Genomic DNA, 57,671 nt, shown 5'->3' with positions numbered 1-57,671 from the left:
CATACATACTCGACAACCCAAAAAACAGGAGAAAATTTCCCCGAAATGGGACATGGAATACTACTGTTGCCAATGTCAAAGCGAGTAGAACATCGCCGAGTAATAACACAGCTAAAGGGACAATTTTCGATAGTAAAATTTGCCAGTTCGCCGCCGGAGTCATCAATAATTGTTCTAATGTTCCCGTATCTTTCTCACGCACAACTGTAATTGCAGAAACTAATGTACCAATTAATGTTAAAACTAAACCCATAACTCCCGGTACAAAAAACCAGCTACTAGTTAACCCAGGGTTATAGAGAAACACAACTTCCGGCGAAATTGGGGGAATAACTCGCGCCTCGGTTAAGTGCAAATTATATTGCTGAATAATTTGATTCATATAATTGCCAGCAATCCCGGCGGTATTGGCATTTACAGCATCAATAAATACTTGAATTTCTGCTGATTTTTGGGTGAGTTGACGCGCAAAATCGGGGGGAATTATAACTCCGACATCTAACTTACCTTCTTCTACCTGACGACTCAAATCTTTTTCACTGCTGGGTACAGATTCCAGTGTAAAAATCCGATTGGATGTCATGGCTGACACTAACTCGCGGCTGGCGCTGACGTTGGCATAGTCGATGACACCTAACCGTAAGTTATGCACATCAGGATTTAAGATAAATCCATATAGTAATAGTTGAATTGTAGGTGGAACAATTAGTAAAACTATGAGTTGTTTGTTGCGTAAAATTTGGCTAATTTCTTTTTTGACTAATGCCCAAAATGGGCTGTTGAATAATCTTTGGATAAGTTTCATGATTTTAAATAACCGCAAAGTACGCTAAGGACACAAAGAGAAAAAATAGTAATCCTAAATGATTCGTGAAAAATATAGATAAGGAAACGAACCGCCAAGAACGCCAAGAGCGCAAAGGTAATACCAATTCACAATTCGCAATGACGCGACGCTTGTTCCTCGCTAACGCTTCGCTATCGCAGGCTCGCTACCGCTACGCTAACGCAATTCGCAATTAAAAAAACTTAGATACAGCAAAGCTTTTAGAGTTTACATCTGGATCAAATTTTTCGTGAAATGGTATAAGAATGAAGAAAGAGATATAAAAATTCCACAAATGATTTAAGACTGCTATAGTTTTTTAAAATTAAGAACTTCCAGATAAAATATGTTTTAAATTTAGTTGTGAGATAGGTGTTCTTACTCGTCTCATCCCAAGACAAAACAAATAGAGGTTAATTCGGTAATTGCATTCGGCTTAAAACTCGGCGTGATACGTTAAAGAAGAATAAACCCAAAATTGTCAGCATAACTAAATCAAACCAAACTCCAGCCAAACCTGTACCGCGTACAAAGGCATCACGAGTAATATCTATGTAGTAACGTGCTGGAACTACATTAGGTGCTAATGATAAGGGGAAAGGAATATTATTGAGGGGATAAATAAAACCTGATAATAATAATGATGTGATAAATCCAACGAGGGAAACACCTTGAACGGCAGCATTTTGGTTACTGCTACGTACTCCTATAAGTAATCCAAAAAATACACTATCTATTAGAAATAACAATGTTCCAATTAATAAAGTTATGGGGTTGCCAACAATCCCTACTTGAAAAATTATTGAACCTAATATCATGACAATTAATGTTTCTATGATGGCGATTAATAAATAGGCTAATCCTTTACCAAGTAAAAGTTCGGTGGCGCTGATACTAGAAGCATAGACTTGGATAATTGTACCTTTTTCTTTTTCTCTGACCATTGCGATCGCAGCTAATAATGAAGGAAAAATCCACAAGACAACGCCATACACTCCCGGCACAATATACAGTGATTCTAATCTGCCAGGGTTAAACCACAAACGCATTCTGGCTGTAATACTATTAGTTGTTGGTAATAATCCATGATGCTGCATAAAAAAAGTTTGTGACTCTTTGAATACTATTTCTAATTACCCGCGCATTGTTCACATCGGTGGCATCAATTAAAACTTGTACTGTTGTGTGTTTACCTGCTTGGATATCGCGGCTAAATTCAGGCGGAATAATTACAGCAGCCTTGGCAATACCTTTATCTATGGCATCACGTATAGGATTACCACCAGACCATTGTTTCGGGATAAATTGATTAGTAGCATATAATCTTTCTATGTAGCTACTGCTGAGATTTGTCCGGTTAAAATCCTGCACAATTAAAGGGATATCTTTACTTTCTAGTCTGATAGCAAACCCGAAAATAATTAGGGTGATAAATGGTAAAATAAAGGCTAAAGCTAAGGTCAGGCGATCGCGGCGAAACTGAGCTATTTCTTTAATACATTGAGCGATGATTCTTTTCATATATTTCTCCTATTCTCCACTCCCTTAGTATTTATGTTTGAGAGCGTTCTACTATGCCAATAAACGCATCTTCTAAAGAGAAGGGTATGGGGCGGAGAGAATGAACTTGAATTTGATTGGCTTTTAACAGTTGAGTGATTTTGTTGATTTCTGGTTCAGGGTTATCTAAAACAACGTGTAAACTATTAGCAAAAATCGAGATGCGCCAATAGTCGAAGTGTTGTTTGAGTAACTTGGAAGCTGCTTGATTTTGATTAACAATAATTTCGATTAATTTGCCTGGTTGGGAGGCTTTAATTGAACTGGGTGAACCTTCAGCAACGGTTTCACCTGCAACCATAAAACTCATCCGGTTACACTGTTCGGCTTCTTCTAAATAGTGGGTTGTGACTAAAATTGCTGTACCATTACGGGCGAAGTCATTAATTAGCTTCCAAAACTGGCGACGAGCCAAGGGATCTACGCCCGATGTCGGTTCATCTAAAAATAAAATATCTGGTTCGTGCATCACCGAAGCACCGAAAGCTACGCGCTGTTTCCAACCTCCTGGTAATTGTCCGGTGACGAGATTTTCTTGTCCTTCTAAGCCACAGGTAGCAATTACCCAATCAATTTTTTCTCGCCGCAGTTTGCGCGGTACACCGTAAACTCCGCTATAAAATTCCAGGTTTTGCAGAATGGTTAAATCATCGTAGAGGGTGAATTTTTGACTCATGTAACCAATACGTCTCCGTAAGTCTGCACTCCGCAGATTTCCCGTTTCACCACCTAAAGAAATTTCTCCACCACTGGCTTCTAACAGTCCGCACAACATTTTGATTGTGGTGGTTTTTCCCGCACCGTTCGCACCTAATAGCCCAAATATTTCACCGTAACGCACCTCAACATTCACATCTTTGACAGCGCGGAATTTACCAAAAACCCGACTTAGTTTGTGGGCGTATATTGCTATTTCTGAGTGCTGGGTGTTAAGTGCTGAGTGCTGAGAGGGGGGAGACAAGGTAGAAAGATTGCTTCCTTGTCTCCCGTATCCCCCTTGTCCCCCAATTCCCCACCCACTCCCCACTCCCCTTTTACGCGAACGCGGGAAAGGAAAAAACTGCGGTACAGAACCTTGTTGACGCAGGCGGGTGACAAAGACGTTTTCTAATGTGGGTTCGCCACGTTCGATGCTGGGTGTGGGTAAGTTATGTTGTTGCAAGAGTTGGCGGACTTCTGTTTCTCCCGCATCTAAATCAGGTACGAGGACATCCAAGCGATCGCCAAAAATCTGCACATCTATAATATTGTTTTGTACAGTCTGGGAAAGTATCTCTTCGGTGGCTGTTAAATTTGGGGTTCGCACTTCCAAGCGATGCAAGCCCAAGTTAGCACGTAAATCTGCGGGTGTGCCAATTTCATGAATTTGCCCACTGTACATCAACGCCACACGGTGACAGCGTTCGGCTTCGTCGAGGTAAGGTGTCGCCACAACAATTGTCATCCCTTCTGCGGAAAGTTCGGCTAACACATCCCAAAATTCTCGCCGGGAAACGGGATCAACGCCCGTGGTAGGTTCATCTAATAACAAAACTTCTGGTTGAGAAACTAAAGCACAACACAATGCCAGCTTTTGTTTCATTCCTCCAGATAATTGTCCCGCCAAGCGATCGCCAAATCGATCTAAATTCATTAACTTTAAATATTTCTGGCGGCGTTGCACTAATAAATCATCCCTTACTTGCCGCAAACCTGCTGCGTAACGCAGATTTTCATCAATACTCAAGTCTAAATACAGGGAAAACTGTTGGGTAAGATAACCCGTGATTAATCTGGCATCTCGCGCAGGTTGTCCAAATATCTGCACTTCCCCGGCGGTTGCTTCCATCACGCCGCCCAAGATATGAAAGGTGGTGGTTTTCCCCGCCCCATCAGGGCCGATGAGTCCAAACATCTCGCCTTTTTGGACGCTGAAATCAATACCTCGCACTGCTGCTAGGTTGCCATAGTGCTTGTGTAATGCTTGTACTTTGATGGCGGTTGTGGTGGGGCTGGATGATGGCGGTATGATGGTGAGTTGCTGTGTCATATTTTATGCCTCACGCAAAGGCGCAAAGACGCAAAGAAAGTTTTGGGAGGGTTATTTTGTTTAGCGAACATACTCTTGATTCATCAAATTCTTTTCTAGCCTCTAGCCCCTAGTCTCTAGCCCCTTCAACTGAATCTCCGCATCAGCCGGCATTCCAATTTTGGCGCAGGGTAAGTCTGATTGGGCGTAGGGATTTTCAGGGTTAAAGCAACCATCGGGGTTTGTGACTTCGACGCGAATACCGACGACTTGTCTGACTCTATCTTTTTGGAAGTAAATATTTTCTGGTGTAAAGGAAGCTTGGGGATCGATGGCAATGACTTTGCCTTGCAAGGGTTTGTCTGGTGCAGAATCCAAGATAATTTTTGTGGTTTGTCCTAAACGCACTCTGCCAATATCACCTTCAGGAATAAAACCGCGAAAATACAATGTTTTGGGGTCAACAATGGTCAAAATCTTGGTTTGACTGTTAACTACTGCCCCTGGTTCGGCACTCCGGGCTGTGACTACGCCATCTATAGGGCTGAGGACGTTTAAATCTTTTTTAGAGTCGGCAATTTGGGTGAGGATTTGTTGTTTGGCGGCTTGGGCATCTTTGACTTTAGCTTGTGCAGATTTAACTTTAGCTTGTGCAGATTTCAGTTGGGCGTAACTTTGCTGCTGCTTGCGGACTAAGGCTGTTAACTGGGCGTTGCGAATATCGGGGTTAAAGCCTGTAGTTTTGGCTTGGGTTAGCGCCCCTGCGACTGCACTCAGTTGTTGATTTGCGGCGTTAACTGCTGCTTGTCGTGCTTCTAAGGTGGCGATCGCTGTGTCTAGGGTGGTTTGGGCTTGGTCGAATTGTTGTTGATTAATCGCGCCTTCTTTAACTAATTTGGCATAGCGATCGCGGTTGACTCGTGCTAAATTTACTTCTGCTGTTGCTTGTTTAACTTGGGCTTCTGCCTGCACTAATATCGCTTTGGCGGCGGCGACATTCGATTGTGCTTGTTCAATTTTGCCTTGGGTATCGCCTTGAGATTGGCGTAAATTTAATTTTGCTTCGTTAATTTGGCTGGTAATTTCTTGAATTTCTCTTTCTACTCGCTCCACATCAGAAATTGCTTGCTGTTCATCTGATTCAGCCGATGCTATCCTGGCTTCTGCACCACGTAATTGGTCTTGTAGGAGTTGGTCATCGCTGTCATCCATTGTGATTAATTCTTGCCCCTTTTTGACAGCCGTCCCTTCCCGCATGGCTATTGACTCAATTCTGCCCGAACGCTTTACCCCAATTTCGGTTTCATAACCCTCAATGCGACCGCTAACTTTCAGCACATCGGTTGCGCCTTGGGGTTGACTGTGCCAGACTGCATAGCCAATACCACTAACTACCAGCAAACCTCCAAGGATTAAAGGTATTGGTTTTCTACGATGCTGAGGTTTGGATACTGGGACATTTGTAAGACTTTCCGGGGGAGTTGGGGCAGTCTGAGTCATAGTAGCATCCTGGATGGTCGAAATATTTTGGTCATCATACTAGACTGTCCAGTATGATATAGCAAGAGATCAGCAAAAAAAATTTACTTTTCATGCCTCACCCCTCTACATCCCCACTGGAAATTGAGTTACCTGCAATTACGCAAAAACAAGAACAAATTTTGCAAGGTGCAATTCGAGTATTTTTGCGCGAAGGTTACGCTAAAACCAGTATGGATAGAGTGAGTGCAGAAGCTGGAGTTTCTAAACAAACAATTTACAGTCACTTTCAAGATAAAGAAGGGCTGTTTACAGCGTTAATGGAACGGTTAACGCTCAGATGTTTTCAAAGTATTGTTTCTAACACAGAATTACAAGGTGAACCAGCCAGTTTATTGCGTCAAGTTGGTGAAACTTACTTAACTAAGGTTGCCGATAATCCTGATTATGTGGCGTTGTTGCGCTTAGTGATTACTGAATCGCAAAACTTTCCTGAACTCGCCAAACTTTATAATCAAACAGTTGTCCAACGTGGTCGATTTTTGTTGAGTCAGTATTTTGCCTCCCATCCAGAATTAGGCATTACTGACCCAGAAGCGATCGCCCATATTTTTATGGGTTCCTTAGTTTCTTATGTAATTTTACAAGAAATTATGTATGGAAAAGAACTTGTATCTTTGTCGCGCGATCGCCTGTTAGATAGTTTGATGACTTTGGTAATGAGCCAGTCTAAATCACTTTAGTTTTGTAATTACTAAACATTCTTAATATCATCAGGAGAAATGGAAAAAGTAATTGGCAACTGAGCGATCGCACTTCAAATCAAATCTTCAAATCTCGCAAAGCCAGACGAATTTGCTCTAAACGTATGCGGTTGACACCAAGATCCGATTGTCCAACACGAGAGGCAGATCGGATATGAATAACTGATTCATTCGCAGGAAAATAAAACTCCACATCATCAATAAATTTGAAGATGCGGCTTTTAGAAAGAGCATGAATGTAATTATCTGTTTGTTCTATCACTTCTGTTCGGGGAACAACGGTGAGAACCTTGAGTAAGGTTGCGCGTGCTGTATCCCGGTCTACATGATAAGCGATCGGGTCAATGCTGTGTTTTGCATCCGCACCTTGACTCACAACACAGTTTGGCGAACTTGGACAAGTAGTTAGATGACCATGAGCAATCCCCAAGTTAGAAGAAGCAGCCCAAACAGGATTAGTTAGGATGAAACTACTCGCTAGGGTGATAAATATGACAACAGCCATATTCAACAGGTGTCGCTGTGTAACTACTGTGAGCCAACGTATCATGCTCAATCTACTCCTCAAAATTGAAATAGTACTTAATTTATAGATAGTAATACCAATTCACAATTCACAATTCGCAATTCGCAATTAAAAAACTTAGATACAGCAAAGCTTTTAGGGTTTACATCTGTATCAAATTTTTCGGGAAATGGTATAACTTGGGGGGGGAGTCAGGAGCAGAAGAAGCAGAGGAAGTGATTTGTATAAGTAGTTTTGTGAATTGGTATAAGTATAACGATGTACGCAAGCCAAGACCTTTACACCGTCATCCAACAATATTCATCCATCTAGCACCATACAGCATTAGTCAGATGGAAGAAGAGCCAGAAATTTCCATCATAGATTCAAATGACCAAGCCCTTCTGGTAGGGGATAGCTTTGAAAGACTATGAGGATAGGAACCCGGTTAGCAAAAAATTGGTGGACACTCGCATTGCGGGGAACACTCGCCATCATCTTTGGTTTAGCAGCATTATTTTGGCCAGGAATTACCTTAACAGCCTTGGTATTTCTGTTTGCAGCCTTTGCCCTAGGTGGTGGAATATTATTAGCGATCGCTGGATTTAAAGATCATCTTGGCAATATCCACGGCTGGTTATTGGTAATTGAAGGTGCAATTGGAATTGCAGTAGGCGTTATGGCATTTATTTGGCCAGGAATTACAGCATTAGTTTTGCTTTATCTGATAGCGGCTTGGGCAATTATCACAGGTATATTTGAGATTATTGCAGCCAACCATCTGCGCCAAGAAATTGACAATGAATGGTTACTCATCGCTGCTGGGATTGCATCTCTTGTTTTTGGCTTGCTACTGATTATCTGGCCGATTGCGGGAGCGTTAGCAATTTTATGGATAATGGCTGCTTATGCAATTGTGTTTGGTGTTTTGATGTTGCTTTTGGCGTTCAGACTACGCAAGTGGGGTGAAGAACGCCGTTTACTTTGAAGATGTTAAGGAGCAACATTTGTAACTACTAATACAGGTTTATTTCGATATTTCGCTGCCAATTGCTTCCGCAAATTTAAATCCCAATTTAGGTTATAGTCTCGCTCTAATTCGGCAATCACTAAGGGACGTAACACACCAGAGACAGTTACTTGTTCTCCTTGTTTCACTTTTGGTTGTGGCTGGGTGTGGAGTACCAGTAAATCTTCTCCACCAAGCAATTTATCTTCATCAAGGGTATATGCGATCGCATTACTAATATTTTCAACTTTACCAGTCACAGTGAGTTTTTTACCATAATAGGCGCTGGGGTTGGTAGTCAGTTCACCGGGGTTAGGAGATAAAGCTAGTGATTTGGCAACAATTACTGGTTGATCATCGTAATCACTGTAATATTCAGACTGCAAATCTAATTTATAATCTCCATTGATTTGTGCTAAATCAAATCTGCGAACTTGTCCAGTAATTTGCAGGGGGATGTCATTTGTACTGGGCAATGTAAAAGGCTTGCCTGTGGCATTAATCACCAAAATATTTTGATTATCAAACAGTTCCTTATCGTTAACTGTAAAGCTTGTAGGGCCAATTAATCTAATCGGTTGCGTTCTAATTGTGACAGTTTTACCGATGAGTTCATCTGTTTTATCTGTTACTTCTGCAATTTCTTTGTCTACTACTTCTCGACTAACTTGGTTGCGTTGTTGTTGTGGTGTGGCTGGAGTGATGGCCTGTGGTTCTTTATAACTGCAAGCTGGAAGGACTATTGCCATTAATGCGATCGCGATCGCACCTTTAGCCTGTTTCCAGTTAAGATAAATAGTATTTATATAGTTCACAATTCAATATCTCCTTTTTAAAATGTCCAAGCTTTATTCAAACCTAAATTTAAAAGCCAGTAAAATGTACCAATAAAATAAAATCAGTAATTGATTTATATACTGAGATTATATTTTTATCATTGTTTTTTCTTCTATCCTTTGAGCAATTTTTTTCCTCTAACTTGAGATATATAAAATAGGAATCCGGTTTGTTTCAAACATCTCCTTATCTTCCTTGTTGCTCTGGTCTTATCTATCCCTGAATGATGGGATATTGTTTAATTATCAGTTTCTAATGTTGAATTTTATTTCTATCTAAAAAGGTTAATTGACAATAAACCCTATCTTTGGGAAGATGTAAAGCTAAATCAGCAAAGATAAATTTTATTCATTTACTGTTTCACACTCAGCAAGCTCCTCAAGGAAATTCTTGGGGGCTTTATTAATAGCTATTGAAGAAGTCAGATGCCAGAATTCAGAATCAATTAGTAGGGGATTCCGAAGCAAAACAAATTATAGACAGCTTTTAGCTGAGTCTTAAGCATGAATTATGACTCCTGACTCCTGAATTCTATTTGATAAACTATATAAAAAAGTAGGGTGAAAATTCTTCACCCTACTATTAGTCATCTGCTAGAAACTTATAAAAGAGATTGAGGTTTTTGACCTTGAGAGCAACGGTCAAACCATTCTTGATATTTTTGTTTGTGAGATTCATCTTCACATAAAATAGATATTCGCACACGCTGGCAGCCGTGATTTTTTTTCGAGAGCGATCGCATTTAAAATTAAACTAGCGATTTTGGGTGAACTAAACTCTCCATTCACACTGAAATCACCAATAAAATTGCCAACTGAACCATCTTCAGTTGCAGTTAAGGTAATCTCAGAACTTTCCTCTAATGCTAAATCTATTTCTGCAAGTTGCTTTTGTTGTGGACTAACTTGTTCCACAATTAATTTTTCTCGCCGGACAGGTACTTGTACTATCCGCGTTTCAATTTCTTTGCGAACAATTACTTCGCCAATTTTATGTATATTAGTATCAACTACTAACTGTTCTTCTAATAAACGAACAATATTTTCTTCCGTAAATTCTCCCAAATTAGCTTGTTCCATATTACTATGCCCACTAGGATTATCAGATAATACTTGATAGCCAATTATTTGAGATTTTAAGTGTTCAGGTATATATTCAATTCCTGCTTTATCTATATTTAAAAAAATAGATTTAGTGATAGTGTCTATTCTTTGAATTTTTTTGACTCCACACTAAAGCCAGTTGTTCTTTAAAGACTGGTTTTTGCCTAGCCTGAGTTTGATTGATAGTTTGAAATATGACTAAATTTAGTCGCCGCTGATTATCTAAAACTAAATCTCTGACTTTACCAACCAGTTGACCTTGGTTATCAATAACAACAAAACCTACAACCTTAGTTTTTAAAGTTGCTAGTAATTTAGAAATAGTAGGTTTCTGATTGACTGGTGTAATATTATTTATCATCGATTGGCTATTTATCACCCTAATTTGATAATTATGAGTACAGGCAAAGCTGATTCATCAGCCTCACCTGTACTATGTCTAATCTAATTCCGCTTTAATTAGCGTTCTTCAACTGGGAGTCCTGGAGCATTTATATCTAGCTCTTCCCGACGTATTGTTTCTTGAGCGTCAACGGTATCTTGCTCTACCACTTTTCTGACTCGAACTTCTTCACGGACAAATGCTTCTTTGCGAATGTCAGCAGTTTCTTCGTGAATTTCTACACGCGCAACTTCCCCTTCACGAAAGTCAGCTTCACCAGGAGCAACAACTCTACCAGCGTCATCTGGGGTGATGCGTTCAATTACAACATGCTCTTTTTCTACTGGTACGGAAACTCTAGCAGTTTCAGTTTCTATATGTTTCCCAACAGCAACTTCACCAGTTTTTTTGTCTTCTCTTATTAGCAACTAGCCGTTCTTCATATAATCTCAAGGTTTGATGATCTTGCTCATTCAACCCAAACAAAGAAGGCTCTTGCTCATAATTATAGGTGTCGCGGGTGAAAGTAGGTGTGGCGACTGGTGTTGCTGGTGTTGCTGTAAAACCTGTATCTAATGTTGCAGTAGTATCTAGAGGTGTGGCTGTGTCTACAGGGGTGGTGCTATATTTGGGATTGCGATAAACGCCACGTACCCGTTCTTCATAATCGTAATCAACTTGGCGTTCATCAAATTCTGGTAAGTCTTCTGCTTGTTCTCTGGTCATGCCCACAGCATAGACGCGATCGCGCCCATAATCAATGCGGGTACGACCTACTGGCAATAATACTTTTTTACCAAAAATCCAGAAACCTAAGTCAACAACTAAATAACGAAAATGGCCTTCTTCATCAACTAAAACATCATTGACTGTACCAATTTTTTTCGTCAGTTCCTTCTGTATATACGCCTAATCCTTTAATATCATTACCTTGAAAAGTATCACGATAGTCAGGATCAAATTCATTTAATTTGTAAAGAGCCATTATATTTTACCTCTGAACTCTTATATCAACTTTCAATTCTTAAGGTAAAAATTTATTCTTGTATATACATCTTTCTCTCGAATGAATTACCTTAATTCCAAATTATCGAAAGTGAGATATTTTTTTCGCTTAATACTATTTCAATTTATGGATAATACCAATAGAAATGTAGAGGCGAACGAAACCGAAAGCCCCTACAATTTCTTGTGTTGTGTATTTTTAACTAAATAGTTCCCTGACTATCTCTTACAGCATTATCTACCTGCAACTCCCCCGTAGTATTAATATCTAACTCTTCGCGGCGAATTGTGTCTTCTGCTTCTACCGTATCTCTGTCCACTACCTTTTTAACGCGGACTTCTTCACGGACAAAAGCTTCTTTGCGAATTTCTGGTGTTTCTTCGTAGACTTCTATGCGTGCTACTTCACCCTCTTGAAATCTCAGTTCATTTGGGTCTACGACTGTTCCTGTTTCTGTGGGTGAAACTCGTTCAATAACAACCCGTTCTTTTTGAACAGGTACTGTAACTCGTGCAGTTTCTGTTTCAATATGTTTACCAACAGCAACTTCTCCGGTTTTAACGCGCTGTTTATTAGCTATTAGTCGTTCTTCATACAGTCTGAGTGTTTGATGATATTGGTCATTTAAATTATATAAATTAGGTTCTGTTTGATAATTGTAAGTATTGCGATCGTAAATTACATTACTGTTTGTCGGACGAAATACACTGCGTACTCTTTCTTCATAATCTTCATCCACTGTATAGCTTTCATGATACTCAGGTAGCATTTCTACTTGCTCTTTACTAAGTCCATCGACATATACCCGTTGTTCGGGATAGTTGATGCGTGATAGACCTATTGGTAGTAATATTCTCTTACCAAAAGTATCAAAGCCTGTGTCAATCACTAAATAGCGAAAACGTCCATTAGGGTCAACTAAAGCATCACTTACGGAACCAATTTTTACTCCGCCCTCAGTATAGAGTTCTAAACCTTTAACATCATCACCGCCAAATGTTTCTCGGTATTGAGGGTCAAATTCTTCGAGTTTGTAAAGAGGCATAGCTGGGAAGTTCTTGAGGAGATATATTTATATCTCTAAGCTAGAAATTCTTGTGCCAGGAATCCTCTAACTGATGGCTGAATTCTCGGAAGATATTTCTTGTTGCTCTCTATACCCGCCGCAATCATGTGATGATACTCGTCTATTGTCTATTTTGCTGTAGTTAGACTCATAGCGATCGCGTTTCTATTGCCTTTGTTATTTTACATATCAATCTAGCTGATTATTAAAAAACCACTAGATTAGCTTGTGATTATTTTTTTCATAATACAGGCAACTTCACCATAACCAGGATTTCCCACTAAACCTTGTAAATTGTTATGCTCTATATCTTCATCTTGACCAAGCTTACTTGTCCATTTACCATCAGCTAATTGTCTAGCAACATGGGTTGGTACTCTGCTTGAACTAACGTATATTGAGATTTTCTGAAATCCTGGTTCTAAATTATCATCTTGGCAAATTTCATAACCGAGTGTCCGAAATGCTGCTTGAAACGCCTCAAGAGTTTCTTCTCTGGGAACACCCTGTGGCCAGTACTCTTGATTTTGAGCATCTGTCCACCACCAAGTTTGATCATCTTCTGCTGCCCAAGCAACACAGTTATTAATTCCTGAACTAGATATTCAACAAAGCCAAGCAACTCATCTATTGGTAGCTTAGATTTCCTTTCTAAATCATCAATACATATAATTGAGTTTCTAGCATTTTCATTAAAAAGTATATTCAGACCTAAATCACCAGCCGCAGACATTAGTGAGCCTACAATTTGCATAGAACCTAACTCAAATTTTGGAGTTTTCTCTAATTTTGCGGCGTTACTACTTACCCATTCAACTGTATTATTGATAAGTTTATTAACCGGAGCTGAATTTGATTGATGATAATTTGCTACTATTCTTCCTTTTAATTGTTCAATTGAAGAAATACCAAATACGGAAGCGTAATAATAATATTCGCCACTATGTTCATTTAATAATTTCTGTACTAAATGAGTTTTTCCCACCCCCCATTTTCCCTTAACAGCTAAAACCCTATAATTTTCATTATTTAAAAATTTATTAATAATATTTTCAGCTTCCTCCCGACTTACCCCTGAACGCAATATATTTGTACTGTCAGTCATAAATACTTTTAGTCTCCGATAATAACTAAAATCACAATTACTTTATCTTAGAAGTATTAAAGTGTATTTGGTTACATATAAAAAACAAAAAATCCCCCACCTCGCGGCAGGGGATTTTTTTAATTACCTATAAAACTAGTAGCCAGATCAACCGAACTTACCAGCAGTGGAGGCGATGAGGAAGGCTGCGTAGGTGAGGACATAGCCAACGGTGAAGTGAGCTAGACCAACTAAACGAGCTTGAACGATGGATAGTGCAACGGGCTTGTCTTTCCAGCGAACTAGGTTAGCTAGAGGAGTACGCTCGTGCGCCCAAACCAAGGTTTCAATCAACTCTTGCCAGTATCCTCTCCAGGAGATGAGGAACATGAAGCCAGTTGCCCAAACTAGGTGTCCGAAGAGGAACATCCAAGCCCAGACAGACAGGTTGTTCATACCGTAGGGGTTGTAACCGTTGATCAACTGTGCAGAGTTAGCCCACAGGTAATCACGGAACCAGCCCATTAGGTAGGTAGAGTTTTCGTTGAACTGAGCAACGTTACCTTGCCAGATACCCAGGTGTTTCCAGTGCCAGTAGAAGGTTAACCAACCTACTGTGTTCAATGCCCAGAACAGAGCTAAGTAGAAGGAGTCCCAAGCTGAGATATCGCAAGTACCGCCACGACCAGGGCCATCGCAAGGGAATGCGTAACCGAAGTCTTTTTTGTCTGGCATTAATTTAGAACCACGAGCATCCAAAGCACCTTTAACTAGGATGAGGGTGGTGGTGTGTAGACCTAGTGCGATCGCATGGTGTACCAAGAAGTCGCCAGGGCCAATTGTTAAGAAGAGGGAGTTGGTGCCAGCGTTAATGGCATCTAACCAACCAGGCAACCATACGTTTGCATAGTTGGGGTAAGCTGTGTAAGCAACGCTGTCGGGGTTGGACAATAGAACATCCAATCCGTACAGTACTTTACCGTTAGCAGCTTGAACGAACTGAGCAAATACTGGCTCAATTAAGATTTGCTTTTCAGGAGTGCCGAAAGCAACTACTACGTCGTTGTGAACGTACAAACCAAGGGTATGGAAGCCTAAGAAGAGAGATACCCAGCTTAAGTGAGAGATAATCGCTTCTTTGTGCTTCAGTACGCGATCTAATACGTTGTCTTTGTTTTGTTCGGGGTCGTAGTCACGTACCCAGAAAATTGCACCGTGGGCAAACGCACCAACCATCAAGAAAATCGCAATGTATTGATGGTGGGTGTATAAAGCTGCCTGGGTGGTGTAGTCCTTAGCGATAAACGCATAGGCAGGCATGGAGTACATGTGCTGCGCTACCAAGGAAGTAACAACGCCTAAACAAGCCAAGTGCCAACCTAATTGGAAGTGCAGAGAGTTGTTGTAGGTGTCATAAATGCCTTGGTGAGGCATGTTGAAGGGGCCTTCAACTTTTTGGCCAAAGAAAGTTTTGGCATTCATCATCTCTTTGATGCTGTGACCAATACCAAAGTTGGTACGGTACATGTGACCAGCGACGATGAATAATACTGCGATCGCTAAGTGGTGGTGAGCAATGTCAGTCAACCACAGAGCTTCTGTTTGGGGATGGAAACCACCCAAGAAGGTCAGAATCGCTGTACCAGCCCCAGTGGATGTACCAAAGAGGTGGCCTGCGGTATCTGGGTTTTGGGCGTAAACGTTCCAGTTCCCTGTAAAGAAAGGCTGTAAGCCTGCTGGGTGGGGAGCGGTGGTTAAGAAGTTATCCCAACCTACGTGCTGTCCACGAGCTTCGGGGATAGCAACGTGAATCAAGTGACCAGCCCAAGCCAAGGAGCTAACGCCGAACAAACCAGCTAGGTGGTGGTTGAGGCGAGATTCAGCATTCTTGAACCAAGCGAGGCTGGGGCGGAACTTGGGTTGCAAGTGCAACCAACCAGCGAACAATAACAGGGCAGCAAATAGGAGTAGACCTAATGAGCCAATGTAAAGTTCTTGGTTTGTCCGCATACCGATGGTATACCACCAGTGGTAGATACCAGAGTAAGTGATGTTTACAGGATTACTAGCACCAGCTTGGGTAAAAGCTTCAATTGCTGGTTTACCGAAGTGGGGGTCCCAAATCGCATGAGCGATGGGGCGGACATGTAGAGGATCTTTAATCCACTGTTCAAAGTTACCTTGCCAGGCTACATGGAACAGGAGGCTGGAAGCCCAAAGGAAGATGATTGCCAGATGTCCGAAGTGAGTAGCGAAAATCTTTTGGTAAAGATTTTCTTCGGTCATGCCATCGTGGCTCTCAAAGTCATTGCCCATTGCGATCGCATACCAAATGCGCCGCGTGGTTGGGTCCTGTGCGAGATCCTGGCTAAATTTTGGAAATTTTGTTGCCATAGCTTTGATATTTCCTCTGACCCTTAGCCATCAGGTTTCAGCTTTGGGAGTTCTGAGCTTTGAGTTCTAAGTTTTGATCACTCAGCACTCAGCACTCAGCACTCCGTATAACTGATTGCTATCCTACTGAAAGAATGTGTGCGTGGAAGAATGCCCAGGTTGTTGCAATTCCTCCTAGGAGGTAGTGTGCTACACCAACAGCACGGCCTTGAGTGATGCTCAGAGCGCGGGGTTGGATTGCAGGTGCTACCTTCAGTTTATTATGCGCCCAAACAATGGACTCAATCAGTTCTTGCCAGTAGCCACGACCACTGAACAGGAACATTAAGCTGAATGCCCAAACAAAGTGAGCGCCTAGGAACATTAATCCGTAAGCAGACAAAGCACTGCCGTAGGAGTTGATTACTTGAGAAGCTTGCGCCCACAAGAAATCACGCAACCAGCCGTTGATTGTGATGGCACTTTGGGCAAAGTTACCACCAGTAATATGAGACACATTACCAGCTGCGTCTACAGTTCCCCAAACATCAGATTGCATTTTCCAACTGAAGTGGAAAATCACAATTGACAAGGAGTTATACATCCAGAACAATCCGAGGAACACGTGATCCCAACCGGAAACTTGGCAGGTACCGCCACGGCCAGGGCCGTCGCAAGGGAAGCGGAAACCTAAGTTGGCTTTATCGGGTATCAAGCGAGAACTGCGAGCGAATAGTACGCCCTTCAGCAGAATCAGAACAGTTACGTGGATGGTGAAAGCATGGATATGGTGAACCATGAAGTCAGCAGTACCCAATGCGATGGGCATCATTGCGACTTTGCCACCAATAGCCAAGATACCGCCGCCAAAGGCATAGCTAACAGGCTCTAAAGCGTTGGGAGCTGTGCCACCAGGAGCCAAGGTATGCAGGTTCTGCACCCACTGAGCAAATACTGGTTGCAGCTGAATTGCTGTGTCGGAGAACATGTCTTGGGGACGGCCCAAGGCACGCATTGTGTCGTTGTGGATGTAAAGACCAAAGCTGTGGAAGCCTAGGAAAATACAAACCCAGTTGAGGTGGGAAATAATTGCATCCCGGTGACGAATCACCCGATCCAGAACGTTGTTTTGATTCACAACAGGATCATAATCCCGCACCATGAAGATGGCAGCGTGAGCCGCACCACCGACGATCAGGAAACCGCCGATCCAAATGTGGTGGGTGAAGATACACAACTGAGTTGCGTAGTCAGTTGCCAAATATGGATAGGGGGGCATCGCGTACATGTGATGCGCGATGATGATGGTCAGCGAACCCAAGAAGGCAAGGTTGGTTGCCAATTGAGCGTGCCAGGAGGTGGTCATGTTTTCATAAAGACCCTTGTGACCTTCCCCTGTGAAGGGGCCTTTGTGGTTTTCGAGGATCTCTTTGATGCTGTGACCAATTCCCCAGTTAGTGCGGTATTGGTGACCAGCGATGATGAAGAGTACAGCGATCGCTAAGTGGTGGTGAGCAATATCAGTCATCCACAAACCACCGGTTACAGGGTTTAAACCGCCCTTGAAGGTTAAGAAGTCAGCATACTGACCCCAGTTCAAGGTGAAGAAAGGTGTTAAACCACTGGCAAAGCCGGGGAACAGGTCAATCAACAAACTCTTGTTCAGAATGAACTCATGGGGCAAGGGGATATCTTTAACGGCTACCCCTGCATCCAATAGCTTGTTGGTTGGAGCGGATACGTGAATGATGTGACCAGCCCATCCCAAAGAACCGCAGCCTAACAGTACTTGCAAGTGGTGGTTCAGCATCGACTCCACATTCTGGAACCATTCCAGTTTAGGAGCGCGTTTGTGGTAGTGGAACCAGCCAGCAAATAAGAACAAGCCTGCTAATACCAAGCCGCCAATAGCTGTGCAGTAAAGCTGGAAGGAGTTGGTGATACCCCAGCCACGCCATACTTGGAACAAGCCAGAGGTGATTTGAATACCGTGGAATCCACCACCAACATCACCATTCAAAATGTCTTGTCCCACAATGGGCCAAACGACTTGAGCACTGGGTCTCACGTTCAACGGGTCGCTTAACCAGGCTTCGTAGTTAGAGAACTTCGCGCCGTGGAATATCATCCCGCTTAACCAGATGGTCACAACGGCCAGGTGTCCGAAGTGAGCCGCAAATATTTTGCGGGAGATATCTTCTAAATCGCTTGTATGTGTATCAAAATCGTGGGCGAGAGCGTGGAGGTTCCAAATCCAAGTGGTGGTTTTGGGGCCTCTAGCTAGAGTTCTGTCGAAGTGTCCGGGTTGCGCCCATCTTTCAAATGAGGTTGGTACCGGGTCGTTATCGACTACTACTCTTGCTTTCTTTTCCTCTCGCTCCGGAGGACTAATCGTCATTCGACCTCCTCTCGTGATAAGGAATGAGGAATCATGAAACCACAAAGTGATCCTTAGTCGCCTTCTCCAGGGTAGTGGCTGGAGCAGCGATGAAGACGCTATGTGGAAGTTTGTTTCTGTTGAATTATAAAGTCTTTACTTGTACATTGTTGGAGAGATTTTAACAATAATTCAAAATCCCCAGATTAATTGTCTGATCTACCTTTTAACTGTAAACTCCTGAGCAAAAAGTCAATACTTTCTTCATTTAATTTACAAAGAATAATAATTCGTTAAACTTATGATTAATGGGTATAATGTCCGCCGGCTCAGTATTCTCAAATTAGTTAGAGATATTTTTGGCACGAGAGAAAAGCATATATTAGAGAAAATAGTAAAAAAGAATACTGTTTTCCTGTCATTTTTAAAAAATACATCGTGACTGATCAAAATTTCACCTTTTAAGCTATGGTGTGCAACGCACAGTTTAAGGCAAAATAATTTTGCAGTTTTGCAGACTATAACTGGGTGTCAGGTATGAATTTGTGGTGTATGAAGTTTTTAAAACAGATCCTCCCCAGGAGTCTGACTATTTTCAAGTGGCTCGTCATACTAGTATTGGTCTTGAATTTAAACAGTTGTGCAGAGAAAGCTGTTAGTCAAGATGTATCTGTTAATCCTAGGGAAAAATATCAACCAACTTCGCAGCAATTTACGGAAGTTGCGCCACCAGAGTTAATTCAAGAACTGCGCTCAACTTTAGAAGTATACCGTCCCCAGGTAACTATAGTCACCCCTCAGTTTGATGAGATTATTCCAGACACTAAAGTTAAAGTTCAATTTCAGGTAAAAGATTTACCTATATTTAAAGATCCAGAATTTGAATTAGGGCCTCATCTCCAGGTAATTTTAGATAATCAGCCTGACATCCTGGTATATGACTTAAGCCAGCCGTTGATTTTGTCTGATTTATCTCCGGGTACACATAGCTTACGTGTATTTGCTTCTCGCCCGTGGGGTGAAAGCTTTAAGAATGAAGGTGCTTATACTCAGACATTGTTTCATATTTTTACGAAAACAGATGACAACAGTCCTAATCCTAGCGTTCCCTTGCTAACTTACAGCAGTCCTCAAGGTAGTTATGGTGCTGAACCAATTTTACTGGACTTTTATTTAACAAATGCTCCATTGCACTTAGGCGCTACAGATAATCCCAATGATTTGTTCAGTGATTGGCGTATCCGTTGCACTATTAATGGTGACAGCTTTGTGTTTGATCGCTGGCAAGCAGTTTACCTCAAAGGCTTTCAACCTGGAAATAATTGGGTGAAGCTGGAATTTTTAGACAATCAAGGTAACGTTGTTAAAAATGCCTTTAATACGACTGTGAGATTGATTAACTACCAACCCAAAGGTAAAGATACTCTGTCTCGCATTGTTAGAGGTGAACTTAAAGCTGATGAAGTCCGCAGCATCGTAGATAAAGGTTACATTCCCCAGCCACCAGCTACCGAACCAACACCAGAACCAGAAACACAGCCAATTCCTACACCTGAAATTCCAGAGGTAGTTCAACCGCAACCAACTGAGTTACCAAAACCAGAACTGGAAGTAATACCAATACCCCAAGCTACTGAGTTACCCAAGCCAGAACTGGAAGTAGTACCAATACCCCAAGCTACTGAGTTACCCAAGCCAGAACTGCAAGTAGTACCAACACCCCAAGCTACTGAGTTACCCAAGCCAGAACTGCAAGTAATACCAACACCCCAAGCTACTGAGTTACCCAAGCCACAGGTGATACCTATACCACAAGCTATTGAGTCACCAAAACCAGAACCGGAAGCCACACCCACACCTCCAACTACAGAATCAGAATCACCAGAACCAAAAGTTATCCAGTCACCTGTACCAGAAGAAAAACCAGAAGTCACACCGACACCGCAAGCAACAGAAGTTCCTGAAAAACAAGCAACCGAGTCTTTAAAATCTAGATTTGGTAAATATTTTCAGCGTCGTCCAATTCCAGTACCTCAAGGAGAGGGATAAGAGATGGAGTTTTAAACACAAAGGGGCGCTGAGATAAACGCGAAGTTAAGCGGAGTTTTTTAAAAGATACTCAATTCTAATTTTTGGGCTAAAGCTCCGATAAAAGCGATCGCACCTATGGAATTTCCCACCATATTTAACACGGGACTGTAGCAAGCGATCGCGCCTGTGTTTGGTACTATGGCTAACATGGCACCGCTAATACCTGATTTCATCGGTAAACCAATTTTGAGAGCGAATTTAGCCGAGTCTTGGTAAAGTCCGCACATCAACATCACGGCGTTAACTATCCGGTGATGCTGTAAATTATTACCACCAGCTAAAGCTTTTCCTAATAAGGCTAAATCTTCCACTCTGCCTGAGATACAGCATATTTGCTCGTAAGTGTCAAGAGCAACTTCAGGATTTTCCAGACGATTTTGTTCTGCGAGATAATTGGTGAGTGCTTGGTTAATTGGGGAACGTGAAGCGCGTACCGAAGCCAGCATGACTTCATCTAAGTATAGTTGGGAACCTGCTAACTGATTTAACCATTGACAGAGATGTGAAGTGCGATCGCTTGCTGTCTTTCCTGGTAACTTATCAGCTAGAGTAATTGCACCACTATTAATCATCGGGTTGCGGGGATGTCCACCATCCGTAATTAATTGATCTAAGGAATTAAACGGCGCATCTGATGGTTCAACGCCTACCCATTGAAAAACTGTATCTGTTCCCATCACTTCTAGCAGATACAAAAATGAAAATACTTTAATTACACTCATTAAAGGAAATATACAACCTGTATCTCCCGAACTGTAAGTTTTTCCTGATAAACAGCAGATGTGAACAGCAAACCAGTTAGGATGAGCAACAGATAATTGTGGGATGCGATCGCACACTTTACCCTGTATAGTCTGAATTTTAGCTTGTTCCACCCAAGCCGCTAAATCCGTGGTGTTAAGTTTATCCAGTCTGATCAAAAGTGATATAGCCTCAAAATTATTCTCAGTTAGGTATAGCAGTAAGCAGTCAACACACATATCTTGTGGACTAACGTAAAATCATCAAAAAACGAACCGCAAAGGGCGCAAAGGACACAAAGTTAAGAGAATTTTAGAGGGTTTTTGCGTAAGTCCTGATTAAGTCATCTCCCCTACACCCTTATACCCTTAAACCCCTACACCCAAAATTAAAGGATATCTCATGACTCCCCGCGTCAGAGCGCCAGAATTTCCTCAAAACTACACTTGGCTGAACACTGACAAACCTTTGTCCTTAAAACAACTTAGGGGTAGAGTTGTCATCTTAGACTTTTGGACATACTGCTGTATTAATTGCCTGCATATCCTACCAGACTTAAAGTATTTGGAAAATAAATACAAAGATAGTCTGACAGTGATTGGTGTCCACTCCGCCAAGTTTGACAACGAACAAGAAACTGAAAATATCCGCCAAGCTATTTTGCGTTATGACATTGAACACCCAGTTTTAGTAGACAAGAATTTTCGTGTATGGCAAGAATATACCGTGCGTGCTTGGCCGACATTCATGATTATCGACCCTCAAGGTTATGTAGTTGGTTATGTTTCTGGCGAAGGTAAGCGTGAGGTTTTAGATAAGTTAATTGCCGAAATTATTGCCGAGCATCAGCAAAAAGGTACAATCAACTTTCAAGAAATCAACCATATTTTAGAAAAGCAGCAACAAGCAATAATTTCACCCTTAGCTTTTCCTGGTAAAGTCTTAGCCACGCCAATAGGTTTATTCATCGCTGACTCTGGACATCACCGCTTAGTTTTGAGTAACTTTGATGGCGAAGTTCTCCACATTATTGGTACAGGAAAATCTGGGTTAACTGACGGGAGTTTTAGCACAGCACAATTTTCTGCACCACAAGGAATTGTATTTGATAGCGAAAATCAAATCCTGTTTGTTGCTGATACCGAAAATCATGCTTTGCGGCGAGTTGATTTGCAACGCCAAATAGTCGAGACAATTGCAGGAACTGGAGAACAAAGCCGTAATATTTATCCTCATAGTGGTGTAGCTTTAGAAACTGCGCTGAATTCTCCTTGGGATTTAGTCAAAATTGAGAATACCTTATTTATTGCAATGGCGGGTTCACATCAAATTTGGCAAATGAACTTAGCCACTAATCTCATCAAAACCTATGCTGGAACTGGTGGAGAAGGTTGTGTTGATGGTTCACTAGCAGAATCAGCTTTTGCTCAACCTAGTGGTATGACTACAGATGGACAACAACTATATATTGCTGATAGCGAAATTAGTACAATTCGGAGTGTGCAAATTGTTGAACCATACCAAGTTACAACTATTTGCGGTAGTCAACAGTTATTCGGTTTTGGTGATGTGGATGGACAAAGTACAGATGTGCGATTACAACACTGTATGGCGGTAGAATATGCGAGAAATTTTTTTGTGGGTAGCAGATACCTACAACCACAAAATTAAATTAGTTAGTCCCAGCACAGGTAATTGTCAAACCATTTTGGGCGATGGTTTGGCTGGTTTACAAGATGGACAAGGTAAAAATAGCCGCTTTTTTGAACCTTCTGGATTGAGTGTTATGGGTTCACATCTATATATAAGTGATACCAACAATCACGTTATTCGCTGTGTTGATTTAAATAACTTTGTTGTGACAACAATGCAGTTTTATGGTTTATGTGCGCCAGATGTATGTATTCCTCAGAATCAAGACAATCTACTATGAACTTAGTAATTTTTGATATTGATGGTACACTAACCAATACAAACCAGATTGATAAAACCTGCTTTATAGATACCTTTGCTTCAGAATTTGGGTTTATTAATATTAATTCAAACTGGGCGGAATAGAAAAATATTACAGACTCTGGCATTACTCAGCAAATATTTCAAGAAAGATTACAACGTCCGCCTTCAGAATTAGAACTTGAAAGATTTAAACTTGCTTTTGTTGCCAAACTCCAGCAGGAAATTAGCACACAGAAACATCTATTTAGTAGTATTCCTGGCGCAGAAAAGGTATTGGCTGAATTAACAAAATCATCTGCATGGGGTGTAGCGATCGCAACTGGTGGATGGTATGATTCTGCTCTATTAAAACTGCAAGCAGCCGTCTTAAAAATACACAATATTCCCTTAGCTTCATCTGATGATGGCATTTCTAGAGAAGATATTATTAATGCTGCGATTCTCAAAGCTAAGAATAACTACAAAATTGAAGATTTCACCAAAATTGTCTTTGTAGGTGATGGCATTTGGGATATTAAAGCTGCACATAATTTAAATATTAGTTTCATTGGGATAGCCAATCAACAAGCACCAGAAAAATTATTAGATGCTGGCGCTAAAACTGTGCTGCAAGACTTCGATAACTGCGATTTTACCAAACTACTCGATACAGCAGAAGTACCAAAATCTAACATTCCATTTCTTCTGCATATTACACAGCGCCTACAATGGCAACAAGCCCAGGCTCAAAATATCTATGTTGCAGAATCTCTGTCCAAAGAAGGTTTTATTCACTGCTCAAAAATAGCACAGATTATCCCAGTCGCTAACAGATTTTTTTATAATCAACAAGAATTAGTTATACTGTTAATTGATAGTCAAAAAGTAAAAGCAGAAATTCGCTACGAAGCTGCCGAAACAGGAGAAATATTTCCGCATATATATGGAAGTTTAAATATAGATGCAGTAGCTCAAGTGATAGATTTTGCATCAGGAGTTAATGGCTACTTCGATTTACCCAAGCAACTGCAAGATTTACTCTCGGAAATCGAATAGTTTAAATATTTAAGCCGACAAGTATATTTAACATTACCGATTGTTTATTTAATCACCATTGTTAACAGATAGCTAGAGCAGTATCTGTATTAACAAGACGCACAAACCCAACTTCAACTATAATTTAATCGAATGATAATGATAGAGTCTTAGGTGGTAGTTAGCTGTTACGCTTCTTTTAAGCTAATTTTACGCAAGAGTCAGTCTATGCTTAAGACAGAAAGATAAATGCAACTTTGGTAATGAACAATAGATAAAATGAACAAAGTTAGCCTTAATGTCTAATCGCCAAAACCTATATATCTCATGGATTTTGCTAATCTTGCATCCCAGTTGAATGCTGGAACAATTCTGCCAGAGGGAATTGTGATTGTTACCCTCTTAGGGGTTTTGATTGTTGATTTGATTTTGGGGCGTACATCCTCACGCTGGATTGGATATCTAGCGATCGCGGGTTTACTAGCCGCAGTTGTCGCCCTATATTTTCAATGGGATAATGCCAATCCCATCTCCTTTACTGGTGGCTTCACTGGTGATGACCTCAGTATTGTGTTTCGCGGTATTATCGCTTTGTCTGCCGTTGTGACGATATTGATGTCAATTCGCTACGTTGAGCAGAGTGGTACCGCCTTAGCAGAATTCATCGCAATTTTGCTGACTGCTACGTTAGGAGGAATGTTCTTATCTGGTGCTAGTGAGTTAGTGATGATTTTCATCTCACTAGAATCTTTAAGTATTTCCTCTTATTTATTGACAGGGTATACCAAGCGCGACCCCCGCTCTAACGAAGCGGCGCTGAAATACCTGTTGATTGGTGCTGCTAGTACAGCAGTATTTTTGTATGGCGTTTCCTTGCTGTATGGTTTATCGGGTGGTCAAACAGAATTAAGTGCGATCGCAAATGGTATCATCACAGCCAACGTCAGCCAATCACTTGGTTTGGTGATTTCACTCGTTTTCATAATTGCAGGTATTGGCTTCAAAATTTCAGCTGCACCCTTCCACCAATGGACACCAGATGTTTACGAAGGCGCACCCACTCCGGTAATTGCCTTTTTATCTGTTGGTTCCAAAGCAGCCGGCTTTGCTTTAGCCATTCGCCTATTAACTACAGTCTTCCCAATGGTGGCTGATGAGTGGCGATTTGTGTTTACCGCCCTCGCTATTCTCAGCATGATTTTGGGTAACGTAGTGGCTCTGGCACAAACTAGCATGAAACGGATGCTGGCTTACTCATCCATCGCTCAAGCTGGATTTGTGATGATTGGCTTAATTGCTGGTACAGAAGCTGGGTACGCCAGTATGGTATTTTACCTGCTGGTTTATTTGTTCATGAACCTGTGCGGCTTTACCTGCGTGATTCTCTTCTCCCTCCGGACAGGAACCGACCAAATCGCCGAATACTCAGGCTTGTATCAAAAAGACCCACTGTTGACATTGGGTTTGAGTATTTCCTTACTGTCTCTGGGTGGTATTCCACCACTGGCTGGATTTTTCGGCAAAATCTACTTGTTCTGGGCTGGTTGGCAAGCTGGTCTTTATGGATTAGTATTGCTAGGTTTGGTAACTAGTGTGGTTTCCATCTATTACTACATTCGCGTAGTCAAAATGATGGTAGTTAAAGAACCCCAAGAAATGTCCGACGTAGTGAGAAACTACCCCGAAGTGCGTTGGAATTTACCAGGATACAGACCTTTACAAGTAGGCTTAATAGTCAGCTTAATTGCGACTACCATAGCCGGGATTTTGTCAAATCCATTGTTCACATTGGCAAACAACTCCATTTCTCACACTCAAATCTTACAAGCAACAATTACCAAAGTGAGTACAGTTCCTCTAGAAGAACCAGAAAAGCTGTAATACCAATTTTTTATGAAGCTGCATAGAATCCGATCCCCCCTAGCCCCCCTTCAAAAGGGGGGAACCGGAAAAACATATATCAAAGTCCCCCTTTTTAAGGGGGATTTAGGGGGATCGAAATATGTGAAACTTCAGATTAAATTGGTATAACTTACTTTTACTTTTGTATATAGCTAATAGCTAATCATGCGATTGTGACAGCTATTAGCTATTTTTTTATAACTTAATTCTCATCTCTCATAAAAATGGAATTTTATAGTCCAGAATCGCCAGAGTTTGAAACTTGGATTCAAAATTTAACTTCTGGGAGCGAATATGAGCGTATCAATCAGGTAGAAGTATTGCGTCATTACAAATTATTCAAAGGAGTCCAATTACCAGAAGGAACAAACGCCGCCCAATATTGCGGTTCGCTATACTCTTGACTATTGAGCAAATCTAACTGTGCGGAACGCAAAGCCTCATGTCTTCCCTTCCCCGCCTGCAAATTATTGTAATACTTCACCATCAATTCTTTTGTCGCTGCATCATCAACTTGCCACAGACTTAAAACCTGACTTTGCGAACCAGCAATTACCAAAGCACGACGCAAACCATAAACACCATCGCCAACTTTAATATCACCCTTACCAGTATCACAAGCCGACAGCACAACTAATTGATTAGAACGCAAATCTAAACCAGCAACTTCCAACGCCGTTAACACACCATCATCATTATTATTTTTGGCTTGACTGCGTTTATTAAACCCAGCCAACGCCAACCCAGAACGCAACAAAGGATTTTCAACTTGGATAATGTTTTTTGGACGTGGTGTTAATTCAAAATCGGGTGATGCGTTGATGTCTTGTTCTTCATCCGCGATGAAAAAACCGTGTGTAGCTAGATGTAAAATGCTGGGACTGTGTAATTCTTTGACAGCGGTTTCCGTCGCATCTTTACCTAACAAAATTTTGGCATTGGGTAACACCTTGTGAATAGCATCAGCTTCATCTTTAGTAGCGGCTAACGGGTCAAATATCAAATTAGCTAAATCACCAGAGCGCCGATTTTGCGAACCGCGCGAACCAGATACTTTTGCAGATGCTACAGTTTGTCCTTGATTATTGTAATCAACATCCGCCAACACCACAGGCGCGGAAGCGTTGTTAAAATTTGAGTTTAAACGTAATAAATCCCGCCCAGTGGTAAGGTAAGAAAAAGCGTAACGCTGAATTAAAAATTTATCTTGCTCATCTTTTAGAGCTTCAAAAGGAATTAATGTTAATTGTCCATCGGGTGAGATTAAAATATGACTCGCATCACCCAATAAAGGACGAATAGGTGCGATTAATTTCTCATCTAAAGTGCGTCCGAGTTTCTTGAATCTAATTCCTTTGACTAACGCTACACGAAAATCAATGGCTAATTTATCAATTTCTGCCGCTTCACCCAAATCAACCCACTTCGGTTCACCAGTTGAGCGTAACACCGCCGCCGCATAACGCGGGTTACCCCATTTTTGAGCATCCGTTTAATCGGACTTCCCACTGCTTGTAAGCTCACGGTTTCATGTTCTATTTCACTCCCCTTCCGGGGTTCTTTTCACCTTTCCCTCGCGGTACTTGTTCTCTATCGGTCACACAGTAGTATTTAGCCTTACGAGATGGTCCTCGCTGATTCACATGGGATTCCTCGTGCCCCATGCTACTCGGGATTCAGCTTCTATCCTTTGACTTTCGACTACAAGACTTTCACTTTCTCTGGTGCAGTATTTAGCTGCTTCGTCTAGCCTCTAGATTCGATATTGCTGTCCCACTACCCCAAAAGGTAAACCCTTTGGTTTAGGCTCTTCCCCTTTCGCTCACCACTACACAGGGAATCTCTTTTGATTTCTTTTCCTCCAGCTACTAAGATGTTTCAGTTCGCTGGGTTGGCTCATACCTGTCTATATATTCAACAGGCTGTATTTAGGGTTGCCCCATTCGGATATCTCCGGCTCAATGTTTGCTTCCAACTCCCCGGAGCTTTTCGTCGGTAACCACGTCCTTCTTCGCCTCTGTGTGCCTAGGTATCCACCATTAGCTCTTTTTCGCTTGACCACTTAACAATTGGTGTTTCACCCGCAGTCTTTTGTCTTTTGTTTCCGGTCTTTTAGCTTTTTTGCCTTTTGACTTTTCACTTTTGACTTTTTTGACTGCCTGCTATACAATCGCGTTTCTATGCAGTTTTCAAGGTTCTGGCTAGGATTCAACCCAGCATTCTAACTCTTTCTATTTGTTAGGTGCTGGTCTTTTTTCCTTTGTTTTTTGTTTTTTCAGGTGGAGGTTAGCGGACTCGAACCGCTGACATCCTGCTTGCAAAGCAGGCGCTCTACCAACTGAGCTAAACCCCCCCACACAATTCGCAGTTCACAATTTTCAATTCGCAGTTATTAATAGCGAATTGCGAATTGCACATTGCCAATTGCTTTCAGGTGGGCCATCCTGGACTCGAACCAGGGACCTCACCCTTATCAGGGGTGCGCTCTAACCACCTGAGCTAATAGCCCCAATACGAACCAAATATAGTTTGAAAGCTTACACAATCCTCTGCGACCGACCTAGGTTGACCATCTTGTTCTCTATTTGCTGTGCGCTTTCGATTCCAAGTTGGGTAGGTCTCCCTAAAAGGAGGTGATCCAGCCACACCTTCCGGTACGGCTACCTTGTTACGACTTCACCCCAGTCACCAGCACTGCCTTAGGCATCCCCCTCCTCACGGTTGGGGTAATGACTTCGGGCGTTGCCAGCTTCCATGGTGTGACGGGCGGTGTGTACAAGGCCCGGGAACGAATTCACTGCAGTATGCTGACCTGCAATTACTAGCGATTCCTCCTTCACGAAGGCGAGTTGCAGCCTTCGATCTGAACTGAGCTCCGATTTCCGGGATTTGCTTGCTATCGCTAGCTCGCTGCCCTCTGTTCGGAGCATTGTAGTACGTGTGTAGCCCAAGACGTAAGGGGCATGCTGACTTGACGTCATCCCCACCTTCCTCCGGTTTGTCACCGGCAGTCTCTCTAGAGTGCCCAACTTAATGCTGGCAACTAAAAACGAGGGTTGCGCTCGTTGCGGGACTTAACCCAACATCTCACGACACGAGCTGACGACAGCCATGCACCACCTGTGTTCGCGCTCCCGAAGGCACTCCCTGCTTTCACAAGGATTCGCGACATGTCAAGTCTTGGTAAGGTTCTTCGCGTTGCATCGAATTAAACCACATACTCCACCGCTTGTGCGGGCCCCCGTCAATTCCTTTGAGTTTCACACTTGCGTGCGTACTCCCCAGGCGGGATACTTAACGCGTTGGCTCCGGCACTGCGAGGGTCGATACTCGCAACGCCTAGTATCCATCGTTTACGGCTAGGACTACTGGGGTATCTAATCCCATTCGCTCCCCTAGCTTTCGTCCCTCAGTGTCAGTTGCGGCCTAGTAGAGCGCCTTCGCCACCGGTGTTCTTCCTGATCTCTACGCATTTCACCGCTACACCAGGAATTCCCTCTACCCCGAACGCACTCTAGCTATGTAGTTTCCACTGCTTTTATCTAGTTAAGCTAGACTCTTTAACAGCAGACTTACATCGCCACCTGCGGACGCTTTACGCCCAATCATTCCGGATAACGCTTGCATCCTCCGTATTACCGCGGCTGCTGGCACGGAGTTAGCCGATGCTTATTCCTCAAGTACCGTCATTTTTTCTTCCTTGAGAAAAGAGGTTTACAACCCAAGAGCCTTCCTCCCTCACGCGGTATTGCTCCGTCAGGCTTTCGCCCATTGCGGAAAATTCCCCACTGCTGCCTCCCGTAGGAGTCTGGGCCGTGTCTCAGTCCCAGTGTGGCTGATCATCCTCTCAGACCAGCTACTGATCGTCGCCTTGGTGCGCTCTTACCACACCAACTAGCTAATCAGACGCGAGCTCATCTTCAGGCAGCTAGCCTTTCACCTCTCGGCACATCCGGTATTAGCCACCGTTTCCAGTAGTTATCCCCGACCTGAAGCTAGATTCTCACGCGTTACTCACCCGTCCGCCACTGAATCCTAAGATTCCGTTCGACTTGCATGTGTTAAGCATACCGCCAGCGTTCATCCTGAGCCAGGATCAAACTCTCCGTTTTGATTCCTTTCTTGGCTACTCTTTTTTTAACCTTAGCCTGGTTATACTATTTACTTGACGCAGGCTACTTGTGCTATTATTGCTTTCAAACTATAATCTTTTCATGGTTCGGTTCCCTTCGAGCGAGCTTCGCTTTGCAGCGCCCCCTCTCTCAGGCACTTATCCAATATATCTCTTCCTTTGTTGAGTGTCAACCTCTTCTGCAAAAAAAAATTTTTCACTCATTTACATACATCTACGCTTTCTAGATAAACTTGAGAGTGCTGACCAGGACTAACTTACAGCCAAAGAAATTCATTTTTCGACTGGCATACCACTCGTCAATCAGCATAGCTAATAAAATCACTTTGGCGTTTGTCTCTTTTGTAGCCAACTACTGGTATCGGTTTGGTATCTAACAGCAAGGTATGTTCAAAGATTGCCCCCAATTCCACAACCCAGAAACGTTGTGATGACAGTTTTGGGAATAGGTTTAAGTAGTTGGCTCGGACAAACCCTAAGAATTGTTGTTCTCCTGAATATGGGCTACCGTGTACATATAAGTATTATTTGCAAGGATTTCAGGTTGTATAGATCCCTTAGATTGTCATTACGATCGCAGCTAAGTAATCGCATAATTATCTAGTTTTTGCGATTGCTACCCTATGGTAAGGCTCCGCCTACATCATTCCTCCTCGCGGCGGACGGGTTACTGAATTGAGCGCAAAGCTTAGAGCTAAACGACGAAACCAAGCTATAGACGTAATTTCAAGACTTGTGTGTACAGCGAAGGGATATGCGAGAGTAGCACAAAAATTTTGGTCAATAGGGTTGAACCGTCTACCATATTCATCTTTAGACTTCAAGCTTTGGTTTCGTTACCTTTATCTTGTGGTTTCCCTTTCATTTTTGCTACCCCATCGCACATAAGGCGTAGTGTATTTTAGGCTTCGGTAAATTTGCTATATCTGCCAAAAATGAGAAAAAAGGTAAATAAAACCATTTACCTTTTTCTTTTACTATCAGCTTTATGCTATTGTCTGAAACTTTTGTCAAGTGTCTAGACTACAAAAAAGTTTAATATACCAACCAACAGTACTAAAGCAATCCAGACTCCAGAACCTAGCCATAATAATCTTTTAGATTCAACCCAGTTTTGAGGGGTGGCATAGGCAACAGGAACGCCAACAACTAATACAAAAGACATCAAAACGAGAGCTACTAAAGCGAACTGGAATATTATGGTCATTTTTGCTTCTCCCAAGACAGCGTAATACTAAAGATAGAATATCGTAAAGGGCGACACTGACAGTTTTTCCTTATTTGTTAACCTAGCAGAAATTGATACACTTTGGTTATTTGTCCTTAGTCATTTGTCCTTTGTCCTGTATTTAAGTACTAATGACTAGTGACTAATGACCAATGACTAAGGATTATGGATTTAATTCTTTGCCACACAACGGCTGATTTTGATGCTTTAGGGGCAGCGGTCGGGCTGACTTGCTTGTTACCGGGAAGTAAGATTGTGTTAACAGGCGGCGCACATCCACCTGTGAGAGATTTTTTGGCGTTACATCGAGATGAGTATCCGCTGATTGAGCGACGTTCAGTGAATCCGCAAACAATTCGTTCGATTACTGTGGTGGATACACAACACCGCGATCGCCTGGGTAAAGCAGCTGAATGGTTAGATTTACCCAGCGTGAAAGAAATTGTAGTTTATGACCATCACTTAGGGCAAGAGGGCGATATTCCGGCGACGCAATTGCATATTGCCCCGGTAGGCGCTTGCACAACTCTTATGGTGGAGCAATTACAACAACAGCAAATTTCCCTCACCCCGTCCCAAGCCACGGTGATGGCTTTGGGTATCCATGTGGATACAGGTTCATTAACCTATGACTTATCAACAGCCAGGGATGCTTTAGCTTTGGCTTGGTTGATGCAGCAAGGCGCAAGTTTACCAGTTATTTCTACTTATCGTGATCCTGGTTTATCAACGCAGTTACAACAGCTATTAACCACAGCGCTGCAAGAGTTAGACTATCTCTGCTTACGCGGTTATACGTTGGCTTGGGTAACTTTAAAAACTGAGGCTTTTGTGCCTGGGTTATCAGGTTTAGCATCCCAAATAGTAGAGTTAAGCGAAATTGATGCTTTACTGTTAGTCAATGAATATCCATTAGGGGAAGATGAATCAAGATTAACTGTGATTGGGCGATCGCAAATTCCTGGTGTCAATCTTAACTTGTTATTTCAACCCTTTGGCGGGGGTGGACATTCTCAAGCCGCATCACTCAATTTGCGGGGAGTGGATACACAAGCAACTTTAGAACAACTGTTAAATAATTTAAAAGCCTCCATTCCTCATCCTCTCACCGCTAGAGATTTGATGTCCTCGCCAGTCCGCACCATTCTTCCAGAAACTACCATTGAAGAAGCACAGCGGATTTTATTACGTTACGGACATTCTGGTTTATCTGTAGTTGATAATCAAGGACAGTTAGTCGGCATTATTTCCCGGCGAGATTTAGATATTGCCTTTCATCACGGCTTTAGTCATGCGCCAGTCAAAGGTTATATGACTATCAATCTCAAAACCATCACCCCAGATACCACCCTGCCACAAATCGAGTCGCTGATGGTGACTTATGATATTGGACGCTTACCAGTCTTAGAAGATGGGCAATTAGTTGGGATAGTCACCCGTACCGATGTCCTACGGGAGTTACATCAAAACAGTGAGGAGTTTCAAAGTTTAACTCCTCAAAACTCAAAACTCAGCACTCAGCACTCAGCACTGAATATCGCCTCACGTCTTGCACCCCAACTGTGGCAATTACTCACCAAAGCATCCCAAGCAGCAGAAAAACGCGGTTGGCATCTTTACTTAGTTGGTGGTGCTGTGCGGGACTTGTTATTAGCCGAAACAGCAGACCAATTAATGATTAAAGATATTGATTTGGTTGTAGATGGCTTTCATAAATCAGCAGATGTTGGTGCTGGGGTGGAATTAGCAAAAGCACTGCAAGAACTTTACCCAGCTGCACGGTTAGAAATTCATGGTGCGTTTCAAACTGCGGCTTTGTTGTGGCACAAAGACCCAGAATTAAATTCGTTGTGGGTAGATATTGCCACCGCTAGAACAGAATTTTATCCTTACCCAGCCGCGAACCCTGAAGTTGAGGCGAGTTCTATTCGTCAAGATTTGTACCGCCGGGATTTTACTATCAATGCACTGGCATTGCGGCTAACTTCTCCCCGTTCGGGCGAATTACTCGATTTCTTTGGTGGTTTATTAGATTTACAAGCCAAGCAAATTCGGGTTTTACACGCCAATAGTTTTATTGAAGATCCTACCCGGATTTATCGCGGTGTGCGCTTTGCTGTGCGCTTTGGATTTGATTTTGAACCGCGAACAGAAGAGTATATCCGCTACGCCATTAATAGTGGTGTTTACGATCGCACCACTCAACACAATAGCAGAACTCCAGCTTTGCAAACTCGGCTGAAAACCGAACTGAAACATATCTTGGAAGCACCGTACTGGAAATCAGCTTTGCAATTACTCGATAACTTACAAGCTTTGCAGTGCATTCATCATACTCTCTCCTTAGATGCGGAACTTTTACGCCAACTGCGGTTATTAGAACGCTGTCTGCACAGATTTGATCCCCAACTCACCCTTGTCCACTGGCAAATGCGCCTAGAAGCTTTAATTGCCCATCTCGAACCAAAATATCGGGAAAAAGTCGCCAAAAATCTGCAATTACAAGAAGATAGCATTCATCGTTTGCAAAATTTAGCCCAAACCCAAGCAGAGGTTAGGGAATTGTTACCGCAGTTGCAGCGTCCCAGCCAAATTGTGCAGTTACTGAAAAAGTATGACTTACCAATGCTGATTTTAATCGCCTTGCAAAGCCCGCGATCGCTCAGAAAACAAATTTGGCATTACTTAACAGTATTGACTCACATTCAACCCATTTTAAATGGTAACGACTTGAAGAAATTAGGCTACAAGCCAGGCCCTCAATATCGTCAAATTCTGGATGATATTCTTGCCGCTACGTTAGATAGAGTAATTACAAATAAACCTGAAGCCGAACTATTCTTGAGTACAAACTATCCTAAATAACCAGTTATTTTCAAGATAAGATTATGCAAATCCAAACACAAAAAAAAACGCTACACTCCCGAAGAATATCTCCAACTAGAAGAGACATCCGAATTTAAACATGAATACTACAATGGAGAAATTGTAGCTAAGGCAAGTTGTACTACAAGTCACAATGAAATAGTGGGAAACTTCTGCACTAATTTCAAATTTAATATGCGGGGTAAAAATTAAAAAATCTATATGGGTGATGTAAGATTGTGGATATCTCGTTACCGCATCTATACTTATCCTGATGCTATGGTGATTGAAGGAGAACCAATATATGAGGGAAATAGTACTACTACAGTCACAAATCCTAGAGTAATTTTAGAAGTATTATCTAAATCAACACAGAGCCATGATAAAACTGATAAATTTAGATATTACCGTTCTATTTCCACCTTCAAAGAATATATTATAGTCAACCAATATGAATATTTAGTTGAGCATTATGCTAAAAATGCTAATGCTCAATGGGTATTAACAGAATACGAATCATTAGATGCAGTTTTATCACTCCAAACAATAGATTTTGCAATTCCTTTAAGTGACATTTATGAAGGTGTGAACTTGTCAGCAGTTGGAGAAGAAATTTAATTTTTGTGAAACATACTACATCTGTGTGAAGATTCTTCGCTTTCCGTAATGCTTTTGTGCTACACTGTAGTCTATATCAAACCTCATCACATAATCATCGAGATAGCTGAAATGAAGTAGTACCAGACAAAAATTGTCAAAACCGAATAAATACGCCAAGTTTGACAGGTTTACTTCAAATAATCATGAGCTAGAATTTTTGTTTTTATCTTCAATATTGTGAGTTTAACCACATTTATCTGTGGTTGGTTCTTCATACAGATGCGACTGCATCGGAATATTTTGTCTATTCAATTCGCCCATAATCTTTGTGCATATATGGGTGAAAGTTGATGATTTGAGGTTTGGTAAGAATGCAGAAAAAATCAATATTAATCGCTGAGAATTTAAGTTATGAACACAGCGATATGCAGCTATTGTTGTCAGGGATTCAAGGAAGTATTACAATAGGCGATCGCATTGCTTTAGTTGGTCGCAATGGTGTTGGCAAATCAACTCTATTAAAGATAATTGCAGGGCAGATTCAGCCTAAATCTGGTTCGGTGTTTCGGCAGGGTAGTGTTTACTATTTACCCCAAATTAGTACTATTCAAGAATCAATTAATGCAGATACAGTATTAAATTATTTAATTTCAATTGCTGATGAATGGTGGAACATTGAAGAGATTTTGCAAACCCAATTCAACACAACCATTGATTTATCATTACCAATTGCTAATTTAAGCGGTGGAGAATTGACAAAATTATTTTTGGCAATTGGTTTATCACAACAACCCAATTTGTTGTTGCTAGATGAACCAACAAATCATATAGATTTACCTGCATTAGAGAGCTTGAGACAGTTTCTGGTAAATTTTGCTGGTGCTTATGTCATTGTCTCTCACAAACCTTTTTTCTTAGATCAAGTAACTGCTGTGACTTGGGAACTTACACCCAATCAATTAAAAGTATATGGAGGCAATTTTTCTGATTATCGACGACAAAAGCAAATAGAATTAGAAGTGGCAATGCGATCGCACGAAGTAGCGAGAAAGGAACTTAAACGCACCCAAGCAGCTGCGATGCAAGAACAGCAACGCGCCGCCCAAGCACAACGTAACGGTCGAGCGAAGTTTCTCAATGGTAGTATTGACAGAGCCGCTGCCGGCTCAATGAAAATTCAAGCTCAAGTCTCAGCTGGCACAGCTAAAAAGAAGCATGAAGCAGCTGTAGCCAAAGCAACTCAAAAAGTCAACGAGACAAAGATTAAAACTACCAAAGTCACCAACATTAATTTAGAGGAAACAAACTATAAACACAGAAATTTAATTGCTATTCAAGGTGCAAATCTTTGGGTAGCTAATCGGCTACTAATCCAAAATATTCAGTTGCATATTTCTTCTGGTGAACGCATTGCGATTATTGGGGCAAATGGTTCAGGGAAATCAACTTTAGCGAAAGCTATTTTGGGGATGGAGAAGGAAACAGTGTTATTAGAATCAGGTGAGATTTTAATTACACCTGTCATGAAAGCTGTTTATCTCGACCAAACTTATCAACTCATAAATCGTCAGCAGACAATTCTAGAAAATATGCAGTCTGCTAATTCCAATCTGAGTTATCAGTTATTACGTCAACAGCTAGGACACTTTTTATTTAAATATGATGACGTGCATAAATCTGCATTTGTGTTGAGTGGTGGAGAGTTGGCTAGACTAGCGATCGCTATGATTAGCATATCCGAAATTGACTTGCTAATTCTCGATGAGCCAACTAATAATCTTGATATTGAAACTGTAGAACAAATGGTCATCGGTATCAATGAATATCAAGGCGCTTTGTTGGTCATTTCTCATGATATTGATTTTTTTAAGTCGCATCAATATCAACCACAGTTGGCAAGTGAAACAGCAAAGCTTACAAATGACAAGTTATTTACCCAATCAACTTGAGCAATATTATCAAGAAATTGGGCAGGGTTGAAGTTTTAATTCAGTGCGATCGCATGATGACGAATATGGTCTTCAATAAAACTAGCAATGAAATAATAACTATGGTCATAGCCAGCTTGGTAACGTAAATTGAGGGGTTGATTTACAGATGCACAAGCTTGTTCAAATAACTCTGGTTTTAATTGTTCAGTTAAAAATTTATCTGCCGTGCCTTGGTCAATTAAAATGGGACTATGATAGCCTAATTGTTTGATTAATTCACTCGCATCATAAGCACGCCAACTATCTTGATTATTGCCTAAATAACCACTAAAAGCCTTTTGTCCCCAAGGACAACTCATCGGTGCAACGATGGGTGCAAAGGCAGACACTGATTTATATTGTTGGGGGTTACGTATGGCACAAACTAACGCCCCATGTCCCCCCATTGAATGACCGAAAATACCTTGTTTATCTGCTTGGATGGGGAAGTTAGCTGCAATGATAGCAGGTAATTCTTGGACGATGTAACTATACATTTGATAGTGCGATCGCCAAGGTTCTGCGGTAGCATCAACATAAAATCCTGCACCTGTGCCGAAATCCCAAGCATCATCTTCACCGACAATGCCAGTATTTCGGGGGCTAGTATCGGTTGCTACCAACATTAAACCATACTCGGCCGCGTAACGTTGCGCCCCAGCTTTGACCATGAAGTTTTCTTCTGTACAAGTCAAACCAGAGAGGAAGTAGAGAACTGGTACTGGTTTGTGTGCTGCTTGGGGAGGCTGATAAACAGCAAAGCGCATTTCACCCTTACAAGTTGCGGAAGTATGAGAGTAAAAGCCGAGTTGACCGTCAAAGCATTTATATTCGGAGATAGTTTGCAGATGCGTCATGATTTGTCTAGCGAATTTGTGGCGATCGCTATTATTCCATTAAATCATCGCTTGATGGTTCGCCAGGATAAAAGCTGGCGTTAAAAATGTCAGCTAAGATATATGAACATTGCTGAAGAAATGTTGAAAGTGGAAGGTTAGTTTCTGCTGAAGCTAAATCCCTAGCATTTTCATAAGCTTCCTGAATTGCTATTTCTAAATAAGAGTTTAAACTTGGATTTTCCTCTAGTAATTTGAGAATATCCCGCCGTTGAATGCGAATTGTGGCTAACCAACTGCGGCTGCGTTTTGTCGGTTGATATTCCCATTTTAATAAATGTGCAATTAATATACTGAGGCGATTTCGCAATTCTTGGCGTTCCTTTCTTCCCAAAGATTCAATTTCCTCAATTAAATTGGATAAGTCAAGTTGATGCCATTGTTGATGACGGAGTAAGTCAGCTTGTTGCTGACTCCAAGCATAAAAATCAGTTTCATAGAGATTAGTTTGTTTACTTTGTGGAGTTTGCATAGTTAAACTTGATTCAATTTTTATGCCATTAAATCATTGTTAATAACTCAACTACTGCTGAATTTGTGATTGCAACATTTTCCGAAAAGCGCGTTTAGTTTGGGTTTCGCCTTGAGTTTTGCATTGGGCTAAAAACTCGTAAACCATTGATTTAGTTAATATCGCAAATGTGGCGCTAGTTTCTGATTCTTGGTATTCGCCTTGCTCTAAAAGGTAAATAGTTAATTTTGTACCGTTATACCGCCAAAATTCAGGAACTTTCATATCCTGATACATTTGTTTTTTATTGATATCTGTATGGGTGATATCTACTTCTAAGATTAAATCTGGAGGTGGATCTACTGCTAAATTTACTGTTTTACCTCTCACAGCAGGCTCATTTTGAATGTAGTAACATTTATCCGGTTCTGCACCTACTTTTAAGCCTGGGATTTTTAGCGTCGTTGAAGCCATACTTTTAATATTAAGATTCAGTTCCTCAGTCAAAAGATGAATCAACATCCCAATATGTTCACTACCAGTTTCATGTTCTTCTAAAGGTGTCATAATCTCCAACATTCCCTGATAATATGTCAGTTGGGCTGCGCGATTATCACCTAAAGCATCAAGAATTTGCTCATAAGCATCCCAACTAATGTTATTCAGTGTGACACGCTTTTCTGCAAGTGGTGTTTCTTGAGGATTGCTTATCACTTCACTGGTAGTAATCATGTGCATCTCCCAAGTTTGATAGCAATTAAATTAATTAGGTGTAGGTTGGGTGGAGGAACGGAACCCAACATTCTCAAGACTTTGTTGGGTTCCGCTATCGCTACACCCAACCTACTATTTTCTTAACTAAAACGTTACAACACTGCGAATAGATTCACCTTTGTGCATTAATTCTAAAGCATGATTAATTTGTTCAATTGGCATGACATGGGTAATTAAATCATCAATATTGATTTTGCCATCCATATACCAATCAACAATTTTCGGCACATCTGTGCGTCCTCTTGCACCACCAAAGGCTGAACCTTTCCATACTCTACCTGTGACTAATTGAAACGGACGTGTGCTGATTTCTTGTCCTGCGCCAGCCACACCAATAATGACACTGACACCCCAACCTTTATGGCAGCATTCTAATGCTTGACGCATCACTTTGACATTGCCAATACATTCAAAGGTATAGTCTGCACCGCCTTTAGTTAAATCAACCAAGTAACTAACTAAATCACCTTCGACTTCATTAGGGTTAACAAAGTGCGTCATCCCAAACTTTTCGGCTAAGGCGCGTTTGCTGGGATTAATATCTACCCCCACAATCATATCGGCTCCTACCATCCGCGCACCTTGGATGACGTTTAAGCCAATACCACCCAAACCGAAAACTACAACTTTTGCGCCCGGTTCTACTTTGGCAGTATAAATCACTGCACCTATACCTGTGGTGACACCGCAACCGATGTAACAAACTTTGTCGAATGGAGCATCTTCTCGAATTTTGGCAACAGCAATTTCTGGTAATACGGTGTAGTTAGCAAAGGTGGATGTACCCATATAATGGTGAATCATTTCGCCACCAATGCTAAAACGACTCGTACCGTTGGGCATAACACCGCGCCCTTGGGTAGAGCGAATTGCTTGGCAGAGATTGGTTTTCAGGCTGAGACAATATTCACACTGGCGACATTCTGGGGTGTAAAGTGGGATGACATGATCTCCTGGTTTAACGCTGGTGACACCAGCCCCCACCTCTACGACTACACCAGCGCCTTCATGACCTAAAATTGTGGGAAATAAACCTTCAGGATCAGCACCAGACAGAGTATAAGCATCGGTGTGACAAACTCCCGAAGCTTTAATTTCTACTAAAACCTCTCCTGCTTGTGGCCCTGATAATTGCACAGTTTCAATAGTTAGGGGCTTACCCGCGCTGTAAGCTACTGCTGCTTTGACTTCCAAACTTTAACCCTCCTAATTTATATATAGATTTTAATGCCGTTGCTGCACTTAGCGTTACATAACAAAAACCATCCCACAATTATGTAACTCCCTAATTCGTAATTACAAATTGGCATAACGTTAAAATGGAAGTTGCTACAGCTTGCGCGAAACACGCAAATGTAAAAGTAGAAGCTGCTGCAACTTAAAAAAAAACACGGAAATGTTCAAGCGGAAGCTCTTACAACTTGAGAAAAACACGGAAATGTTCAAGCGGAAGCTCTTACAACTTGAGAAAAACACGGAAATGTTCAAGCGGAAGCTCTTACAACTTGAGAAAAACACGGAAATGTTCAAGCGGAAGCTCTTACAACAAAAGTGGAAGCTGTTACACGAAAAGCAGAAGTATGTATAAGGTGTGTTAGGCGTAAGCCGTAATTAACCAAAAGCTTTGCGGTAGATGCGTTAGTGCCAGCGTAATAGATTTTACGTGTCTTACGTAAGTTCGACGGATATTAAAAACCCTTCTCCAAACCTCTGCCCGCAACGGGGAGGCTTTAAAATCTTAATTCTTTGTGGAAAATGCAGAATATTTCTGCCCCTCTCTGCGTCGGAGAGGGGTGAGGTTTATAGAATTTATGTTGTATTTGAAAAATTCAATATAGTCTTATATTAAAATATACAATAACGCTTAAAAGTCCTCGGTCAACTTACTACTATGGTTGCAGACCACAGCATAGATTTTAATCATTATTTAGAATCTCTCAGCGAGGACGAAAGATATAAAGAGTGGGAAGATTTATATACACCAACTGATGCCCTAGACCGTCAAAGACTTGAACCTAAAAAAATCGCACCGACGCTTAGATATCAGCTTAATGGTGCAAACAATACTACCACCGCAACGAGAAGGTGAAGCAGTAGAAAAAGAAAAAAATTGAACGGTTGAACATCCTGGAAGGGTTACGGAAGTATGCAGCCAATCATGTTTTGCTAGTGGGAAAACCTGGTTCTGGTAAATCTACGGCTTTAGAACGCTTGTTGTGGGAAGAAGCCCAAAAGGCAAAACAGGGAGAATTAAATCAGAAAATTCCTGTGCTGGTGGAGTTGAGGCGCTACACAACTTCGGTACTGGATTTAATTAGAAACTTTTTATTTGAGCATAAATTAAACCTCAACAGTGAAGAAATTCAGAATTTACTGTTTAAAGGCAAATTCTTACTCCTTGTAGATGGGTTAAATGAATTACCCAACGAATTAGCTAGACGAAATTTAGATGATTTTCGCAAGCAATACCGTCAATTCACGCCGATGATTTTCACGACGCGAGATTTGAGTGTAGGCGGTGATTTAGGTATTGAAAAAAAGCTGGAAATGCAGCCTCTCACAGAAGCGCAAATGCAGCAGTTTGTTCACGCCTATTTACCAGAAAAGATGGCAGATGAAATGCTGCGACAGTTAAGTGGACGCTTGCGGCAATTGGGAGAAACGCCTCTGTTACTGTGGATGTTGTGTGAATTGTTCAAATCTGATCAACTAATTCCTGCTAGTTTAGGTGCGCTGTTTCGTTTGTTCTCTGGAGTGTATCACGAACTCAAAAGAGATATACCAATTGCTGAAAAGTTGCGTCACTGGCAAGCTGATTTATTACAACATCTGGCATTTGTAATGATTCAAGGTGACAATTCAACGGAGTTACAATTAACCATTTCTCAGCAGCAAGCTAGGAATATTTTAACAATATTTTTAGAGAAGAAAGTAGAATTTGCTGATGATTGTGCAAGACATTGGCTGGAAGATTTGCTCAAATATCACTTAATTCAAAGGCGAACAGATACAGAGATTGAGTTTCATCACCAGCTAATTCAAGAATATTACGCCGCAGAATTTTTACTCTCACAGCTTGACAAGATTAGTGATAAGAAGCTGAAACAAAATTATTTGAATTATTTGAAGTGGACAGAACCCTTAGCCTTGATGTTGGGGTTAGTAGATGATGAAAAACAAGCAGTGCGAGTGGTGAAGTTAGCTTTAGATGTAGATTTAATGTTAGGGGCAAGGTTAGCAAGAGAGGTAAAGCAAGAGTATCAGAAAAAAACAGTTAATTTAATTTGGGAGTTAGATATTCATAAATTACTCAAAGTTGAGTTTTTGGGGACAATTCGCTCTGAAAATGGCATTTATGTTTTCAATTATCCATTGCACGATGAAAATTATGTTTGTAGTAGAGTCGCAAAGCTGTTAGGAAATATTGGCAATAAAGGGGCGATAAATCCCTTAATTACCGCTTTCCAAGAAAACTATTCCTATGTTAATATGACATTCCAATTTGAGTTACTAAAAATCGCCAAAAATAAAGTGGCGGTAAATCTCTTAATTACCGCTTTGCAAGATGAAGATCATGGTGTGCGTAGAAATGCCGCATTGACGTTAGGAACAATCGGCAATAAAGCGGCGGTAAATCTCTTAATTACTGCTTTGCAAGATAAAGATTCTGATGTGCGTATGATTGCTGCATATGCGCTAGGAGAAATCGGTAATGAAGCGGCGCTCAATCCCTTAATTACTGCTTTGAAAGATGAAGATTATAATGTGCGTAGGAGTGCCGCACATGCGTTAATAAAAATCGCTAAAAATAAAGTGGTGATAAATCCCTTAATTACCGCTTTGCAAGATGAAGATTCTGGTGTGCGTATGATTGCCGCATATGCGTTAGGAGAAATCGGCAATGAAGCGGTGGTAAATCCCTTAATTACTGCTTTGAAAGATGAAGATTATAATGTGCGTAGGAGTGCCGCATATGCGTTAGGAGAAATCGGCAATGAAGCGGCGCTCAATCTCTTAATTACTGCTTTGCAAGATAAAGATTCTGAGATGCGTTGGAGAGCCGCACAAGCGTTAGGAAAAATCGGCAATAAAGCGGCGCTCAATCCCTTAATTACTGCTTTGCAAGATAAAAATTCTGATGTGCGTTGGAGAGCCGCACAAGCGTTAGGAAAAATTGCTGATTCTGAAATTTTACCTCAGATTTGGGAGTTACACTTAAAAACACCATCACAAGATAAAAGCGATGCAATTGCTCAAATTCAAGAGCGTTGCAAATTTTATAATCATGCAATTTTTTATAATGTATTAGATGAAGAAACTAACAACGCAGATCCTTTAAGCAGCTCTCTTAATACACTTAATCAAACACTAAAAACTATGTCAGAAACTCCTAAATATGATTTTAGTAATGCTACTTTTAACAACCTCACAGGAAGTGTTATAGGAAATATTCAAGGTGATAACATTGGCACTCAAAACAATTACCCAGCAATACCAGAATTAGCAACTGTGCTGGAGCAATTGTTGGCGAAAATTGAGCAAGATAAACCGACTGTAATTGATGCTCAACCAATTGTGGCTGAAGTTGTTGAGAATCATCCTGTACTAAAAGATAAGCAAGTAGTTGAGCAAGTTATGAAAACATATCCCCCGCTTAAGGTACGTTTGCGAAAAGCAGTGACAGCCGCAGGTATTGAGACGGTGAAGATTTTGTTTGCTCCGGCTGGTATTCCTATTGAAGCGATTAAGGCTTGGAATGAAGCTGAGTAAGTTAATGTGACGTGAGTTTGATATAAAGAACCCCTCTCCAAACCTCTCCCCGCAACGGGGAGAGGCTTTAAAACTTGAATTTTTTTGTGGAAAATGCAGAATATTTCTGCCCCTCTCTGCGTCGGAGCGAAAAGTTTGCGCCGGGAAACCCGGACGCGCAAACTTTTCAAGACAGAGGGGTTGGGGTGAGGTTGATCAAATTCACGTAGATTGATCAATCATTGAACTTACATTAAAATTGCATTTTCTTGTGAGATTGGTACATTAGTTACAGGCGGCAAATGTGGAAGATGATATCTATCCGCCGCATGAATTTTATAATTTTGTCAACTTCTCAGTTAATTCTAATTTTGCAAAGCTTATGAACCCTGCCCTAACGAAAATTGGCGCTCAAATGTCCAACCTCACTGGTGTACGAGCGATTATGAAGGACATTGTAGAAACGTTGCAAGCGAGTCAGGGGCAGGAGTTAATTAATTTAAGTGCGGGAAATCCGTTGATTTTGCCAGAGGTGGAACAGTTGTGGCGCGATGCAACGGCGGAACTGTTGGCGAGTGCGGAATATGGGGAAGTGGTTTGTCGTTATGGTGCAAGTCAAGGTTATGCGCCGTTAATTGAAGCGATCGCAAATGACTTCAACAAACGCTATGGTTTAAACTTAACCTCTCGCAATATCTTAATTACTCCCGGTAGCCAAAGCCTTTATTTCTACGCAGCCAATGCCTTTGGTGGTTCCACCAGCAACGGTGAACTGCGACAAATTGTTTTACCTTTAAGTCCCGACTACACAGGCTATGGCGGCGTGTGTTTGCAACCAGAGGCTTTAATCGCTTACAAACCAACTTTGGATATAGACGCAGCTAACCACAAATTTAAATATCGCCCCGATTTTAGCCAATTGGCGGTGTCAGAACAAACTGGTTGTATTATCTTCTCTCGTCCTTGCAACCCCACTGGTAACGTCCTCACAGCCAATGAAGTCAACAAAATTGCTGCTCTCGCTGCAACTTATAATGTACCTGTGTTGATTGATTCTGCTTACGCGCCTCCCTACCCTGCTTTGAACTTCACAGAGATGCAGCCAATATTTGGGGAAAATATTATTCACTGCATGAGTTTGTCGAAAGCAGGATTACCAGGGGAACGTATTGGTGTCGCTATTGGTGATGAAAAGTTCATTCAAGTTCTTGAATGCTTCCAGACAAACTTGTGTATTCATGCTTCTCGTTATGGACAAGCGATCGCCTCTCGTGCCATCAACTCCGGTAAACTAGGAGAAATTGCGGAACAAGTTATTCGGCCTTTTTACCAAAACAAGTTTGCAGTTCTGGAAACTACTCTAGATGCTGCTATGCCAAAAGATTTACCTTGGTTCCTCCACCGTGGTGAAGGCGCAATCTTTGCATGGTTATGGTTGAAAGATTTACCCATTACTGATTGGGAATTTTACCAAGAACTCAAAAAAGTTGGAGTTATTGTGGTTCCTGGTAGTACCTTCTTCCCCGGTTTACAAGAAGAATGGTCACACAAACACCAATGTTTACGCATTAGCTTGACTGGTAGCGATACTGAGATTGTAGCTGCTATGCAACGTCTCGCTAAAGTAGCCGAGCAAGTTTATCAGCGTGCGGTGGTGAGTGCGTGAGAAGTAGGGAGTGAGGAGTTGGGAGTAGAGAAGCTAGGTATTGGGTATGAACAAGTAAAAAGTTAAAAGTAAAAAGGTAAAAGGTTTTATCTTTTTACTTTTGCTTTTTGCCTTTTAACTTCTAAATTGACTATTGACCAATGACCAAAAAACAGAAGAATCAAAAAACAGAAAAAAAACCCCCACTCCCCACTCCCCACTCTCAACTCCCCAATTTAGATGAGTGGTTGGCAATTGGGAAAATTGTTGCGCCTCAAGGGTTGGCTGGAGAATTACGAGTTTATCCAGAAACGGATTTTCCCGAACGCTTTGAAGAACCGGGAACACGTTGGTTATTGCGTCCTGGGCAAACAGAACCGCAACCAATAGAATTATTGGATGGGCGTTATTTGGAAGGAAAAAACTTATACGTGATTAGTATAGCTGGGGTGGACAACCGCAACCAAGCTGAGGAATTGCGTGATTGTCGATTATTTGTGCCGGCAAGCGATCGCCCCGAATTAGGCGAAGATGAATATCATGTTGTGGATTTAATTGGTTTGGAAGTTTTCTTACAGACATCGGGTGAACTGTTGGGGAAAGTGGTAGATGTCATCCCGGCTGGTAATGATTTACTCGAAGTGGAATTACTTAATCATGAAAAAGCCAACAAAACAGTTTTAATTCCCTTTGTCAAAGAAATCACACCAGTTGTAGATATTGCATCTCGGCGTGTGGAAATTCTACCACCGCCAGGTTTACTTGATATCAATTAAAGATTGGCTTTCTTCTAACTGCTGAGTTGCACCACCTGGTTGCGAAAAAACTAACGTTGTTAGTCCTACTGCTAACATTCCCAACGCAGCTAAGGCTAACATCGCTGTACGTTTTTTCAACTTCATAGCAGCCAGTAAAATTTCACTGACAGAAGCTTTACCCGTAACTGGAATTGATTTGAGTGCTACTAAAGCTGATGCTGCATTGGGATAGCGGTCTTTCCAGTTAGGCTGTACCATCCTCCATAACCAAGACCGAAAACTAGGATGGAAATGATTTTCTAATTTGGGAAATTTTAAGCCACCATAACCAATATTCGCTGTTTGGGTATTGGTGAGTAAGCAAATCAATGTTGCCCCAACACTATACAAATCTGAAGCTGGTGTCAAAGCATAACCAAACTGTTCTTCTGGAGGAATAAAACCAGGAGTCCCAGCAGATAAGGTAGTTAAAGCTATTTTGGCACTTTGTTGGCGAGCCAAACCAAAATCAACTAAATAAGCATTGAGTTGTTCGTCAACTAAAACATTTTCTGGTTTAATATCCCGATGAATCATTGGGTCAATTTGTTGTTGCAAATAAACCAAAATTTCTAAAAGTGAGATGGCTACCTGCTTAATTTCAGCCGGAGAAAAGTTATCTTTTGTCCCTAAAGGTACAGCATTCTTATACTCTTGGACTAAATAAAAGTTCTTTGAGGTTGCGAAAGAATTTATGTAGCGGGGAATGCGGGGATGTTCTAGTTGTTGTAAAATCGCAATTTCCCGTTCGTAAGCTTTTGAACCTGACCAATCAATAGTTTCATTAGCAAGGTTGAACTCTTTAATGACTACTGTTTGTTGAGATTTACAGTCAGTTGCAAGGTAAGTAATGCGTTCATCGGCGTGATTCCGTCCCAGTTCTCGAATCACTCGATAGCCTTGCACAGAAAAATCTGCATGGTGAATTACGGGAATTGTCCCTTTATTACGCACATCAAGCTCCATTACACACCACCTGAGTTTGATTTTGTCAAAGTGCAATCAGAATAAAAGGTACTCACCCGGTAAATGAAGTGTGAAAGAGAAAGCAGTATTCAGGAGGCAGAAGGCAGAGGGCAGGAGGCAGAAGGGAAGATTTTTAATCAAAGGTAAAGCCTTTTTGCCTCGCCCATTTGGGTTTAAAATCTTAGACTTGGCGGTCGTCCCTACAAGACGCTACGCGAACGATTAGAGGCGGTTTTGAATTACCCTCCAATCGGCCTCCTGCCTTTTAACTCCTGCCTTCTTCAACACTTCAGACTTCACACTTGTGTTAACCAATTGATCATTTGGGTGTTGACAATATCTGGAACTTCATCGTGGGGACAATGACCGGCGTTAGGAATGGGAATAATCTTGATATCTTTGCCATTTGCACACGCCTCTTCGTAAATCTTCGCCCCAGTAATGGGTGTCCAAGGGTCATCAGCGCCCCAAATCACTAATAAAGGACGTTCAACTTTGGGTAAAAGTTCCTCTGGACAAGGGCCTGGCGGCGCTGTCAAGATGGAAGCAAACACTTGTTGCGCTCCTGGGTCGCAAGAGGGTGTATAAAGTAAATCAACTAACTCATCAGTAACAGCAGCCCGATTACGGTAAACCTGATATAAAGTGCGGCGAATTTGGGATTTTTGGCGGATGCGGTTAAAGACAAATTTACCAGTTAAAGGCGATCGCACCACACGATTAAAAGTCGCCATCACAATACGTAGTGGTGGGTTTAATTCGTGGGGACGATGACTCAAACCACCTGCTGAGTTAATTAACACCCCAGCAGCACTAATTTCAGGATGTTTTGTTAATACTATCAAGCTAATCAGTGCGCCAATGGAGTTCCCGATAAATACCGCAGGTTCTTGAATATGTGCCGTCCAAAAATCTTTGAGTAATTCTACCCAGATTTCTACACAGTAATTTAATGGTGGTTTATCAGAACCACCAAAACCCAACAAATCTACAGCATATACCTTGTAACCAGCCTCGGCTAACACCGGGATATTTTTCCGCCAATGTCCAATAGAAGCACCAAAGCCATGCACTAATACTAAGGGCTTGCCTGTACCCATGACGGTATATTGAATTTTATGCCCCTGCCAAGTCCAAATAAACTTTTCTAAATCGACTGATGGTAGTTGCTGGGTTGTTAAGGTCATTATTAAGATTCCTAAACTATTACTTTATATAGTAAAGTCTAGGGAATTTATTTATTTTGGTTGAAGCGAAGCAAAACCCAACATTAATATTATTTGCTACCAACGGATGCTTCAGTGCGAGTCGCTTGTGTATTACTTCGTTGACTAAACTAGGCGATCGCACTACTACTTCTTCTTATAATTTCAGCGAAAATGCTATTTTTAAGCTAGTCACAGGTGAGTTGAGGTCTTTTGTCTATGACCATTTCTAGTAACCAACTCAAAACCGAAATATTCTATCCGGACTCCGACGGCAAACCAATGGCGGAAAGCGACCCAGCACGCGATTATTTAATTTATGCAGTAGAAGCATTAGATATTTATTTCCAAGCACGCAGTGATATTTATGTGTCAGGAAATCTGTTTATATACTATAAGCAAGGTATTCCAAGTGCTGTAATTGCGCCCGATGTGTTTGTTGTTTTTGGGGTAGAAAAGAAAAAAACGCTCTAGTTACAAAGTCTGGCAAGAAGGTGGTAGAGTGCCTAACTTTGTTTTAGAAATTACTTCTGCAAGTACCCAAGAAAATGATGAGGAAGATAAACCTCAAAAATATGCTTTCTTAGGTGTACAGGAGTACTTTCAGTATGATCCCACAGGTGACTATCTCAAGCCACAACTGAAAGGTTCTCGGTTGGTACAAGGCAAATATCAATCTCTGACACCTAACTTTTTACCCGACGGCGTACTGTCAATTCACAGTGAAGTTTTGGGTTTAGACTTGAGACTAATTAATGGTGAATTACGCTTTTTTGACCCCCAAACAGGGGAGAAACTTTTGAGTCATAAAGAAACAGAACAAGCACGTCAACAAGCTGAACAAGCACGACGTGACGCAATACCGAAATTGTTGGACTTGGGATTAAATGTAGAACAGATAGCCAGTGCGTTGAATTTACCGATAGATGAAGTGACTCGTTTGATGTCAGAGCGATAGTCAGCAGTTCTATTTTACAATCAAGGGTTTGGGAAAGGTGAAGCGGTAGACTGACAAGTGTAGGTTTTTAACAGAGTGATGAGTAATAACTCTCAAAATCACTGTTTAATCAGAGTTCCATCACTTCTACACCCTCACACCCTTATACCCATTCTGAACAGACAACCTTTATGCGTCAGTTTTGAAAGAGCAAGCGATCGCACTATTGTTAAGTAATCCAAATTATTTAGAGAAGTGTTAATTTCATCTGCACAACGGGATTAATAAGTCAAGGGAATTCATATTCTCTTCACTTACTCACCGATTGGTATGGTGTGAGATGAAACACAAAAAAAACTCGTTCTTTCGCTCATTTGAGTCAAATTATCATTGCCGCTACTTCAGTAGCAATGTTTTCGCCAATCTTTTCAGCTTCTGCAACTCCTCGGTTCTCTACCACCATCGCGCAAACACCTGTTAACTCTACAACGCAACAACTGTTAGCAGATGAGTTAAGCAGCAATGAGTCAGACTTACCAGAATCAGTCAAAGATGCTGTTTTAGAAGATATTTCTAGTCGCACAGGTTCACAAGCTTCAACTTTACGTGTGATTAAAGCCCAACAGCAAACTTGGTCTGATGGCTGTTTGGGTTTAAAAGCAGAAGATAACTGTTCTCAAGCAGTAGTTCCTGGTTGGCATATAGTAGTTAGCAACGCCCAAGAAGTTTGGGTGTATCGCACTGATGAGTCAGGAAGTGTAGCTAAACTTGATGAAGAGTCTACCCAGAGTTTGACAGCTTTAATTGCTCGTCGAGAAACTACCACTCGTCAAATTAGTCGCACAAGGATTCAACGAAATGTGGTAGCCCAACGCAATACCCAAGTGAGTGCGACGAGTACAGTAGTTAAAGCCAAAAAGACGGGTTTTAGTCTGGCTATTTTACAACCATCTGGGGAATTTTCGGAAGTAATTGCTCGTGTTTCCTTGAAATCTAAACGCCACAACAATTTCTTAAAAGAAAGATTTCTTGGTGACTACAAGTATAAAGTTAAGCGCAAGGCAAAATTTGTTAAAGGTATTAAAGCAGGCGATCGCGTAGTTGTCAGACTATACGATACTCAAAACCGCTTTATTGGCTACAGCGAATTTGAATGTTTGCAAGCATTCAGCAGTGTGAATCTAATTCTGTCCGCTAATCCGAGCGAATATCAAGTTGTTCGCACTGTCTACGGAGTTGATGCTGATGAAGACGGCACAATTGACTCCAGCACCAGCAGCTACGACTACTTTACCCAAGTTAGCGACCAACGAGTAACTTTCCTTAGCAGTTCCCAAACTGTTAACGTTAGCCAATTTGAAACAGAAGGTTTCTCGTCAGTTACCACAAATAGCATCTACCCTACTTCCTTTAGCAGTGGTAAATTCGCGCTAGTTCGTCAAACAATTAGTAGTTTCAGTTACAACTTAGCAGAAGCTTTAAAAGCCGAACCAGGGCGTTTAGTAGAACTCAATGAAGTCAGCGATGACGATAGTTCTATTTATGACATCGGTCAGATGATGATGAGTTACCGTGCAATCGGTGTAGCTCAAGGTATCCAAGTTAAATTTAGTGATGTTTCCAGCAATCACTGGGCTAGTGACTTTATTTCAGAGTTAGCAGCTTTGCAAGTCATTCAAGGTTTTCCTGATGGGAATTTCCGCCCTGATGAACAGGTAACTCGCGCCCAATTTGCCGCTATGATTAGCCAAGCTTTTGAAAAGGCTAACATTCGTCAGACGGTTAGCTTTAGAGATGTATCCGCCAATTATTGGGCTTACAGCGCCATCCGTAAAGCTTATTCTACAGGCTTCCTCGGCATTTCGGGGAACAAATTCAACCCCACACAAGCCTTATCTCGTTTAGAAGTCCTGCTATCGTTAGCCAGAGGCTTAAACTACACCTTTAGCGGTTCTACAGAGTCAATTTTGGCAGCTTACTCAGATGCTGCAACTATTCGTAGTGATGTGCGAAATGCGATCGCAGCACTGACAGAACGCGGTATTGTGGTTAATTATCCCAATGTTCAGACTCTCAATGCTGATAAAGTAGCAACAAGAGCCGAAGTTGCAGCCTTGATATATAAAGCGTTAGTCAGCACTGGTGAAGCTGTCGAGATTAACTCACAGTACGCTGTAGAACAAACACAGCAGCAAGCCGAACTGGAAGAAAGTAGTACAACCGAAACCGGAAAACTCCGCCGTCATTGTAACCAAGGAATAGGTAACGGTTCTGAAGGTTGTGACCCAGGAAATTCTCGCCCCCACGGTGGTAGTAACGACGAAGGAGGTAGAACTCCTGGTAGAAGATAATATTCAAGTTTTGTAGAAATGCTATTCATCGTTTCTACTAATGCACAGTAGGATACAATTCAAAGGTAAAAGATGAAAATCATTTTTGATTAGTGATCTTTTACCTTTTTTTTATCTCTATGATTCATATTTCATTTTTGAAATATACATAGGATGTGTTAGCGACAGAGTAACACATCCTACGTATATTTTGGTGTGTTGCGGCTTGCTAACCCCTAGTCACTAGCCTCTAATCTCTAGCATTCAATTGTTATTGTGAACATAAATATCCCGAATGGGAAAAGGAATAGAAATACCAGATTCTTGGTAACGTTTGTGTAATCTTTTGACAAACAGATGCTTGCCCATTCGCTGATCAAAATATTCACTTACTCGCATATACAAAGTAAAATCGATACTAAAATCATTGAATGTATGAAATCTAATATAAGGCTCATTGGCAATTAATTCTGGAGCAATTTCTCGCATAACATCTTTAGCAACTTCGACAGTAACTTTTTCGACTTGTTCTAAATCGCTATCATAACTAACTCCCACGTTCATCGTTAAAGTAATTTCTTTAGCTGGAAGATGGTAATTAGTAAAAATTGCCGAAGCTAATTTAGAATTAGGTACAATCACTACGTTATTAGAAAGCTCTTTAATAGTAGTATTGCGCCAAGTGATATCTGTAACATAACCTTCGTGTCCTTCATCTAGCTTGACATAATCTCCAGTCCTTACCTGCTTAGAAATTATTAAATAAAAACCAGAAAATAAATTTGCTAAAGTATCTTGCAGTGCTAAACCAACAGCAATACCACCAATTCCTAAAGTCGTGACTAGTGGTGTAACTGCTACCCCTAATGTTTGTAAGAGAATTAATATCCCTAAAATAAAAACTGCCGTTTTTGCCAGATTAGAAATTAGTGAGGCTGAAACTCCTTCAGCTTTGCGCGTCCAAGAATTGACAAAACCAGCAGTCAGCCTTGCTAAAACTAAAGTGATGGAACAGAGAAAAATAATTGTGATTATTCTTTGCAGCAAAATTTTTAATTCTGGGCTGAGGTTGGGAGAGGCGGCAACTAAAGCCGATGAAAAACCTGCTAATAAAAACCAAATAAAAGTTACTCGATGTAAAGCTTGAAAAATTAGCCGACTACCAGGGATATGTTTTTGGATAATAATTTTTTTAAACTTATGAAATAGAAATTTCTCGCAAACTATACCAATTAACAAGCTAAATAAAATTAGTGCGGCAGGTAAAATCCATTGGGTCATAATTAATGTGATTTCTTAAACTGAACAACAAAAATTAAAGCAACATTATAAAACAATTATTGCTACAACTCATCTTTCAAAGACAGTATTTGCTGAACCTCTAGGTATATTTAGTATCGGACTATGGTAAAAAATACATAACATGGACTTGCCAATAATTTATCATTCAGACTATGTTGCACCTTTGCCAGCAGGACATCGTTTCCCAATGGCTAAGTTTTGCAAATTGTATGAATTGCTGTTGACTGATCAAATAGCACACTCAAACCAGTTTCATACTCCACAGCGTCCATCACCAGAGTTGATTGAGTTAGTGCATACACCAAATTATGTGCAAGCATATTGTGATGGCACCCTAGATTATAAAGCCCAACGCCGCATCGGGTTGCCGTGGAGTCCAGCTTTAGTAAAGCGTACCTGTGTGGCGGTTGGTGGTACGATACTCACGGCTCAGATGGCGTTAAGTCAGGGTTTAGCTTGCAATACGGCTGGGGGAACTCATCATGCTTTTCCCAGTTATGGATCTGGTTTTTGTATTTTCAACGATTTAGCGATCGCATCTCGCGTTTTACAAAAACTGGGACTGGTGCAGAAAATTCTGATAGTCGATTTGGATGTGCATCAAGGAGACGGTACAGCTTTTATCTTCTCTGATGATGCCAGTGTATTTACTTTCTCAATGCACTGTGAAGTCAATTTTCCTGGTACAAAACAAAAAAGTGATTTAGATGTTCCCCTCCCTGTGGGAATGGAAGATGATGCTTATTTGCAAACCTTGGCTGAATATTTGCCAGATTTGTTATCAGAGATTCGTCCTGATTTAGTATTTTACGATGCGGGTGTGGATACTCATATAGGCGATCGCTTGGGTAAACTAGCCTTAACTGATACTGGGCTGTTCCGTCGAGAAATGCAAGTTTTACATACCTGTGTGAGTGCAGGTTATCCCGTAGCCTGTGTAATTGGCGGTGGATACGCCGATGATATGCAATCTCTGGTGTGGCGACATTCTCTCATTCATCGTGCGGCTAGTGAGGTTTATCGTCAGTATGGGCTTTAGGGGACAAGGAAGACACGGGGGACACGGGAGATAAGGAAGCAATCTTTCTACCTTGTCTACCCCCTCACCCCACTCAGCACTCAGCACTTTCAACTCAACACAGTGGAATCCGATATAATCACCTCAATAACTGTGATAAATCGAATATTGTGATTGCTATCTATCCTGGCAGTTTTGATCCCATCACTTTAGGACACCTTGATATTATTCAACGTGGTAGTCGGCTGTTTGACAAGGTAATTGTCGCTGTACTGCGGAATCCTAATAAAGTGCCGTTGTTTACTGTGCAGCAAAGACTAGAACAAATTCGGATAGCTACGCAACACTTACCAAATGTCGAAGCAGATAGTTTTGATGGGTTGACTGTAAATTATGCCCAACAGCGCCAAGCACAAGTGTTGTTACGCGGTTTACGAGCGATTTCTGACTTTGAAGTAGAATTACAGATGGCGCACACGAATAAAACTCTGTCTACTCAGATTGAAACAGTTTTTCTCGCAACATCAAATGAGTATAGTTTTTTAAGTAGTAGTGTGATAAAAGAGATCGCAAGATTTGGTGGTTCTGTCGATCATCTTGTTCCCCCGCACATTGCTTTAGATATACACAAATGCTACAACCACAACTATCCAATAGCGAACCCAACCACAACGGCAATTATCCCTCCCCTCCAGAGTATCCCAATGGAGTCGCCAACGGGGACAACTCCCGAAGCGGAAGTGTAGATATTCAGCAAGAACTCAACCGTTTAGAAGATTTGATTTTGTCGAGTTGGCGAGTTCCTCTCACGGGACGCACATTAATAGACGAAGACAAACTTTTTGAACAGCTAGATTTTATTCGTGTTTCCTTACCTTCGGTGTTCCAAGAAGCAACGGAAATCTTGCAACACAAGCAAGATGTCATGTTAGAAGCCGAAGAATATGGACAGCAAATTGTCGAAGCTGCCCAAGCCAAAAGAGCGCAAATTTTGGCAGAAAGTGATATTCTCAGGCAGGCGGAACACGAAGCAGAACAGCTACGGCGCAAAACCCAGCAAGAATGCGAGGCGATGATGCAAGAAACCCTTGCAGAAATTGAACGCAGGCGACAAGCTTGTATGGAAGAATTAGAACAAATGCGTCAAACTGCGATCGCTCAAGCCCAAGAAATTGAAGATGGTGCTGATCACTATGCCGATAGTGTCCTCGAAAATATCGAGCAAGACCTCAAAGATATGTTAAGAATTATCACCAATGGCAGACAACAATTACGCCAAGAAAATCAATCTCAAAATTATTCTTCAAAAAAGAAATGAGGTGAGAAGTGAGAGGCTAGAGACTAGAGGTTAGTATATTTTCTTGACTCAGCACTCAGCACTTAATATTGTAAGATTTTCGTAAACCTATCTTGCTTATAGGTTGAAAATTGCAGATTATTTGCAGTGCATTGCCTTACTATCAGGATCAGTTAAGCATTTCCACAGTTGATGAGGCTTTACAACAATTATCTGTTGATGAACTCAAAAAGGTGGCAGCATTACTAAATACTAATAGCAAACCCACGCGCAAAGCCGAAATCATTGCAGTAATTCACCGCCATCTTTTGGGGAAAATCTGCAACAATTGTGGCAATGAACTGTTTCGCTGCATTCTCGTCAAAGGCTAGGATTTTGAAGTTACGCGCAATCCTTGGAACTTGTATATTAGTGACTCCCATTACGGTAGCTTGGGTAATAATGGCGATGATTGGGAAATTTTGCAAGGCAGATATGCTTTATGTCTGTTATTTGAATATGTTGCCACCTTGGGGATGATTAATATCGCCTATGTTAACCCTGGCGGCGTTCGCCCTGATTATAGCGACTTATGGGGAACCGATGACTTACCGTTTCTCAGCCGTTACGACGGTTTGATGTGTTTGCAGTTAACACCCTTGGGTGCATATTGCTTGGGTTGGCAAAACGACTATACACCGCCACCGTTAGAAGTAAGGGCAGTATTTCGTGTGTTACCAAACTTAGAAATAGCGGCGACTGGCGAACCACTCACTCCTGCTGATACTATCGTGCTGGATGTTTACGCCCAAAAAATTTCTGATGCGGTGTGGCGGTTAGAGACAGCTAAGTTATTGAGTGCGATAGAAGAAGGACAAAGCATCACCCAATTACAAGAATTTCTACAAGCCCGCAGTGGTCATGAATTACCAGAAACCGTCAATCAATTTTTAGCAGATATTGAAGCGCGAGGCAATAGTTTGCGCGATCGCAGTCAAGCCCGTTTGATAGAATGCACTGATGCAGCTTTAGCTTTATTAATCGCCAACGATACCCGCACCAAAAAGCTGTGTTTCTTAGGCGGAGAAAAGCATTTAGTTGTGCCTAGCGAATCAGAAACTAAATTCCGTAACGCCGTCAAAAAATTGGGTTATAGTATTGCGTTGAGTGGTTAAAATTCCTCATGAATGAATTAATTTTAATGCAAGTAAATTTCGGATTCAATACAGCCAGTTTGATTGGTTTTGTGCAAATTATTTTTGCTGTAGCTTACATACTAGCTATGATAATTCTGCTGATTCAACATGCCAGAAGATTAGAGACTTTATCTTTAATCATTTATATTTTCCAGACTATAATTATCCCTATTTTTCTGCTAACTTCTGGGTTGATTTTGGTTTTTCAAGGTTGGCGCTTAGACCCTATTTTACAATTTATGCAGTTTTTACTAACTGTGTTGATTATTTATCTATGTATTAAAGATATTGTAATTAATGGTGGTTATAGAAATCGGTAGCTTAAAGTGAGCGATCGCACTCAAGCAGATTTCATTACAAATACAATGATCAAGCTTTAGCAATTTTATTTGCTGGTGCGACTTTGTGAAACAAAATAAAGCAAATGCGAAAAAACAGGATTAAATATTGTAGCTTAATTGCATAGGTGTATTTTAGCAATTAGTAGTTGGTATATGCAGCTAAAATTAGTGGCTCAATTATTACCAAAAGTAGCAGCAGCATCCGTAACTTCGCTTCTAGTTGTGGGAATTTCTGTAACTGAGCCGAGTTATGCTGGGCCAAGCAAGTTTTTCTGTACACAAGAAGGTGGTATACCTGTCACCAAAGTACGCACCCCACGAGGAAACGAGACGTTTATCCGTTGGGTGGTTGACGATTTTAAAAAATTCCCACCTGCAAACCGTTGTCAGACTGTGACTGCCAGATTTCAACGCTATTACGATAACGGTTCACTTTACATCACCAGTCGAGACAACTTTAACAGTTATCCAGTTTTGTGCATTGCCAATCGCAAAGGCGTACCTTGTACAACAGAAAATATGGCGTTGCATAATGAGAATATGAATTAGGGTGAATCTTCATGGAATGTCCGCGTTGTAATTCCTCTCATATCCGTAAGAACGGTAGACAAAGAGGTAAACAAAACTACATTTGTGCAGATTGTGGTCGTCAATTTATTGAATATCACAATCAAAAGGGTTATGGTGACGAAATTAAACGAGAATGCTTAGAAATGTATGTTAATGGTTCTGGTTTCCGTGCCATAGAAAGAGTAAAAAAAGTACATCATACAACAGTAATTTATTGGGTGAAACAAATGGGTGGTCAGTTACCAGAACATCCCGAAACAGCTGAAATACCTGAAATAACTGAAATTGATGAATTAGAAACTTTTGTCGGGTCAAAAAAAACAAAATTTGGGTATGGAGT

At 41.3% G+C, this 57,671-nt stretch carries 47 protein-coding genes, 2 tRNA genes, 1 rRNA gene, 6 pseudogenes and 1 other annotated feature (1 of these 57 only partly in view); of the genes and pseudogenes, 27 read left to right on the top strand and 29 right to left on the bottom strand.

The genetic code is table 11. The annotated features are described in order from the left end of the window. Positions 1-805 carry the 5' portion of an ABC transporter permease gene (locus tag ACX27_RS01730; protein WP_062287572.1) on the bottom strand. Its footprint begins 317 nt before the window's first position, so 805 of the gene's 1,122 nt are visible here — the first part of the coding sequence; it begins with the start codon at positions 803-805; its stop codon lies beyond the left edge, outside the window. Positions 806-870: 65 nt separating this feature from the next. On the opposite strand from ACX27_RS01730, the gene ACX27_RS32175 reads away from it, so the two are divergent. Further along, positions 871-1,023, top strand: a complete 153-nt coding sequence (locus ACX27_RS32175) for a hypothetical protein (protein ID WP_158507328.1) — start codon at positions 871-873, stop codon at positions 1,021-1,023. Positions 1,024-1,239: 216 nt separating this feature from the next. Here ACX27_RS32175 and ACX27_RS34595 read toward each other — a convergent pair whose 3' ends face one another. The 4 genes from ACX27_RS34595 to ACX27_RS01715 all read right to left on the bottom strand — a co-directional run bounded on the left by ACX27_RS34595 (position 1,240) and on the right by ACX27_RS01715 (position 5,894). Then, the gene (locus ACX27_RS34595; protein WP_250635691.1) at positions 1,240-1,923 is read right to left on the bottom strand and encodes an ABC transporter permease; all 684 of its coding nucleotides are present in this window, start codon (positions 1,921-1,923) and stop codon (positions 1,240-1,242) included. Then, positions 1,892-2,347, bottom strand: a complete 456-nt coding sequence (locus tag ACX27_RS34590) for an ABC transporter permease (protein ID WP_250635690.1) — start codon at positions 2,345-2,347, stop codon at positions 1,892-1,894. The genes ACX27_RS34595 and ACX27_RS34590 overlap by 32 nt, the downstream gene beginning before the upstream one ends. Before the next feature lie 31 nt (positions 2,348-2,378). Further along, positions 2,379-4,415 carry an ATP-binding cassette domain-containing protein gene (locus ACX27_RS01720; protein ID WP_062287569.1) on the bottom strand — a complete coding sequence of 679 codons (2,037 nt, stop codon included), beginning with the start codon at positions 4,413-4,415 and terminating at the stop codon, positions 2,379-2,381. 102 nt (positions 4,416-4,517) lie between these two features. After that, positions 4,518-5,894 (bottom strand): HlyD family secretion protein, encoded by a 1,377-nt coding sequence (locus ACX27_RS01715; protein WP_062287565.1) that lies wholly within the window; start codon positions 5,892-5,894, stop codon positions 4,518-4,520. Positions 5,895-5,986: 92 nt separating this feature from the next. On the opposite strand from ACX27_RS01715, the gene ACX27_RS01710 reads away from it, so the two are divergent. Further along, positions 5,987-6,616, top strand: coding sequence for a TetR/AcrR family transcriptional regulator (locus tag ACX27_RS01710; protein WP_062287564.1), 630 nt, complete (start codon positions 5,987-5,989; stop codon positions 6,614-6,616). Positions 6,617-6,695: 79 nt separating this feature from the next. Here the strand turns inward: ACX27_RS01710 and ACX27_RS01705 are convergent, their stop codons facing one another. Further along, entirely contained in the window at positions 6,696-7,187 is a 492-nt protein-coding gene (locus tag ACX27_RS01705) for a DUF1499 domain-containing protein (protein WP_062287561.1), read from the bottom strand. 212 nt (positions 7,188-7,399) lie between these two features. Here ACX27_RS01705 and ACX27_RS01700 point away from each other — a divergent pair, with 212 nt between their 5' ends. Both ACX27_RS01700 and ACX27_RS01695 read left to right on the top strand, forming a co-directional pair. Further along, positions 7,400-7,576 (top strand): hypothetical protein, encoded by a 177-nt coding sequence (locus ACX27_RS01700; protein ID WP_235526460.1) that lies wholly within the window; start codon positions 7,400-7,402, stop codon positions 7,574-7,576. Further along, positions 7,573-8,130, top strand: coding sequence for an HdeD family acid-resistance protein (locus tag ACX27_RS01695; RefSeq protein ID WP_062287555.1), 558 nt, complete (start codon positions 7,573-7,575; stop codon positions 8,128-8,130). Before ACX27_RS01700 ends, ACX27_RS01695 begins: the two co-directional genes overlap by 4 nt. Positions 8,131-8,135: 5 nt before the next feature. Here ACX27_RS01695 and ACX27_RS01690 read toward each other — a convergent pair whose 3' ends face one another. From ACX27_RS01690 to psaA, 9 genes and pseudogenes are all read right to left on the bottom strand, one after another. Next, positions 8,136-8,966, bottom strand: a complete 831-nt coding sequence (locus ACX27_RS01690) for a hypothetical protein (protein ID WP_235526459.1) — start codon at positions 8,964-8,966, stop codon at positions 8,136-8,138. Between the two features lie 702 nt (positions 8,967-9,668). Beyond that, positions 9,669-10,067: a YsnF/AvaK domain-containing protein gene (locus ACX27_RS33220; RefSeq protein ID WP_235526458.1), complete on the bottom strand. Its 399-nt coding sequence runs from the start codon at positions 10,065-10,067 to the stop codon at positions 9,669-9,671. 112 nt (positions 10,068-10,179) lie between these two features. After that, on the bottom strand, positions 10,180-10,452 hold the full coding sequence (locus ACX27_RS33215) for a hypothetical protein (RefSeq protein ID WP_062287549.1): 273 nt from the start codon (positions 10,450-10,452) through the stop codon (positions 10,180-10,182). Positions 10,453-10,550: 98 nt separating this feature from the next. Continuing rightward, a pseudogene (locus tag ACX27_RS01675) lies at positions 10,551-11,458 on the bottom strand (DUF2382 domain-containing protein). A gap of 223 nt (positions 11,459-11,681) precedes the next feature. Beyond that, a complete protein-coding gene (locus ACX27_RS01670) occupies positions 11,682-12,524 on the bottom strand; it encodes a DUF2382 domain-containing protein (protein ID WP_062287546.1) in 843 nt (280 codons plus the stop codon). 242 nt (positions 12,525-12,766) lie between these two features. Next, positions 12,767-13,135 (bottom strand): DUF7689 domain-containing protein, encoded by a 369-nt coding sequence (locus ACX27_RS35975; protein WP_470381959.1) that lies wholly within the window; start codon positions 13,133-13,135, stop codon positions 12,767-12,769. A gap of 311 nt (positions 13,136-13,446) precedes the next feature. Beyond that, a pseudogene (locus tag ACX27_RS35970) lies at positions 13,447-13,650 on the bottom strand (P-loop NTPase fold protein); the annotation flags it as partial. Between the two features lie 147 nt (positions 13,651-13,797). Then, entirely contained in the window at positions 13,798-16,023 is a 2,226-nt protein-coding gene (gene psaB / locus ACX27_RS01660) for a photosystem I core protein PsaB (protein ID WP_062287540.1), read from the bottom strand. A gap of 118 nt (positions 16,024-16,141) precedes the next feature. Beyond that, positions 16,142-18,400, bottom strand: a complete 2,259-nt coding sequence (gene psaA, locus ACX27_RS01655) for a photosystem I core protein PsaA (RefSeq protein ID WP_062287537.1) — start codon at positions 18,398-18,400, stop codon at positions 16,142-16,144. Between the two features lie 516 nt (positions 18,401-18,916). On the opposite strand from psaA, the gene ACX27_RS01650 reads away from it, so the two are divergent. Continuing rightward, positions 18,917-20,428, top strand: a complete 1,512-nt coding sequence (locus tag ACX27_RS01650) for a hypothetical protein (protein ID WP_062287534.1) — start codon at positions 18,917-18,919, stop codon at positions 20,426-20,428. 59 nt (positions 20,429-20,487) lie between these two features. Here the strand turns inward: ACX27_RS01650 and ACX27_RS01645 are convergent, their stop codons facing one another. Next, on the bottom strand, positions 20,488-21,390 hold the full coding sequence (locus tag ACX27_RS01645) for a glutaminase (RefSeq protein WP_062287531.1): 903 nt from the start codon (positions 21,388-21,390) through the stop codon (positions 20,488-20,490). 223 nt (positions 21,391-21,613) lie between these two features. Here ACX27_RS01645 and ACX27_RS01640 point away from each other — a divergent pair. The 3 genes and pseudogenes from ACX27_RS01640 to ACX27_RS01630 all read left to right on the top strand — a co-directional run bounded on the left by ACX27_RS01640 (position 21,614) and on the right by ACX27_RS01630 (position 26,062). Further along, a pseudogene (locus ACX27_RS01640) lies at positions 21,614-23,144 on the top strand (thioredoxin-like domain-containing protein). Between the two features lie 131 nt (positions 23,145-23,275). Then, positions 23,276-24,202 carry a DUF952 domain-containing protein gene (locus tag ACX27_RS35125; RefSeq protein ID WP_335337824.1) on the top strand — a complete coding sequence of 309 codons (927 nt, stop codon included), beginning with the start codon at positions 23,276-23,278 and terminating at the stop codon, positions 24,200-24,202. A 306-nt stretch (positions 24,203-24,508) separates the two neighbouring features. After that, positions 24,509-26,062, top strand: coding sequence for an NAD(P)H-quinone oxidoreductase subunit N (locus ACX27_RS01630; protein ID WP_062287528.1), 1,554 nt, complete (start codon positions 24,509-24,511; stop codon positions 26,060-26,062). Positions 26,063-26,411: 349 nt separating this feature from the next. On the opposite strand, the gene ACX27_RS01625 is transcribed toward ACX27_RS01630, so the two are convergent. From ACX27_RS01625 to psbZ, 6 genes and pseudogenes are all read right to left on the bottom strand, one after another. Further along, positions 26,412-27,497, bottom strand: a complete 1,086-nt coding sequence (locus tag ACX27_RS01625; protein WP_470381957.1) for a CHAT domain-containing protein — start codon at positions 27,495-27,497, stop codon at positions 26,412-26,414. A 19-nt stretch (positions 27,498-27,516) separates the two neighbouring features. Next, positions 27,517-28,143: a sequence feature (23S ribosomal RNA rRNA prediction is too short), on the bottom strand. Between the two features lie 220 nt (positions 28,144-28,363). Beyond that, positions 28,364-28,436: transfer RNA gene (locus ACX27_RS01620), tRNA-Ala, on the bottom strand. A gap of 82 nt (positions 28,437-28,518) precedes the next feature. Next, positions 28,519-28,592, bottom strand: a tRNA-Ile gene (locus ACX27_RS01615). A 117-nt stretch (positions 28,593-28,709) separates the two neighbouring features. After that, a 16S ribosomal RNA gene (locus ACX27_RS01610) occupies positions 28,710-30,195 on the bottom strand. A 246-nt stretch (positions 30,196-30,441) separates the two neighbouring features. Further along, positions 30,442-30,718: pseudogene (locus ACX27_RS35965) on the bottom strand (IS982 family transposase); the annotation flags it as partial. A gap of 515 nt (positions 30,719-31,233) precedes the next feature. Then, on the bottom strand, positions 31,234-31,422 hold the full coding sequence (psbZ, locus tag ACX27_RS01605; protein WP_062287525.1) for a photosystem II reaction center protein PsbZ: 189 nt from the start codon (positions 31,420-31,422) through the stop codon (positions 31,234-31,236). 186 nt (positions 31,423-31,608) lie between these two features. On the opposite strand from psbZ, the gene ACX27_RS01600 reads away from it, so the two are divergent. The 3 genes and pseudogenes from ACX27_RS01600 (at position 31,609) to abc-f (ending at position 36,857) form a co-directional block, all read left to right on the top strand. Further along, positions 31,609-34,308 (top strand): CBS domain-containing protein, encoded by a 2,700-nt coding sequence (locus tag ACX27_RS01600; protein ID WP_062287522.1) that lies wholly within the window; start codon positions 31,609-31,611, stop codon positions 34,306-34,308. A 23-nt stretch (positions 34,309-34,331) separates the two neighbouring features. Continuing rightward, positions 34,332-34,926 (top strand): annotated as a pseudogene (locus tag ACX27_RS01595) (Uma2 family endonuclease). 353 nt (positions 34,927-35,279) lie between these two features. After that, entirely contained in the window at positions 35,280-36,857 is a 1,578-nt protein-coding gene (gene abc-f / locus ACX27_RS01590) for a ribosomal protection-like ABC-F family protein (protein ID WP_235526456.1), read from the top strand. Positions 36,858-36,892: 35 nt separating this feature from the next. Here abc-f and fghA read toward each other — a convergent pair whose 3' ends face one another. From fghA to ACX27_RS01570, 4 genes are all read right to left on the bottom strand, one after another. Then, positions 36,893-37,735 (bottom strand): S-formylglutathione hydrolase, encoded by an 843-nt coding sequence (gene fghA / locus ACX27_RS01585; protein ID WP_062287519.1) that lies wholly within the window; start codon positions 37,733-37,735, stop codon positions 36,893-36,895. A gap of 31 nt (positions 37,736-37,766) precedes the next feature. Next, a complete protein-coding gene (locus ACX27_RS01580) occupies positions 37,767-38,246 on the bottom strand; it encodes a DUF29 domain-containing protein (protein ID WP_062287516.1) in 480 nt (159 codons plus the stop codon). A gap of 51 nt (positions 38,247-38,297) precedes the next feature. Next, positions 38,298-38,957 (bottom strand): Uma2 family endonuclease, encoded by a 660-nt coding sequence (locus ACX27_RS01575; RefSeq protein WP_062287512.1) that lies wholly within the window; start codon positions 38,955-38,957, stop codon positions 38,298-38,300. Positions 38,958-39,083: 126 nt separating this feature from the next. Beyond that, the gene (locus ACX27_RS01570; RefSeq protein ID WP_062287509.1) at positions 39,084-40,193 is read right to left on the bottom strand and encodes an S-(hydroxymethyl)glutathione dehydrogenase/class III alcohol dehydrogenase; all 1,110 of its coding nucleotides are present in this window, start codon (positions 40,191-40,193) and stop codon (positions 39,084-39,086) included. 697 nt (positions 40,194-40,890) lie between these two features. On the opposite strand from ACX27_RS01570, the gene ACX27_RS01560 reads away from it, so the two are divergent. The 4 genes from ACX27_RS01560 (at position 40,891) to rimM (ending at position 46,169) form a co-directional block, all read left to right on the top strand. Continuing rightward, on the top strand, positions 40,891-41,088 hold the full coding sequence (locus tag ACX27_RS01560; RefSeq protein ID WP_062287503.1) for a hypothetical protein: 198 nt from the start codon (positions 40,891-40,893) through the stop codon (positions 41,086-41,088). Between the two features lie 29 nt (positions 41,089-41,117). Beyond that, a complete protein-coding gene (locus tag ACX27_RS01555) occupies positions 41,118-43,769 on the top strand; it encodes a HEAT repeat domain-containing protein (RefSeq protein ID WP_062287500.1) in 2,652 nt (883 codons plus the stop codon). Positions 43,770-44,130: 361 nt separating this feature from the next. Further along, positions 44,131-45,414 carry a valine--pyruvate transaminase gene (locus tag ACX27_RS01550; RefSeq protein ID WP_062287498.1) on the top strand — a complete coding sequence of 428 codons (1,284 nt, stop codon included), beginning with the start codon at positions 44,131-44,133 and terminating at the stop codon, positions 45,412-45,414. A 140-nt stretch (positions 45,415-45,554) separates the two neighbouring features. Continuing rightward, positions 45,555-46,169 carry a ribosome maturation factor RimM gene (gene rimM, locus ACX27_RS01545; protein WP_062287496.1) on the top strand — a complete coding sequence of 205 codons (615 nt, stop codon included), beginning with the start codon at positions 45,555-45,557 and terminating at the stop codon, positions 46,167-46,169. Here rimM and ACX27_RS01540 read toward each other — a convergent pair. Both ACX27_RS01540 and ACX27_RS01535 read right to left on the bottom strand, forming a co-directional pair. Then, positions 46,152-47,156, bottom strand: coding sequence for a serine/threonine protein kinase (locus ACX27_RS01540; RefSeq protein WP_062287493.1), 1,005 nt, complete (start codon positions 47,154-47,156; stop codon positions 46,152-46,154). The two genes, rimM and ACX27_RS01540, sit on opposite strands and share 18 nt — an antisense overlap. A 296-nt stretch (positions 47,157-47,452) precedes the next feature. Further along, positions 47,453-48,343: an alpha/beta fold hydrolase gene (locus tag ACX27_RS01535; RefSeq protein ID WP_062287490.1), complete on the bottom strand. Its 891-nt coding sequence runs from the start codon at positions 48,341-48,343 to the stop codon at positions 47,453-47,455. Between the two features lie 56 nt (positions 48,344-48,399). On the opposite strand from ACX27_RS01535, the gene ACX27_RS31445 reads away from it, so the two are divergent. The 4 genes from ACX27_RS31445 to ACX27_RS01525 all read left to right on the top strand — a co-directional run bounded on the left by ACX27_RS31445 (position 48,400) and on the right by ACX27_RS01525 (position 51,649). Then, positions 48,400-48,594, top strand: coding sequence for a hypothetical protein (locus tag ACX27_RS31445; protein WP_144427380.1), 195 nt, complete (start codon positions 48,400-48,402; stop codon positions 48,592-48,594). Further along, positions 48,581-48,835 (top strand): hypothetical protein, encoded by a 255-nt coding sequence (locus ACX27_RS33205; RefSeq protein ID WP_235526455.1) that lies wholly within the window; start codon positions 48,581-48,583, stop codon positions 48,833-48,835. The genes ACX27_RS31445 and ACX27_RS33205 overlap by 14 nt, the downstream gene beginning before the upstream one ends. Before the next feature lie 28 nt (positions 48,836-48,863). Further along, complete coding sequence (locus ACX27_RS33200) at positions 48,864-49,319, top strand: Uma2 family endonuclease (protein WP_235526454.1); 456 nt, start codon at positions 48,864-48,866, stop codon at positions 49,317-49,319. Between the two features lie 389 nt (positions 49,320-49,708). Next, a complete protein-coding gene (locus ACX27_RS01525; protein ID WP_083468885.1) occupies positions 49,709-51,649 on the top strand; it encodes an S-layer homology domain-containing protein in 1,941 nt (646 codons plus the stop codon). Between the two features lie 243 nt (positions 51,650-51,892). Here the strand turns inward: ACX27_RS01525 and ACX27_RS01520 are convergent, their stop codons facing one another. Beyond that, the gene (locus ACX27_RS01520) at positions 51,893-52,909 is read right to left on the bottom strand and encodes a mechanosensitive ion channel family protein (RefSeq protein WP_062287484.1); all 1,017 of its coding nucleotides are present in this window, start codon (positions 52,907-52,909) and stop codon (positions 51,893-51,895) included. Between the two features lie 142 nt (positions 52,910-53,051). On the opposite strand from ACX27_RS01520, the gene ACX27_RS01515 reads away from it, so the two are divergent. The 8 genes and pseudogenes from ACX27_RS01515 to ACX27_RS01485 all read left to right on the top strand — a co-directional run. Further along, on the top strand, positions 53,052-53,969 hold the full coding sequence (locus ACX27_RS01515; RefSeq protein ID WP_062287481.1) for a histone deacetylase family protein: 918 nt from the start codon (positions 53,052-53,054) through the stop codon (positions 53,967-53,969). A 149-nt stretch (positions 53,970-54,118) separates the two neighbouring features. Continuing rightward, positions 54,119-54,694 (top strand): pantetheine-phosphate adenylyltransferase, encoded by a 576-nt coding sequence (coaD, locus tag ACX27_RS01510; protein ID WP_062287478.1) that lies wholly within the window; start codon positions 54,119-54,121, stop codon positions 54,692-54,694. Beyond that, positions 54,580-55,266 (top strand): ATP synthase subunit B family protein, encoded by a 687-nt coding sequence (locus ACX27_RS01505; RefSeq protein WP_144427379.1) that lies wholly within the window; start codon positions 54,580-54,582, stop codon positions 55,264-55,266. Before coaD ends, ACX27_RS01505 begins: the two co-directional genes overlap by 115 nt. A gap of 110 nt (positions 55,267-55,376) precedes the next feature. Continuing rightward, positions 55,377-55,616: a hypothetical protein gene (locus tag ACX27_RS33195; RefSeq protein WP_235526453.1), complete on the top strand. Its 240-nt coding sequence runs from the start codon at positions 55,377-55,379 to the stop codon at positions 55,614-55,616. A gap of 30 nt (positions 55,617-55,646) precedes the next feature. Beyond that, on the top strand, positions 55,647-56,399 hold the full coding sequence (locus ACX27_RS01500; RefSeq protein WP_235526452.1) for a helicase-associated domain-containing protein: 753 nt from the start codon (positions 55,647-55,649) through the stop codon (positions 56,397-56,399). Between the two features lie 8 nt (positions 56,400-56,407). Then, positions 56,408-56,740 (top strand): Ycf66 family protein, encoded by a 333-nt coding sequence (locus ACX27_RS01495; protein ID WP_062287476.1) that lies wholly within the window; start codon positions 56,408-56,410, stop codon positions 56,738-56,740. A gap of 174 nt (positions 56,741-56,914) precedes the next feature. Then, positions 56,915-57,310 (top strand): COP23 domain-containing protein, encoded by a 396-nt coding sequence (locus ACX27_RS01490; RefSeq protein WP_062287473.1) that lies wholly within the window; start codon positions 56,915-56,917, stop codon positions 57,308-57,310. Positions 57,311-57,321: 11 nt separating this feature from the next. Then, a pseudogene (locus ACX27_RS01485) lies at positions 57,322-57,671 on the top strand (IS1 family transposase); the annotation flags it as partial.

Source organism: Nostoc piscinale CENA21 (assembly GCF_001298445.1).
In the GTDB taxonomy this organism is placed as follows: Bacteria; Cyanobacteriota; Cyanobacteriia; order Cyanobacteriales; family Nostocaceae; genus Nostoc_B; species Nostoc_B piscinale_A.
The sequence above is the reverse complement of the archived record's forward strand: the minus strand, read 5'-3'. Positions and strand labels throughout refer to the sequence as shown.

What these genes read in the sequence shown, in the direction of transcription:
- ACX27_RS34595 (WP_250635691.1), bottom strand. Translation starts at nt 1,923, where the DNA reads ATGCAGCATCATGGATTATTACCAACAACTAATAGTATTACAGCCAGA.
- ACX27_RS34590 (WP_250635690.1), bottom strand. Translation starts at nt 2,347, where the DNA reads ATGAAAAGAATCATCGCTCAATGTATTAAAGAAATAGCTCAGTTTCGC.
- ACX27_RS01720 (WP_062287569.1), bottom strand. Translation starts at nt 4,415, where the DNA reads ATGACACAGCAACTCACCATCATACCGCCATCATCCAGCCCCACCACA.
- ACX27_RS01715 (WP_062287565.1), bottom strand. Translation starts at nt 5,894, where the DNA reads ATGACTCAGACTGCCCCAACTCCCCCGGAAAGTCTTACAAATGTCCCA.
- ACX27_RS01710 (WP_062287564.1), top strand. Translation starts at nt 5,987, where the DNA reads ATGCCTCACCCCTCTACATCCCCACTGGAAATTGAGTTACCTGCAATT.
- ACX27_RS01705 (WP_062287561.1), bottom strand. Translation starts at nt 7,187, where the DNA reads ATGATACGTTGGCTCACAGTAGTTACACAGCGACACCTGTTGAATATG.
- ACX27_RS01695 (WP_062287555.1), top strand. Translation starts at nt 7,573, where the DNA reads ATGAGGATAGGAACCCGGTTAGCAAAAAATTGGTGGACACTCGCATTG.
- ACX27_RS33220 (WP_235526458.1), bottom strand. Translation starts at nt 10,067, where the DNA reads ATGGAACAAGCTAATTTGGGAGAATTTACGGAAGAAAATATTGTTCGT.
- ACX27_RS33215 (WP_062287549.1), bottom strand. Translation starts at nt 10,452, where the DNA reads ATGATAAATAATATTACACCAGTCAATCAGAAACCTACTATTTCTAAA.
- ACX27_RS01670 (WP_062287546.1), bottom strand. Translation starts at nt 12,524, where the DNA reads ATGCCTCTTTACAAACTCGAAGAATTTGACCCTCAATACCGAGAAACA.
- psaB (WP_062287540.1), bottom strand. Translation starts at nt 16,023, where the DNA reads ATGGCAACAAAATTTCCAAAATTTAGCCAGGATCTCGCACAGGACCCA.
- psaA (WP_062287537.1), bottom strand. Translation starts at nt 18,400, where the DNA reads ATGACGATTAGTCCTCCGGAGCGAGAGGAAAAGAAAGCAAGAGTAGTA.
- ACX27_RS01650 (WP_062287534.1), top strand. Translation starts at nt 18,917, where the DNA reads ATGAATTTGTGGTGTATGAAGTTTTTAAAACAGATCCTCCCCAGGAGT.
- ACX27_RS01630 (WP_062287528.1), top strand. Translation starts at nt 24,509, where the DNA reads ATGGATTTTGCTAATCTTGCATCCCAGTTGAATGCTGGAACAATTCTG.
- psbZ (WP_062287525.1), bottom strand. Translation starts at nt 31,422, where the DNA reads ATGACCATAATATTCCAGTTCGCTTTAGTAGCTCTCGTTTTGATGTCT.
- ACX27_RS01600 (WP_062287522.1), top strand. Translation starts at nt 31,609, where the DNA reads ATGGATTTAATTCTTTGCCACACAACGGCTGATTTTGATGCTTTAGGG.
- abc-f (WP_235526456.1), top strand. Translation starts at nt 35,280, where the DNA reads ATGCAGAAAAAATCAATATTAATCGCTGAGAATTTAAGTTATGAACAC.
- fghA (WP_062287519.1), bottom strand. Translation starts at nt 37,735, where the DNA reads ATGACGCATCTGCAAACTATCTCCGAATATAAATGCTTTGACGGTCAA.
- ACX27_RS01580 (WP_062287516.1), bottom strand. Translation starts at nt 38,246, where the DNA reads ATGCAAACTCCACAAAGTAAACAAACTAATCTCTATGAAACTGATTTT.
- ACX27_RS01575 (WP_062287512.1), bottom strand. Translation starts at nt 38,957, where the DNA reads ATGATTACTACCAGTGAAGTGATAAGCAATCCTCAAGAAACACCACTT.
- ACX27_RS01560 (WP_062287503.1), top strand. Translation starts at nt 40,891, where the DNA reads ATGGTTGCAGACCACAGCATAGATTTTAATCATTATTTAGAATCTCTC.
- ACX27_RS01550 (WP_062287498.1), top strand. Translation starts at nt 44,131, where the DNA reads ATGAACCCTGCCCTAACGAAAATTGGCGCTCAAATGTCCAACCTCACT.
- rimM (WP_062287496.1), top strand. Translation starts at nt 45,555, where the DNA reads ATGACCAAAAAACAGAAGAATCAAAAAACAGAAAAAAAACCCCCACTC.
- ACX27_RS01540 (WP_062287493.1), bottom strand. Translation starts at nt 47,156, where the DNA reads ATGGAGCTTGATGTGCGTAATAAAGGGACAATTCCCGTAATTCACCAT.
- ACX27_RS01535 (WP_062287490.1), bottom strand. Translation starts at nt 48,343, where the DNA reads ATGACCTTAACAACCCAGCAACTACCATCAGTCGATTTAGAAAAGTTT.
- ACX27_RS33205 (WP_235526455.1), top strand. Translation starts at nt 48,581, where the DNA reads ATGACCATTTCTAGTAACCAACTCAAAACCGAAATATTCTATCCGGAC.
- ACX27_RS01525 (WP_083468885.1), top strand. Translation starts at nt 49,709, where the DNA reads ATGTTTTCGCCAATCTTTTCAGCTTCTGCAACTCCTCGGTTCTCTACC.
- ACX27_RS01520 (WP_062287484.1), bottom strand. Translation starts at nt 52,909, where the DNA reads ATGACCCAATGGATTTTACCTGCCGCACTAATTTTATTTAGCTTGTTA.
- ACX27_RS01515 (WP_062287481.1), top strand. Translation starts at nt 53,052, where the DNA reads ATGGACTTGCCAATAATTTATCATTCAGACTATGTTGCACCTTTGCCA.
- ACX27_RS01505 (WP_144427379.1), top strand. Translation starts at nt 54,580, where the DNA reads ATGCTACAACCACAACTATCCAATAGCGAACCCAACCACAACGGCAAT.
- ACX27_RS01495 (WP_062287476.1), top strand. Translation starts at nt 56,408, where the DNA reads ATGAATGAATTAATTTTAATGCAAGTAAATTTCGGATTCAATACAGCC.
- ACX27_RS01490 (WP_062287473.1), top strand. Translation starts at nt 56,915, where the DNA reads ATGCAGCTAAAATTAGTGGCTCAATTATTACCAAAAGTAGCAGCAGCA.